Source organism: Vibrio sp. TRT 2004, from assembly GCF_050113735.1.
In the GTDB taxonomy this organism is placed as follows: domain Bacteria; phylum Pseudomonadota; class Gammaproteobacteria; order Enterobacterales; family Vibrionaceae; genus Vibrio.
Window position 1 is genome coordinate 1 of sequence record NZ_JBNJOH010000034.1, and the last position, 48,064, is coordinate 48,064.

Annotated in this window: 49 protein-coding genes and 1 tRNA gene; 20 read left to right on the forward strand and 30 right to left on the reverse strand. The window is 44.5% G+C overall.

Annotation, left to right across the window (positions count from 1 at the left end; translation table 11 throughout):
* Positions 1–258 precede the first annotated feature (258 nt).
* From flgJ to ACQEXR_RS13875, 11 genes are all read right to left on the reverse strand, one after another.
* A complete protein-coding gene (gene flgJ / locus ACQEXR_RS13825) occupies positions 259–1,173 on the reverse strand; it encodes a flagellar assembly peptidoglycan hydrolase FlgJ (RefSeq protein ID WP_427020555.1) in 915 nt (304 codons plus the stop codon).
* Between the two features lie 10 nt (positions 1,174–1,183).
* On the reverse strand, positions 1,184–2,275 hold the full coding sequence (locus tag ACQEXR_RS13830) for a flagellar basal body P-ring protein FlgI (protein WP_269378008.1): 1,092 nt from the start codon (positions 2,273–2,275) through the stop codon (positions 1,184–1,186).
* 67 nt (positions 2,276–2,342) lie between these two features.
* Complete coding sequence (flgH, locus tag ACQEXR_RS13835; protein WP_138971524.1) at positions 2,343–3,122, reverse strand: flagellar basal body L-ring protein FlgH; 780 nt, start codon at positions 3,120–3,122, stop codon at positions 2,343–2,345.
* Positions 3,123–3,137: 15 nt separating this feature from the next.
* Positions 3,138–3,926, reverse strand: coding sequence for a flagellar basal-body rod protein FlgG (gene flgG / locus ACQEXR_RS13840; RefSeq protein WP_006881569.1), 789 nt, complete (start codon positions 3,924–3,926; stop codon positions 3,138–3,140).
* Positions 3,927–3,945: 19 nt separating this feature from the next.
* Positions 3,946–4,695 carry a flagellar basal-body rod protein FlgF gene (gene flgF, locus ACQEXR_RS13845; RefSeq protein WP_427020556.1) on the reverse strand — a complete coding sequence of 250 codons (750 nt, stop codon included), beginning with the start codon at positions 4,693–4,695 and terminating at the stop codon, positions 3,946–3,948.
* Between the two features lie 205 nt (positions 4,696–4,900).
* Positions 4,901–6,205: a flagellar hook protein FlgE gene (flgE, locus tag ACQEXR_RS13850; RefSeq protein ID WP_427020557.1), complete on the reverse strand. Its 1,305-nt coding sequence runs from the start codon at positions 6,203–6,205 to the stop codon at positions 4,901–4,903.
* Positions 6,206–6,243: 38 nt separating this feature from the next.
* On the reverse strand, positions 6,244–6,957 hold the full coding sequence (gene flgD / locus ACQEXR_RS13855) for a flagellar hook assembly protein FlgD (RefSeq protein WP_269378011.1): 714 nt from the start codon (positions 6,955–6,957) through the stop codon (positions 6,244–6,246).
* 17 nt (positions 6,958–6,974) lie between these two features.
* Positions 6,975–7,391 carry a flagellar basal body rod protein FlgC gene (gene flgC / locus ACQEXR_RS13860; RefSeq protein ID WP_138971528.1) on the reverse strand — a complete coding sequence of 139 codons (417 nt, stop codon included), beginning with the start codon at positions 7,389–7,391 and terminating at the stop codon, positions 6,975–6,977.
* 4 nt (positions 7,392–7,395) lie between these two features.
* On the reverse strand, positions 7,396–7,791 hold the full coding sequence (flgB, locus tag ACQEXR_RS13865) for a flagellar basal body rod protein FlgB (protein WP_138971529.1): 396 nt from the start codon (positions 7,789–7,791) through the stop codon (positions 7,396–7,398).
* A 238-nt stretch (positions 7,792–8,029) separates the two neighbouring features.
* Complete coding sequence (locus ACQEXR_RS13870) at positions 8,030–8,857, reverse strand: protein-glutamate O-methyltransferase (protein WP_269378012.1); 828 nt, start codon at positions 8,855–8,857, stop codon at positions 8,030–8,032.
* Between the two features lie 12 nt (positions 8,858–8,869).
* Complete coding sequence (locus ACQEXR_RS13875) at positions 8,870–9,796, reverse strand: chemotaxis protein CheV (RefSeq protein ID WP_138971531.1); 927 nt, start codon at positions 9,794–9,796, stop codon at positions 8,870–8,872.
* 77 nt (positions 9,797–9,873) lie between these two features.
* Between ACQEXR_RS13875 and flgA the strand changes: the two genes are divergently transcribed.
* The 3 genes from flgA to ACQEXR_RS13890 all read left to right on the forward strand — a co-directional run bounded on the left by flgA (position 9,874) and on the right by ACQEXR_RS13890 (position 11,460).
* Complete coding sequence (gene flgA / locus ACQEXR_RS13880; RefSeq protein ID WP_426952474.1) at positions 9,874–10,620, forward strand: flagellar basal body P-ring formation chaperone FlgA; 747 nt, start codon at positions 9,874–9,876, stop codon at positions 10,618–10,620.
* A gap of 81 nt (positions 10,621–10,701) precedes the next feature.
* The gene (flgM, locus tag ACQEXR_RS13885) at positions 10,702–11,016 is read left to right on the forward strand and encodes a flagellar biosynthesis anti-sigma factor FlgM (RefSeq protein ID WP_138971533.1); all 315 of its coding nucleotides are present in this window, start codon (positions 10,702–10,704) and stop codon (positions 11,014–11,016) included.
* An 18-nt stretch (positions 11,017–11,034) separates the two neighbouring features.
* Positions 11,035–11,460 carry a flagella synthesis protein FlgN gene (locus tag ACQEXR_RS13890; RefSeq protein WP_138971534.1) on the forward strand — a complete coding sequence of 142 codons (426 nt, stop codon included), beginning with the start codon at positions 11,035–11,037 and terminating at the stop codon, positions 11,458–11,460.
* A gap of 62 nt (positions 11,461–11,522) precedes the next feature.
* Here the strand turns inward: ACQEXR_RS13890 and flgP are convergent, their stop codons facing one another.
* Together flgP and ACQEXR_RS13900 are read right to left on the reverse strand one after the other, a co-directional pair.
* A complete protein-coding gene (flgP, locus tag ACQEXR_RS13895) occupies positions 11,523–11,954 on the reverse strand; it encodes a flagellar assembly lipoprotein FlgP (protein WP_426952472.1) in 432 nt (143 codons plus the stop codon).
* 8 nt (positions 11,955–11,962) lie between these two features.
* Positions 11,963–12,598, reverse strand: a complete 636-nt coding sequence (locus ACQEXR_RS13900; protein ID WP_138971536.1) for a FlgO family outer membrane protein — start codon at positions 12,596–12,598, stop codon at positions 11,963–11,965.
* 163 nt (positions 12,599–12,761) lie between these two features.
* On the opposite strand from ACQEXR_RS13900, the gene ACQEXR_RS13905 reads away from it, so the two are divergent.
* The 3 genes from ACQEXR_RS13905 (at position 12,762) to ACQEXR_RS13915 (ending at position 14,782) form a co-directional block, all read left to right on the forward strand.
* Positions 12,762–13,895 carry a flagellar assembly protein FlgT gene (locus tag ACQEXR_RS13905; protein ID WP_138971537.1) on the forward strand — a complete coding sequence of 378 codons (1,134 nt, stop codon included), beginning with the start codon at positions 12,762–12,764 and terminating at the stop codon, positions 13,893–13,895.
* 52 nt (positions 13,896–13,947) lie between these two features.
* Positions 13,948–14,024: transfer RNA gene (locus tag ACQEXR_RS13910), tRNA-Arg, on the forward strand.
* A 251-nt stretch (positions 14,025–14,275) separates the two neighbouring features.
* Complete coding sequence (locus ACQEXR_RS13915) at positions 14,276–14,782, forward strand: Fe3+-citrate ABC transporter substrate-binding protein (protein WP_331416054.1); 507 nt, start codon at positions 14,276–14,278, stop codon at positions 14,780–14,782.
* A 96-nt stretch (positions 14,783–14,878) separates the two neighbouring features.
* Here ACQEXR_RS13915 and ACQEXR_RS13920 read toward each other — a convergent pair whose 3' ends face one another.
* The 5 genes from ACQEXR_RS13920 to ACQEXR_RS13940 form a co-directional block, all read right to left on the reverse strand.
* Positions 14,879–15,832: an OmpA family protein gene (locus ACQEXR_RS13920; RefSeq protein ID WP_427020558.1), complete on the reverse strand. Its 954-nt coding sequence runs from the start codon at positions 15,830–15,832 to the stop codon at positions 14,879–14,881.
* 206 nt (positions 15,833–16,038) lie between these two features.
* Entirely contained in the window at positions 16,039–17,013 is a 975-nt protein-coding gene (locus tag ACQEXR_RS13925) for an OmpA family protein (RefSeq protein ID WP_138973364.1), read from the reverse strand.
* Between the two features lie 441 nt (positions 17,014–17,454).
* Positions 17,455–18,882, reverse strand: coding sequence for a glutamate--tRNA ligase (gltX, locus tag ACQEXR_RS13930; protein WP_427020559.1), 1,428 nt, complete (start codon positions 18,880–18,882; stop codon positions 17,455–17,457).
* Between the two features lie 100 nt (positions 18,883–18,982).
* A complete protein-coding gene (locus ACQEXR_RS13935) occupies positions 18,983–19,621 on the reverse strand; it encodes a DUF2057 family protein (protein WP_426952466.1) in 639 nt (212 codons plus the stop codon).
* Positions 19,622–19,688: 67 nt separating this feature from the next.
* The gene (locus tag ACQEXR_RS13940; RefSeq protein ID WP_426952465.1) at positions 19,689–20,804 is read right to left on the reverse strand and encodes a porin; all 1,116 of its coding nucleotides are present in this window, start codon (positions 20,802–20,804) and stop codon (positions 19,689–19,691) included.
* A gap of 468 nt (positions 20,805–21,272) precedes the next feature.
* On the opposite strand from ACQEXR_RS13940, the gene ACQEXR_RS13945 reads away from it, so the two are divergent.
* The 4 genes from ACQEXR_RS13945 (at position 21,273) to ACQEXR_RS13960 (ending at position 26,944) form a co-directional block, all read left to right on the forward strand.
* Positions 21,273–23,957: a copper-translocating P-type ATPase gene (locus ACQEXR_RS13945; protein WP_427020560.1), complete on the forward strand. Its 2,685-nt coding sequence runs from the start codon at positions 21,273–21,275 to the stop codon at positions 23,955–23,957.
* A gap of 8 nt (positions 23,958–23,965) precedes the next feature.
* A complete protein-coding gene (locus ACQEXR_RS13950; RefSeq protein WP_427020561.1) occupies positions 23,966–24,409 on the forward strand; it encodes a DUF411 domain-containing protein in 444 nt (147 codons plus the stop codon).
* A gap of 278 nt (positions 24,410–24,687) precedes the next feature.
* Entirely contained in the window at positions 24,688–25,314 is a 627-nt protein-coding gene (locus ACQEXR_RS13955) for an outer membrane beta-barrel protein (protein WP_427020562.1), read from the forward strand.
* A gap of 142 nt (positions 25,315–25,456) precedes the next feature.
* Positions 25,457–26,944 carry a winged helix-turn-helix domain-containing protein gene (locus tag ACQEXR_RS13960; protein WP_427020563.1) on the forward strand — a complete coding sequence of 496 codons (1,488 nt, stop codon included), beginning with the start codon at positions 25,457–25,459 and terminating at the stop codon, positions 26,942–26,944.
* A gap of 72 nt (positions 26,945–27,016) precedes the next feature.
* Here ACQEXR_RS13960 and hemH read toward each other — a convergent pair whose 3' ends face one another.
* From hemH to htpG, 3 genes are all read right to left on the reverse strand, one after another.
* On the reverse strand, positions 27,017–27,976 hold the full coding sequence (gene hemH, locus ACQEXR_RS13965; protein ID WP_426952457.1) for a ferrochelatase: 960 nt from the start codon (positions 27,974–27,976) through the stop codon (positions 27,017–27,019).
* A gap of 132 nt (positions 27,977–28,108) precedes the next feature.
* The gene (gene adk, locus ACQEXR_RS13970; RefSeq protein WP_138973371.1) at positions 28,109–28,753 is read right to left on the reverse strand and encodes an adenylate kinase; all 645 of its coding nucleotides are present in this window, start codon (positions 28,751–28,753) and stop codon (positions 28,109–28,111) included.
* A gap of 315 nt (positions 28,754–29,068) precedes the next feature.
* Positions 29,069–30,973 (reverse strand): molecular chaperone HtpG, encoded by a 1,905-nt coding sequence (gene htpG, locus ACQEXR_RS13975; RefSeq protein WP_331426910.1) that lies wholly within the window; start codon positions 30,971–30,973, stop codon positions 29,069–29,071.
* 264 nt (positions 30,974–31,237) lie between these two features.
* On the opposite strand from htpG, the gene ACQEXR_RS13980 reads away from it, so the two are divergent.
* Genes ACQEXR_RS13980 through ACQEXR_RS13995 form a run of 4 tightly spaced genes read left to right on the forward strand, consistent with a single transcriptional unit; the run spans position 31,238 to position 33,721 of the window.
* Positions 31,238–32,101, forward strand: coding sequence for a winged helix-turn-helix domain-containing protein (locus ACQEXR_RS13980; RefSeq protein WP_427020564.1), 864 nt, complete (start codon positions 31,238–31,240; stop codon positions 32,099–32,101).
* A gap of 11 nt (positions 32,102–32,112) precedes the next feature.
* A complete protein-coding gene (locus ACQEXR_RS13985) occupies positions 32,113–32,628 on the forward strand; it encodes a regulatory protein ToxS (protein ID WP_331426908.1) in 516 nt (171 codons plus the stop codon).
* Positions 32,629–32,675: 47 nt separating this feature from the next.
* Positions 32,676–33,431, forward strand: coding sequence for a sulfite exporter TauE/SafE family protein (locus ACQEXR_RS13990; RefSeq protein WP_427020565.1), 756 nt, complete (start codon positions 32,676–32,678; stop codon positions 33,429–33,431).
* Between the two features lie 11 nt (positions 33,432–33,442).
* Positions 33,443–33,721 carry a SelT/SelW/SelH family protein gene (locus ACQEXR_RS13995; RefSeq protein WP_138973376.1) on the forward strand — a complete coding sequence of 93 codons (279 nt, stop codon included), beginning with the start codon at positions 33,443–33,445 and terminating at the stop codon, positions 33,719–33,721.
* Positions 33,722–33,749: 28 nt separating this feature from the next.
* Here ACQEXR_RS13995 and yfcE read toward each other — a convergent pair whose 3' ends face one another.
* The 5 genes from yfcE to ACQEXR_RS14020 are packed head-to-tail and all read right to left on the reverse strand — an operon-like array spanning position 33,750 to position 36,621.
* Complete coding sequence (yfcE, locus tag ACQEXR_RS14000) at positions 33,750–34,304, reverse strand: phosphodiesterase (RefSeq protein ID WP_331416066.1); 555 nt, start codon at positions 34,302–34,304, stop codon at positions 33,750–33,752.
* Positions 34,305–34,354: 50 nt separating this feature from the next.
* Entirely contained in the window at positions 34,355–34,759 is a 405-nt protein-coding gene (locus tag ACQEXR_RS14005; protein ID WP_331416067.1) for a CBS domain-containing protein, read from the reverse strand.
* On the reverse strand, positions 34,756–35,106 hold the full coding sequence (locus tag ACQEXR_RS14010) for a P-II family nitrogen regulator (RefSeq protein ID WP_331416068.1): 351 nt from the start codon (positions 35,104–35,106) through the stop codon (positions 34,756–34,758). The genes ACQEXR_RS14005 and ACQEXR_RS14010 overlap by 4 nt, the downstream gene beginning before the upstream one ends.
* The gene (locus ACQEXR_RS14015) at positions 35,096–35,890 is read right to left on the reverse strand and encodes a DUF1538 domain-containing protein (protein ID WP_138973380.1); all 795 of its coding nucleotides are present in this window, start codon (positions 35,888–35,890) and stop codon (positions 35,096–35,098) included. Before ACQEXR_RS14015 ends, ACQEXR_RS14010 begins: the two co-directional genes overlap by 11 nt.
* Positions 35,887–36,621: a DUF1538 domain-containing protein gene (locus ACQEXR_RS14020; RefSeq protein WP_138973381.1), complete on the reverse strand. Its 735-nt coding sequence runs from the start codon at positions 36,619–36,621 to the stop codon at positions 35,887–35,889. The genes ACQEXR_RS14015 and ACQEXR_RS14020 overlap by 4 nt, the downstream gene beginning before the upstream one ends.
* Before the next feature lie 226 nt (positions 36,622–36,847).
* Between ACQEXR_RS14020 and ACQEXR_RS14025 the strand changes: the two genes are divergently transcribed.
* The 5 genes from ACQEXR_RS14025 (at position 36,848) to ACQEXR_RS14045 (ending at position 41,363) form a co-directional block, all read left to right on the forward strand.
* Positions 36,848–37,762 carry a TIGR01777 family oxidoreductase gene (locus ACQEXR_RS14025; RefSeq protein WP_331416070.1) on the forward strand — a complete coding sequence of 305 codons (915 nt, stop codon included), beginning with the start codon at positions 36,848–36,850 and terminating at the stop codon, positions 37,760–37,762.
* A gap of 43 nt (positions 37,763–37,805) precedes the next feature.
* A complete protein-coding gene (locus ACQEXR_RS14030; RefSeq protein WP_427020566.1) occupies positions 37,806–38,633 on the forward strand; it encodes an SDR family oxidoreductase in 828 nt (275 codons plus the stop codon).
* 326 nt (positions 38,634–38,959) lie between these two features.
* Positions 38,960–39,814 (forward strand): co-chaperone YbbN, encoded by an 855-nt coding sequence (locus tag ACQEXR_RS14035; protein WP_427020567.1) that lies wholly within the window; start codon positions 38,960–38,962, stop codon positions 39,812–39,814.
* Positions 39,815–39,954: 140 nt separating this feature from the next.
* Positions 39,955–40,878, forward strand: coding sequence for an SPFH domain-containing protein (locus ACQEXR_RS14040; protein WP_331416072.1), 924 nt, complete (start codon positions 39,955–39,957; stop codon positions 40,876–40,878).
* An 8-nt stretch (positions 40,879–40,886) separates the two neighbouring features.
* Positions 40,887–41,363, forward strand: coding sequence for an NfeD family protein (locus ACQEXR_RS14045; protein ID WP_427020568.1), 477 nt, complete (start codon positions 40,887–40,889; stop codon positions 41,361–41,363).
* A 31-nt stretch (positions 41,364–41,394) separates the two neighbouring features.
* On the opposite strand, the gene ACQEXR_RS14050 is transcribed toward ACQEXR_RS14045, so the two are convergent.
* From ACQEXR_RS14050 to zipA, 4 genes are all read right to left on the reverse strand, one after another.
* Entirely contained in the window at positions 41,395–42,204 is an 810-nt protein-coding gene (locus ACQEXR_RS14050; protein ID WP_427020569.1) for a DUF2057 domain-containing protein, read from the reverse strand.
* 117 nt (positions 42,205–42,321) lie between these two features.
* A complete protein-coding gene (locus tag ACQEXR_RS14055; RefSeq protein WP_427020570.1) occupies positions 42,322–43,479 on the reverse strand; it encodes a porin in 1,158 nt (385 codons plus the stop codon).
* 494 nt (positions 43,480–43,973) lie between these two features.
* Positions 43,974–45,983, reverse strand: coding sequence for an NAD-dependent DNA ligase LigA (ligA, locus tag ACQEXR_RS14060; RefSeq protein WP_427020571.1), 2,010 nt, complete (start codon positions 45,981–45,983; stop codon positions 43,974–43,976).
* 177 nt (positions 45,984–46,160) lie between these two features.
* The gene (gene zipA / locus ACQEXR_RS14065; protein ID WP_138973390.1) at positions 46,161–47,039 is read right to left on the reverse strand and encodes a cell division protein ZipA; all 879 of its coding nucleotides are present in this window, start codon (positions 47,037–47,039) and stop codon (positions 46,161–46,163) included.
* Between the two features lie 205 nt (positions 47,040–47,244).
* Here zipA and cysZ point away from each other — a divergent pair, with 205 nt between their 5' ends.
* Positions 47,245–47,982, forward strand: coding sequence for a sulfate transporter CysZ (cysZ, locus tag ACQEXR_RS14070; protein WP_427020572.1), 738 nt, complete (start codon positions 47,245–47,247; stop codon positions 47,980–47,982).
* The last annotated feature ends 82 nt before the right edge of the window (positions 47,983–48,064 follow it).

The window sequence follows — 48,064 nt, forward strand, 5'->3', positions numbered from 1 at the left end:
GAAGCGAGAAGCGAGAAGCGAGAAGCGAGAAGCGAGAAGCGAGAAGCGAGAAGCGAGAAGCGAGAAGCGAGAAAATTCTGAAAGGGCTGACAGTTCATGCCAACACTTTTCTTTAAATTCAGATAATTAGACTCAAATATTAGCCTGCACTGCCTGCAACTTTCGACTCACTCACCACCAGATCCTCTCGAAGGACGAAGTCCGTTCTCGACTCTCGGTGCGAAGCGTGCTAGTTCTCCATCGGGCGCAGCCCTCGAGTTACATCTGATCAATCCGCGCCTTAACGCTTAGTACCTTATCAGCATAACGAGGATCGGTCGCGTAGCCAGCTTGATGAATGCCACGGATAAACTCTTCATTGTTTCCGCCATGGCGAAGTGCAGTGGTGTAACGAGGGTTTTGATTGAGAAAACGAACATAGTCGTTAAAGCTCTCTTCATAACTTTGATAAGAGCGAAATGCTGCGTGTTCTTTGACTGGCACCCCTTGATGGTACTCAAGAGTTTGTGTCGCAACACGGTCACCTGACCAACTACGGTCAGCTTTAATATTGAACAGGTTATTACTGCTGCCGGCCGCGTTGTTCACCACCTTTTGGCCCCAGCCGGTTTCAAGTGCGGCTTGAGCAAGCAGCAATGAAGAATCAATGCCTAATGCACGAGCTGCTTTCTCTGCATAAGGCTTCATTGATGCGACAAACGACTCAGGCGAGTCAAATCGAGAAGGCTCTTTAGTTGCAGAAACTGCGGTTGGCGCTGAAGCGGCATTCGCTTGCTGTTGACGGATACGATCGACTCTTTCCATCATTGTCTCAAAATCAGCGTTGCGTGCGTTGGCGTTCTGGTTTTCAACCTTACCGGAAGTCAGCTGAGCGACAATCATATCGGCTAAGCCCAGAGAACCTGATGCACTCAATTCACTCGCCATCTGCTCATCCATCATCTGACGATAGAATTGTTGGTTTTGGCTATCCATCAAGCCAGACTCAAATGTGGAGTTAGCGTCACGCATTGACTTAAATAGCATGTTAGTGAAGATAGCTTCAAACTGTTTCGCGGCAGCAGCCAGCGCTTCTTTTTCACTCCCCTCATCACCTTCAACCGCTTTCTTACGCAGTTTATCTAGGTTAGCGATATCATGAATAAAACCGATGTCATTACCGTTGTTAATCATGTTCTACTCCTTAGATAACAATGAGTTGGCCTTCGATTGCACCCGCTTGTTTGAGTGCTTGAAGGATTGCCATTAAATCCGAAGGCGCAGCGCCAACTTCGTTCACCGCGCGAACGAGATCATCGAGCGTCAGACCTGGCTCAAACTTAAACATCTTGCCCTGCTCTTCAGTGACTTCAATGTCAGTATCCGGTACGACAACCGTCTCACCACCACCAAAAGCATTAGGTTGGCTAACATTGAGGTTTTCTTTAATCGCCACTGTCATGCCGCCATGTGTGACTGCCGCAGGTTTAAGTCGTACGTGCTTACCAACCACGATAGTGCCAGTGCGCGAGTTAACAATGATTTTTGCGGAGCCGTCTGCTGGGTCAAACTCAATGTTCTCAATCGCAGATAGGTAAGCAACGCGTTGTGTAACATCACGAGGTGCACGGACTTTGACGGAAGTTGCATCGACCGCCGATGCAGTTTGAGGACCGAGGAAGTTATTTACCGCATCAGCCATACGCTGTGCAGTTGTAAAATCTGATTCAAGCAAGTTAAAGGTAATGTAGTCGCCGCGGCTAAATGGCGTTGGTATTTCACGTTCGACCATCGCGCCGTTTGAAATCATACCTGCCGCCGGATTATTGCCAACAATTTTCGAACCATCCGCACCCGAGGCACTAAAACCGCTCACCACCAAATTGCCTTGCGCAACGGCATAAATTTGCCCGTCGAGACCCTTTAGCATCGTCTGCATTAAGGTACCGCCACGTAAGCTTTTTGCCGATCCAATTGAAGAGACCGTCACGTCGATGGTTTGTCCTTGCTTAGAAAATGCAGGCAGTTCAGCGGTAACGATAACGGCAGCCACGTTTTTACTTTTCGGTTTCGTACCTGGTGGCATCTGAATACCAAAGTTCTGCAACATGGCGTTAAAGCTCTGATCGGTAAAGGGAGTGGATTCTCCAGTACCTGGCAGACCTGTAACCAGACCGTAACCGACCAGTTGGTTGCTACGAACACCAGCGACCTGAGCAACGTCTTTGATGCGTGCTGCTTGCGCTGAAGTCGCGAGGACCAACAAGCTTGTAAATAGGAGAAACAACTTTTTCATGACCATACCTTTACTCTAACTCTTTGCCATCTTTACTGTCGTGCCAAAAAAGCGGCATCAGATGGATTTAGAGAGATACATTAAAGAATCGTGCCAAGAAACCTGGCTCTTGCATATCTTGCTGTGTTCCTGTACCTGAGTACTGAATTCTTGCGTTTGATATGCGGTTTGACGCAATAGTGTTGTCGTAATCAATATCATCAGGACGAATCGTTCCGCTGAGTCGGATATATTCATCGCCAGTATTAAGTGTCAACCACTTCTCACCACGTATGACCAAGTTGCCGTTCGCCAGTACTTCAATCACTTCAACTGTAATTGAACCAGAAATGCTGTTACTTTGATTTGCCGCGGCACTGCCACTGAATTTATTGTCGTTGCTTAAATTGTACGAAAAGTTGTAGTCACCAATATTAAGTTGCTGACCACCCACTTCTAGTGGATCCATCGACGCATCATTGTTTTTAGATAGATCTGCGTCAGAGCTTTTTGCCGCTTTAGTGCTTTCATCTAGCGTAACCGTGATGATGTCGCCAATACCGCGTGGTTTGGAATCGTCATATAGGCTGGTAGTTTGAGCCATGTTAAACAGCGATCCCGTTTCCGCCGCATAATGCTCTGGACGATGTGTCGGATGTATCGGTGCCCATGCAGGGTCCCCCGCAACAGGGTCAGCTCGACCGCGCAATGTATCGATAACGCCTGCGCTTTCGTCATTCGATTTGTCCCCTTCGACCGCGTCAACGGTTGTGGTTCCTTGAACGACATCAGGAGTTTCAATCGGTGGCTCAAGCATAGTACAGCCCGAAACAACTGTAAGAGCGAAAAGTGCGAGTAATCGATTCATTGCCCTATCCCTAAATTAAAGCTGCTGGTTAACAAAGCTCATCATCTTGTCTACCGCAGAGATGACTTTGGAATTCATTTCATAAACACGCTGAGCTTCGATCATATTGACCAGCTCTTCCGTCACGTTGACGTTTGATGTTTCCAACATTGACTGTCTTACTTCACCGAAACCGTCGAAACCAGGAACACCTTCTTGTGGATCACCACTCGCACCTGTCGGTAGGTATAAGTTTTGACCAATAGGTTCTAAACCACCTGGGTTGACGAAATCTACCGTCGCAATCTGACCAACCACTTGGTTATCTTGCTGGCCTCGCACGCGAACTGAGACTTCACCGTCGGTACCGATCGTGACACTAATCGCGTCCTCAGGGATGGCAATTTCTGGCTCTAAGGCGTAACCCGCACCAGAGGTGACAATAACGCCTTCATCATTGACCGTGAACTGACCGTTACGTGTATAACCGATGTTGCCATCTGGCATCAGGATCTGGAAGAAACCATCACCCTCAATCATCATATCGAGACTGTTGTTTGTTGTTTGAGTGTTACCCTGAGTGTGAACTTTTTGCGTCGCCACTACTTTAGAACCCGCGCCTAACATCAGGCCGCTTGGCAGTTCTGTGTTTTGCGATGACTGACCACCTGGCTGATTGATGTTCTGGTAGAACAAGTCTTCAAAAACGGCGCGGCTCTTTTTGTAACCTACCGTTGATGCGTTAGCCAAGTTGTTTGAAATTGTTGAAATATTGGTTTGCTGAGCGTCTAACCCAGTCTTACTTACCCATAGTGCCGGATGCATAACCTTCTCCTAAAATTTGTTAGCTCATACGAAGCAGAGAGTCAGACGCTTTGTCCATATCTTCTGCAGTGCTCATCATTTTCACTTGCATTTCAAACTGACGTTGCAAGTCAATCAGGCTAGTCATCTCGCCAATTGCATTGACGTTGCTGCCTTCAATTGCGCCTGTGAGCAGTTTTACACTGGCATCCGCTTCGTATGCCGCATTAGGATCTTTTGCACGGAACAAGCCGTTTACATCTTTGAATAGTGATTGATTATTGGTGCTAGTGAGCTTGATTCGATCAACGATTTCTATTGCATCTGCCGGAGCTCCTTGAGGAACAACCGAGATGGTGCCATCGTTGCCGATTTCAATTTTGCTGACTGGAATTGGCAGAGTAATTGGCGCACCTGCTTCACCAAGAACAAGATTGCCGTTGCCACTCACCAACATACCGTTAACGTCAACTTTTAAGTTGCCATCGCGTGTTAGGCCTTCTTTGCCAGTTTTATCGAGAACCGACATCCAGCCTTGACCTTGGATGGTAACGTCGAGATCTCGTCCTGTCGTGATCACGCTACCTTGTTGAAAATTATGTCCCGGACGTTCAGTCATGCTAAACACGCGACTTGGTAAACCATCGCCATATGCTTGCATTGAACGAGCTTGCGCCAAATCAGCACGAAAGCCCGTAGTACTGACGTTTGCCAAGTTGTTTGCTCTAAGCTGTAGCGCTTGCATATTCTGCTTGGCTCCGCTCATCGCTAGAAACAGTGCACGATCCATAATTTGCTCCAAAAATCACAATTCAGATCAATGAAAGCAACTTATGTGCCAATATTAATTTTCCTTTATTATCAATAAACTAAACTGAAAGCGGCAAAAATAGAAAGGAGTAAGAGGAGTGCATTGCCTGTTGCGGCAACAATAGCAAGCTGATGATTGCCACCAGCTTGCTAAACAGATGATTGCGAGTATCGCTAAATAGAGATTAACGAATCTGTAGGATGTTTTGTTGCGTTTGGTTATGAACTTCAAGTGAACGAGAGTTCGCTTGGAAGTTACGCTGCGCAGAGATCAAGTCGACAAGTTCTTGAGTCATATCGATGTTTGACTGTTCTAGTGTACCGCTACTGATGGTACCAAAAGAGCCTTTATTCGATTCACCCCAGATTTTATCGCCAGAGAACTGAGTCGCATCCCATTGCGTACCGCCCTTCTTATCTAAGCCTTGCTCGTTTGCGACACGAACCAGCGCCACACGACCTAAGATGATATTTTCGCCGTTTGAGTAAGTGCCAAGCACACTACCGTTCTCGTCGAAATCCACTTTGGTCAAGAAGCCAGTTGTTGCGCCATCTTCATCGAATTTGGTCAATTCAAATGGTGCCGCGAACTGTGTCGCATCTTGCAGGCCAAAAGATAAAGTTTGGTTAACGTCAGCACCATTCAGTTCAATTGGGTTTGCTCCGGTACCCAAGGCTTCAGAAACAATGTTCTGACCGCTGTTTAGGCTAGCAAGCGTACCATCGTTGTTAAACTTCATTGTGTGACCAACGTGTCCTGTTGGCGCTGTCGCATCACCGCCTAAAATATTCAATGGCTTCTCACCTGCTTTGTCAGTCACAGTGTAGTAAGTTTGCCACGTATTAGGCTGTGTTTGATCTTTCAGATAATAGGTCGTTAACTTGTACGACTGACCCATAGAGTCATAGATCGTCGAAGACGTTGAACGGTTGTATGTTTCAGGATCTGAGTAATCAAATAACGCAGGGTCTTTCAGTTCACCACCAGCAGGCAGGTTTACACCGACTTCAATGTTTGCTGTCTGCTTAGGCTTACCAAATTCTTTCGGAATGTTGATCGGTGATGGCTCGTATGAAAGTACATCGCCAGTATCTTTATTCACTTGATAACCCAGCAGGAACTCATCATTCGCTGTTACCATGTAGTTATCTTTGTTCAGGTGGAACGCACCGTTACGCGTTAACTCATTGGTGGTTGGAGAAAGACGATCTTTCGCCACCGCGAAGAAGCCTGTACCGCCGATACGTAGATCCATTGGGTTGTTAGTATAAATACTTGAACCTTCGTGAAACTGCTGAGCGACCTTAGCAGCTTGTACACCTTGACCTGGTGTCGTTTTCGCGTGTGTAAACAGTGAATTAGAGTAAACATCCCCAAACTCTGCACGTGACTCTTTAAAGCCAAATGTGTTCGCGTTGGCAATATTGTTACTGGTTGTGTTCAGATCTAACTGAGCTGCGGATAAACCGCTTAGTGCAACATATGACATTCCAAAATCTCCTATCTAGCTAGCATATCTACTTAAAGTTACGCTTTGCCAACTTCTAGTACTTCAGCAAGTCGAACTGGCGACTCAAAGCCAGCCAGATTGAGTAGTACGTTACCATCGCCTTTACCAAGGAGAACACTATTGACGTTTGCATAGGTCGAAACCTCAAACTCTTTCGCTTCTCCATCTAGCAAACCAGATGCTTTCACATTGTATTTGCCAGCCGGCAATGGGTTACCGTTTTGATCTTTGCCGTCCCATACAACTCGGTTATCGCCACCAGGCTTTGAACCGACATCGAAGGTACGAACAAGCTGCCCCATTTGATCTTCTATTCTCACCATCAAGTTATCGACGGCTTGAGGAAGTTTGATCATAGCAGCCATACTGCCGTTATCGTTTTTCACGCCAGCAGCACCTGGGACCAAGACGTCACGCCCTACTAATGAGGACGCCTGTAGCGCTTGGTTTGATGTCATCGAAGTGTTCAGTGTTTCAAACTGATTGTTCATCTTCCCGATGCCATCTACCGTCGCGAATGACGCCATTTGTGCAATCATCTGGTCATTACTGACCGGCTTAAACGGGTCTTGCTGGGCAAGTTGCTTGGTGAGCAAAGATAAGAAGTCTTCTTGCTTGAGTTCCTGCTTACCTGTTGTCTCGTTCGGCTTATTCTTGTCCTGAAGCTGTTTAAGCTGATCGATATAGGACAAGCCGCTTTGACCAACATTATTATTAATGCCTCCGGCCATACGTTACCTCCTTATCCCTATTGACCCATCTGCAGCGTACGCAGCAGCATTTGTTTGCTTGCATCTGCTAATTGAACGTTCGTTTGGTAAGAACGTGAAGCAGAAATCATGTTTGCCATTTCTTCCATCACATTGACATTAGGCTTGTAGATATAGCCCTCATCATTTGCGAGTGGGTGATCAGGGTTGTACTCCGCGGTAAGCGGTTTATCGCTTTCTATAATACCCATCACTTTCACTGGCACGGTATGGTCGCGGCCATACTTTGCCTTACTTAACTCAGCACCAAACACAGCATGACGCGCCTTATAAGTATCTTTTGCAGAGCTAGAGATACTGTCCGCGTTAGCCAAATTACTAGAGGTAGTATTTAGACGAACGGATTCAGCGCTCATGGCAGAACCAGTTACATTGAATACGTTAAATAAGCTCATCTATCTATTCCCCTTTAATTGCTTTCGTTAAGTTCTTGAATTTACTTCCTAAGAAGTCGAGTGATGCTTGGTGTCTGATTTGGTTTTGCATAAACAAGTTACGCTCTAAATCCACATCAACCGTGTTGCCATCACCGGTGTCAGGTTGTGTTGGAAGACGATACATTACTTCCCCTGTCACTTGGGTAGAGGCAGGTATGTGCCGACCATCAGTACGGCTAAGACCAATGCTTGCCCCCGAGGTTGCCGCCTGCAATGCCTTCTGGAAATCCATCCCTTTTGATTTAAAACCAGGTGTGTTCGATTGAGCAATGTTGGTGGAGATCACCTCAGCATTGCGCTCACGTACGCCCACCGTGTGCTGGTGGATACCTAATGCGTTGTCAAAAGAAATAGCCATGTTGACCTCTACTCAAAGAACTGACCGTTACTATTAAATATAAAGCAATTAGCGTACCAACTTTTAAAATCGTTCCACTGTTACTTCATTTTTTACTGAGCAATAACCACGCCAACTTTACATGTTGTTCGCAGCTAGGTGAGATTTTGGAATTACTCAATCAAAAGTATACAAGCAACTTTTGCCGTCGTACAAAAAAGCCCAGCACTATGGCTGGGCTTAATAAAACAACGCTTAACTATTTAAGCTTGTAGATGATTCCTGGATTACATCTGACCATCTCAAATCGATCCGTTAATCCGGTTAACGACTCTGATGCCCCGAGCAGCAGATAACCACCTGGATTTAGACTGTTGGCCATTTGATTAAGCACTTGAGACTTCATTTCCGGTGAGAAGTAAATCAATACGTTGCGGCAAAAAATAATGTCAAACTTACCGAGCAATGCGTAGCTATCCATTAAGTTTTGCGGTCTAAAGTTAACCAGACGCTTAACGTTATCTTTAACCTTCATTCGACCATCGCCCGCATCTTCAAAGAAAGTGCGACGGCGCTCTGGAGAAAGTCCCCTCCCCAACGCTAGGTTGTCATACACGCCTGCTCGACACATATCAAGCATGCTTGCAGAGATATCCGTCGCGGTAATCGCAACGCTAGGCAACATGCCTGGTTTGCGCTGCTGAGTCTCTATGATGGTCATCGCCATTGAATAAGGCTCTTGACCTGATGAACTCGCGGCAGACCAAATCTTAATTGGTCTTTTGTTTGCCGCGACTTCTGGCAACAACTTGTTCGCCAGTACTTCGAACGGATAGGTATCTCGAAACCAAAGCGTCTCATTTGTCGTCATCGCATCAACAGCAGCAACACGCAACTCACGATTGCGTCCCGTCACTACGTCTCTCAGCAAATCAGACAACGAAGCCAGCTTGAACTTGGTGACAAGTGGGCTTAGTCGGCTTCTTACCAGATACTGCTTACTGTCCCCAAGAACAATACCGCATTGTGACTCTAAGAAACGGCTGAAATCACGATATTCTTGATCGCTTATAGTTATTGCTGTCATTAACTTCTCTTTTTATTTTGTAAGTGCAGTTTTCACCGCATTACCAAGCTCATCGGGGTTAAATTTGGCAATAAAAGCGTTTGCCCCAACTCGTTCAACCATAGCTTGGTTAAATACACCACTAAGTGATGAGTGAAGAATAACATAAAGATCTTTCAGATCAGGATTACGGCGTACTTCCGCAGTCAATGTATAACCGTCCATTTCTGGCATCTCGATATCAGAGATAACCAGAGATATCTGATCATAAATACTGCTTTCAGATGCCATTTCCACAAGCTTTTCATAAGCCTCTTTGCCATCTTTCACAGCAACGACGTCGAAACCTAAGGAAGTAATTGCACGCTCAACTTGCTTACGTGCCACAGTAGAGTCGTCAGCAATAAGTATACGACGTACAATTTCTTTTTCCGTTTCCGCCTGCGCAATCTCTTCACCAATGGATGCGTCCATCGTTTCATCAACAGGCGCAATCTCTGCCAGTATTTTTTCTACATCGAGAATTTCTACTAACTCATTATCGATATTCGTTACAGCCGTCAGGTAGTTCGCTTTGCCTGCTCCATCTGGTGGCGGCAAAATCGCCTCCCAGTGCATATTAATAATACGCTCGACTGAAGTAACTAAGAAAGCCTGAATTGTTCGGTTAAACTCTGCAATTACAACGAACGCTTTTTCAACGTCCATTGTTGGACGGCCACCAATAGCTAAACTTAAATCAATGACTGAAACTGTATGGCCACGAATATGGGCAACCCCTTTCACTAAAGGGTGCAAGTTTGGCATTGAAGTAAGCTTAGGACACTGGAGAACCTCTTTTACTTTAAATACGTTGATTCCATAACGCTGACGCCCCATTAGGCGAAAGGTTAGGAGTTCTAATCGGTTTTGACCGACGAGTTGCGTACGCTGATTCACAGAATCAAGAATACCCGTCATAAGCTCATCTCCATCTCAAACTTTCATGCTAAAAAAGTGGTAGTCTACTGTAGGCCATGAAAAACCAGAGAAACAGAATGACATATCCTAAATCACACTTGTGCTCATTTTCCATAACTAATTGTAGAGCTTTCTATAAAAAGTTTTGTAAGTCTATCGGCTTTTTATTCTTTTTCTTTAGTTTTTCAGCGACATCCGCGACAGAAAACCAAATTGCGCAGATTCAGCAAGCAGCTGAAGAGTACATTTTGTCCACAATTGAGTGGCCTACTGGAGGTACCTTGCAGGCGACCGCTGCTAGCGTTGATAGCCGAATATTCGCTACTGACTGCCCCGCCCCGTTAGAGACTTCCTCCTCCTCTACCAATCCTAGTGCAAGTAACATCACTGTGCTCGTCGAATGTCCTGATGACAGTTGGCGAGTCTATGTACCTGTAAGATTAGTTCGTACTGGACCACAAGTCGTGCTGACCACTGCACTTTCTCGCGGGCAGCTGATCTCTGGGCAAGATGTCACTATTAATATGGTAGACTTACAACGCTTTAGGCGGCAAGGCTTTTCCGCAATTGATGCAGTTATTGGCGCAAAAGCCAAAAAAAATCTCCGTGCTGGAGAAATTCTTGAAGAACAAGATATTTGTGTAGTCTGCCGCAATGAAACCGTGACAATAAAAGCGGTGAAATCCGGTATGACAATCACAACAAAAGGCGTCGCTCTAACGGATGGCTCACATGGTGAACAGATTAGAGTGAAAAATAGTAAATCCAACCGTATAATTGAAGGGCGTGTATCTGGAATTTCGGAAGTGACGGTAATTTTTTAACTGGTTAGAAAAAAAGCTAAAGTTCTTACCCTAGTAGTCGATATTGACAGTACAAGTTCTAATTCGTAAAAGGCTCAACATATGGCAGGTATTGATAATATTCGTTCAGGGCAACCTCTTTCTACATCGACGAGGCACTCTGTACGTAACGACAGCACTCAAACGAGCGGTTCTGAATCCGCAAAGAAGTCGTCTGTCGCGCAAGATGCAGTTTCACTTAGCTCACAAGGTAAAGCGGTGGGAGAAATGCACAATCAAATGGTCAGCCAACCTAGTTTCGACAAAGCAAAGGTTGCGGCAATTAAAGAGGCTATCGCGAATGGCTCCTACTCAGTTGATCCTGAAAAACTTGCTGATAACATGATGAAGTTCGAAAAAGAATTGGGCGGATTCTAAACCAAGAGATATCTGTAAATGGCAGCACTGCAAGGACTAGTTGAATTCCAATTAAAAAATGCACAAGAACTGAGTGAAGTCCTTGTGTTGGAAAAGCACGCTATCGCTAATCGACTATCCAAAGATATTGAACAGATTGCCAAACAAAAGATTACGCTTATTGAGCAACTTCAAACGACTGATGATCGTATTCGTCGCCACCCTGAAGTAGAGACTCTTACCACCAACCCAGAGTTGAGCCCTCTGGTAGAACAGATAAGAGCGCTTATTAGCCAATGCCAACAAGCTAACGATATTAATGGTCAAGCTCTCCAGCGTGCCCAACTGAGTTTTAACAAACTCAACAATCTGATGAAACAGTCACAAGGGAAACTGGGTATGACTTATACATCTGAAGGGCAAACCAAAAATATCACCACTTTGGGCACAAATATCAAAGCCTAAAAGCATTCAATAAAAAAGCGGCAATGATTGCCGCTTTTTTTGTATCAGAGAGAATGGGTAAGTTAGAAAAGAGTTTGTTGCCTTTTTTCAGGTACTTGCTGAACTTCGCCGTAATCACGCAGCTTGTTCATTTTCTGGATATCAAGACGCAGTTCAGTGACATAACTATCCCCGACTTTGTAACTTCTGACGACTTCCGCGCCACGGATAACGCCATCTACCGCCCCGGATGTGAGCTCTGTACCTAGACGTTGGTCTTGCAAATCAGCTCGACCACTCACGCGCATGCCGTAGACCTGCTCAGCAAGTTCACGATAAGCATCGATCTTCGAAGCACGCATCGCACGTACTTGCTTCTCTTCCTCGTTACGTCCTTTCTGTTCACTAATACTGGCGTAGCCAACAGCCGTTAACCAGTCATCAGGACGCATGTTACTTAACGGCTGACAACCGACCATTATGAAAACGACAGCAAGGAGTAATAGCTTTTTCATCTCGGCTCCTACGGGCGTAAAATCACGGTATAAGGTTGGGTAATCGTTGGGTCTGAGCGAATTAATACACCATCTTGAGTACGAATACTATTAAGGGTATCAAGATCTCGACCAATTCGATCTGCGGGTAAGAAGCCTTGAGCTGTAGCGACAACAACGCGAGATTGCATCCCTACCACACGGGCGTTCACAATGACACCGCCCTCTTGGCGCAGCATTGTCCCTGTCAGTACATATTGGATATCTTGCTCTTGAGCCAGATCTTTCCAATCTCGGCTAAATGCAAAGTCACCCTGATGAGTCACTTGAATAGAGCCTGTCGTTTTAAAGTCTACAACTTTAAAACCACGACGCTGGAACTGGTGAATAAAACCTTCTGATACCGAATTACCTAGCCAGTTTGTCGCATCCATATTTTGTAGATCTACAAATGATGTGACGGCAATAGGTGTCCGTGCAGAAACACTGGTGTTAGAAACCATCAAGTCTTCGGTCATACTCTCCACAAAGAAGTCAAGAGTATGACGCGGACTCTCCATCAGCATAAACTGAGAACCCGCATAAGGTTCTTTACCATTGTATATTGGGGCATAGGCACAAGCGGTTAAAAACACCACTGGTACTAGCGTTAGCCATTTTTTCATTCTCTAATCTCCGATACATTAAGGCCTAAAATGTCGTTTCTTTTAGCTCTCTTCTAAAAGTGGAACATTCCTTGCTTTTCTAATTATGCAACTATTCAGAAAGGCAATGCCTAAATCAGCTAAGATTCAATAAGCAAAAAATGAACCAACTTGGTAAACAAACATGAAAAAATCGCTTCTGAAGCTCTTTTCAACCGTATTCATCAGCCTCATTGCTAATTCAGCGTTGGCAGGTTGGTATGAAGTGACTGGCACAGCCACTGTCGTGTCGTCCGAAGAGGTAGCTAGAATCCATGCGTTGGAAGATGCGCTCTACAAAGCCGTCCGATTCTCTGGCGCGGATATAGGCAGCATTGCAAACCTTCGTCCGCTGTTGGAAAGTGAACGCAAAGAGTACCAATTCACGAATAGTGAAGTACGTTACATCTTGGTTGAAGAGCAAAAGACACGTCGCGGAGTGATGTTTGTCAGAGCAAGAGTAGACATTTACCCATCGGCAACCAGTTGCCACGTTGAGCAGTACAAAAAGACGTTTTTGGTCGGCAACATTGCTCTTGCCTCCCCTAGCCAAGCGGTCATGGGGCAAATTTATGATGTGGGTGATGACTTTGCCAATGTTATTAACCGCCAACTGGATCAGGAATCAGCCAACTTTATCTCCGTTGGCACCACTGACTATGAAATCAGTAAAAAGTACCCAGAACGCCTTAAAATGATTGCCCAAGATACTGGCGCACAGTACATCATCGGCGGAGTGATTACGGATTTAACCGCAACCATTGAGCAAAACCTGATTAAGGACGACATTATTAATCGTCAGTTTGCTCTGGAAATGACGGTATTCGATGGTAAGACAGGTAATGAGGTTTATAACCGCAACTATCGCGAAGTCGCACGCTGGCCTTTCGCTAAAACCAGCCAAGTTGACACCAAAAGTGCTCGTTTTTGGGCTTCTACTTACGGAGATATGATGCTTCGAGTAAGCCGAAATATCATGCTCGACTTAGAATCAGAAGTGTCATGTAAAATCACGCTTCCAGAAGTGGTCGCCAAATGGGGAAATACCATTACCATGGATCTCGGTAGAATTCATGGTGTGGAACCTGGTGATAAATTGCAGTTGTGGCATACCGGTTCGTTTATCGACCAGCGTGGGCTTCCACGTAACAAAGTCACCGAAACAGACATCACTTTAACGGTCTCACGTGTTTATGAGAACGAAGCAGAACTCACCATCGATCAAGCGGAACTTGCTGGCAGCATCCAGATTGGCGATGTAATGCACAAGCTGTTGTAAAACCACCACAATGAGCTTAACTTCTGGATTGAATTCAGTATCATAGCGTTACGCTCCCGTGGCACAGCTGGATAGCGCGATCCCCTCCTAAGGGATAGGTCACAGGTTCGAATCCTGTCGGGAGCGCCACATTTAAAAGGGCTAGAAAGTTAGTAACTACTAGCCCCATTCTGTCGATGTGCAGATTGCCCTTGTCTCAATGTCGATTCAATTGACAAGTTTCACACACTTCCATTACTCAAGCTGAAACTATTCAAACTACACTCATATTTCAGCCTTGTTTTTAGCATAAGAAACCCGTACATCCTTACAAACAAACCTTCAACATTTGAATACAATCATCTAAAATATTTATTAATAAAGTTATCGATAGCGAAAGAATGAAAAAGAGTAACTTAGAGACGAACACTGGTCACCGCTTCATCTCAAAAGCTAAAACAGCCTATAAAATCCATATCCACACTCCGGACGACAAAGTTCTTCACCGCTCTGTGGGCTACATTCGTATAGGTGAAAAGAAAGGACTGAAGAAGGCCATTAAGCTTCGCAATGAGCTGGGCAGTAAAATGTGGGGAAAGTTTTGGCGTAAGTTACTGAAAGATCCTTACCTGATGACGCGATTACCTCACTCTCTGGAACCCAAGATAATTTTCAAACCCCGGCCAACAAAGGAAAATCCAGCGGCAAAAGATGAGTGCTATATTGCGGCATGGCGTAACTACGATGAGCACGGCAAACTAATTTACAAAAGTGTCGTTTGCTCAATAAAGAAACATGGCCGTTTAGCTGCCTACACAAAGACGAAAAAAGCGCTGTTAGAAGCAAACAAAGAGAACCTCGAAATTCTCGAGTTTATGGGACGATTGAATAGCATCGATCTTAAGTAATTTAAAAATAAAAGGCCTTGTTATACAACAAGGCCTTTCTTTTAGAATCACTCTTTCAATCAAATGACCTATACAGTCTTAATAACTCGGTACTGCTTACTGTTGGTATTCAAAAGCTGGTACAACAATCTCTACGCGACGATTTTGCTCTCGACCTTCACGAGTTTCGTTCGAAGCGATTGGGTTATTTTCCCCTTCACCACGTACTGTGATACGACGACTTTCAATCCCTTCATTGATCAAAACATCCGCGACAGATTGAGCTCGTTTTTCAGACAAAGTTTGGTTGTAAGCGGCTGCGCCAGTCGAATCGGTGTAGCCTGTCACCTCGACATTAGCCTGCGGGTACTGGTTCATAAACGCCACCAGTTCATCAAGAGTTGATTGGCTTTCTGGTTTTAGTTTGGTGCTATTTAGCTCAAAACTGCCTGAATCGACCAGTTTTGTTTCGAAAGTCTTAACTACAGGCGTGACAACAACCTCTTCCGTCACTGTCTCTTCGATAACAACCGCTTCTTCAGGTTGTGATTCATTGGCACCAAATTTGTAGACAAGACCAAGTGTCGCACTGTTCACTGCAGCTTTAACCAAATCATTGTTCACATCGGTCAGACGCTGGTACTCAATACGTACAGCAAAATTATTATCTGACTGAATTTCTACACCAATGGCTCCTAGGTACGAATTATCATCTTTATTACCGTACTCGACGCGAGCACCACCAAGTTTACCGTACAGAGACACATCCTCAGTCAGTGGTAAATTCAGTTTTGGAGCAAAAGTAAAAGCCTTAACCTTTTCATCAGCTAAGCCATCGGCAGTAAACTCACCAAGGTAGTCATAACCTGCTTCTAGTGACAGAAAGTCGAAAAATTCATAACCCGCTATCACACCGGCTGTCATTGAATCGTCATCACAGTCATTTGTTAGCGCAGTACACGCATCATCCAGCCATGACTTTCCAACTTTACCCCCTAGATAAAACTCTGCACTTGCACTTGCTGACGCTAGTAACAATGCCCCCGACATAACCACTGCAAACTTTTTCATGAGAACTCCCTCATCAATCACATGCTTACTTATTTCTCTAAACCGGAAACCTATTGATAAGCACATTGGCATTACCGCACACCTAATAAGTATCGATATGCAAACAATATAACAGTGGAATTATAGGTGCTTTTTCTTTCTCATATATAAGACAAAGCCCCAACCATGGGGTTGGGGCTCAATTACTAACGTTGTTATTTTAATTATTACTGCTGAACTTGGTACTCAAAGCTAGGGACGATCACTTCAACACGGCGGTTTTGCTGACGACCCTCACGAGTGTCATTTGATGCAATTGGGTTATTCTCACCTTCACCACGAACGGTAATACGAGACGCATCAATACCTTTTTGCTCAAGAGTAGACGCTACAGACTCTGCACGCTTCTCTGATACCACTTGGTTGTACTCAGCCGCACCAGATGAATCAGTGTAACCAATCACTTCTACTTTCGCTTGTGGGTAAGTATTAAGGAACTCTACCAGCTCATCCAGTTGAGAGGCGCTCTGTTGGTTTAGCTTTGTACTATTTAGTTCAAAACTACCTGTGCCTAGTAGCTGAGTCTCAAACGTCTTAGTCTCAACAACAGGCTCTGCTGGAGTCTCTTCAACGACTTCTTCAACCATCTCTTCTTCTACGACAACAACTGGTGCAGCTTCTTCATTGCTACCAAACTTGTAAACTACGCCTAGTGTCGCACTATTACCCATCGCACGAACCTGCTCATTGTTTGCATCAGTAATGGTTTGGTATTCAACTCGCACAGTCACGTTCTTATGTGAGTCAAATTCAACACCTGCGGCACCCATGTATGAAGCATCTTCTTTGTTGCCATATTTGACGTATGCACCACCAAATTTACCGTAAAGTGAGATATCGTCAGTAATCGGTAGGTTTAACTTTGGAGCTAGCGTAAATGCTTCAACTTTATCGTCATTAAGACCATCAGTTGTAAACTTACCTAGGTAGTCGTAACCACCTTCGATTGATAGAAAGTCCCACATTTCGTAACCGATGAATGCACCTGCTGTTGAAGCTTCATCATCACAATTTGCTGTCGCTGTTGTGCATGCATCATCCAACCAAGATTTACCTACTTTACCACCGACATAAAGCTCTGCCAGTGAAGGCGCTGATGCAAGAAGAAGTGATGCTGAAATTACCGCTGCTAATTTTTTCATGGTGTTTTATTCCTCAAATCTGAAAGTTGTTTAGCCTTAGTGCACATTTCCATTTACCCTTAGCAAAGCCCAAATGGAAACAGAACACGATTCATCATTTTATTTTGACTAAACCAATACTCACGGCATAAACATCTAGATCCGTAAGCGAACTCAGCGAACTATATACACATTTCCTAACATTCAAAGTGGGATTTTGTCAGCGAACTGTTAGGAAATAATCCGAAAAAAAACACGAGTCCACGTAAAGCTAGTTAGGATAAGGGATTGGTGTATGTATGAATTTCTCCAATAAAATTCAGTCAACTAGGGAACAAAAAACAAATTCTCAATAACGAGAAAATATATTGTAAGTACTCTCTCACGTCTCTCGCTCTGGTCTTTACTAGAGACAAAAAAAACCGCAGCGTAGTGCTGCGGTTTTCGAACTGGCAATAACCATTACGCGTTGGCTTCGCGCTCTGCGATGTATGCCAATGCCATTTTGATACGAGCAACACAACGCTCTTTACCGATAAGAGCCATAACTGCATCTACCGATGGAGACTGACCACCACCCGTCACCGCTACACGTAGTGGCATACCAATTTTACCCATACCAATTTCAAGCTCTTCACAAACAGCGGCAATAACACCATCTTTAATGCTTTCCGTCGTCCACTCTGTTAAAGCTTCTGCTTTTGCTAGTGCTAGCTCTAGTGGCTCTTTCGCTACACCACGTAGATGCTTTTTCGCCGCACCCGCTTCAAATTCAGAGAAGTCTTCATAGAAGTAGCGAATCTGTTCTGCTAGTTCAACAAGCGTATTGCAACGTTCACCAACAAGCTTAATTACTTCAGTAATAGCAGGACCGTTAGTCACATCTAATTTCTGCTCATCAAGATGCCATTGTAGGTGCTCTGCAACATACTCAGGTTCTGAAGTCTTAATGTAGTGGTTGTTCAACCATTGTAGTTTATCTGTGTTGAACGCAGACGCTGACTTAGACACTGCGTTTAGGCTGAATAGGTTGATCATCTCTTGTTCAGAGAAGATCTCCTGGTCACCGTGAGACCAGCCAAGACGTACCAGGTAGTTGTTTAGTGCCGCTGGTAAGTAACCCATGTCACGATATTGCATTACTGATACAGCGCCATGACGCTTAGACAGTTTCGCACCGTCATCGCCAAGAATCATTGCACAGTGAGCAAAAGTAGGTACTGGTGCACCTAGTGCTTCATAGATATTGATTTGACGAGGCGTGTTGTTGATATGGTCTTCACCACGAACAACATGAGTAATGCCCATATCCCAGTCATCAACCACAACACAGAAGTTGTATGTTGGTGAGCCGTCAGTACGACGAATAATTAGATCATCCATCTGGCTGTTGCGAATTTCGATACGGCCACGAATTTGGTCATCGAATACCACACTGCCTTCCTTAGGGTTACGGAAACGGATAACGCATGGATCGCCATCTTTAGCTGCATCGTTTGCTGCTTTAATCTTAGGGTGTTCAGCATCGTAACGAGGCATTTCTTTGTTCGCTTCTTGTTCTGCACGAATTTCATCTAGCAACTCTTTCGATGCGTAACACTTGTATGCTTTGTCTTCAGCCAGCAGTTTATCAACCATCTCGTTGTAACGATCAAAACGCTGAGTTTGGAAGTAAGGCCCTTCATTCCACTCAAGACCTAGCCATTTCATACCTTCTAGAATCGCGTCTACTGCTTCTTGCGAGTTACGCTCAAGATCCGTATCTTCAATACGCAGTACGAATTCACCACCTTGGTTTTTAGCGTATAGCCAAGAGTAAAGTGCAGTACGCGCACCACCAACGTGTAGGTAGCCTGTTGGGCTAGGAGCAAAACGAGTTTTAACCGTCATGTAAAATACCTTGATTGTCTGAATGACTGCACCACGCCTTCAATATGTGCGATGGTGCTAAAATTGCGCGTTATTTTAGCACCGATATGCAAATCTACAATCAATCGTTAATATGTTTTACCGCCCAAGAGATAAACTCTTGGCGCTCTGATGGCGTCATAGAGAGAAAATCACGCTGGATCAACTTCGATTGCACTTTTTGATCCACGTTGACAGACGCCACTGACGCGGAACTTGCCTTAATGTTTGGCTCAGTAGGTGTAACAGATATCGCCGCAATACCACCAGCCAAGTTGTAGTCGTTCAGCATCGCGTCGTAATCGTGAATCAACGCAAAAGACTGATTCACAATCTGATCCATCACGATCTGCACTGATTGTCCATTACTGGTAACTTTAACTGTTGGACTCTTTTCAAACTTACTTACCCCACGCTGATCTCGAATCGCGAAAGGCGTTTCAAACAATAGAGTTTCGTTCTGTGCGTCAAATGTGACCACCATTGGATGAGAGTTGAACTTCTTCTTGCCACCATTGCCATCAACCATTGCCGTGACTCGTAGCAATATCTGATTGTGACCATTAGCTATTTTCAGATCCCCCTTAGCCTTTTTTGGTATCTGATTGAGCTGTTGATTTACCGCTAGAATCTCTATTCGGCTATCGGTGTGAATCGTCACTTGAGCATGAGCCATACTACACATCAAAAGCACAATGGCCGCTGCAATGATTTTTTTCATTCTCTCTTCCTCACGGTTACAAGCGGAAAAAGGCGGACAAACTGTCCGCCGGGTCATAATGTATTTATTAGAATGTCCACTCAGTACCGATACGAACCATTAGGTCATCATCGTACGTAGAGTCATCTTGTTGAGTTAAACGAACAAAGGTGTATACCGAACTAAATGAGTAACCCAATTCACCACTGATAGAGGTTGAATCCATATCTTTGTTGTCTACGCCATCTTGCTTACCACTTTGGTCTGCGTAACCAACACGAATGTTTGCGTTACCAAAGAAGTAGTTCGCTTGAATCGAGTAAGCGTCGATTTCACGTTTGGTGTAACCGTAGTCACCGCCACCGTTAGTTGAGTCGTACGAACCCGTTTTATATGCACCAAGGATATTAAAGTTGTCCATTGGACGAAGTTCGAAGCCTACAAAGTATGAATCCGTATCACCGACAGAAGCCGCTTTCCCTAGTTCTTTAATATCTAGAGGGTTACCTGGTGTTGCATTGTTTGTATCAAACACGTTTTCGGTAGCACTTTCAAATACTGTACCTTTAGCCGTTTCAAACGCTGCATGTAACGTTAGCATATCAACTGGCGCCACTGTGATAGAACCACCGAAGAAGTTAGAATCTTCGTGGTTTTCACTGCCATTACCACCCGCTAGGCTGAATTTAACCATCTCACCAAACATTGGTGAATCGTAGCGTGCCATTTGGCTCTTACGGTCAAAGTGGTAACGTTCGCCGCTGCGCCATGCGCGGTCAAAAGTACGACCTAGGTTAGATGCTGAGTATGGCCAGTCAACAAGTTCATATAACGGTGTCAACATACGACCAAAACGAACCTGACCCCAATCATCGCCGCGCAGACCAACGAAAGTATCGCGGTTACCTAAATCGGCACCGTAGTCCAATACCCAACCTGACTCAACTTGAGCAAACGCAGTTACGTTATCTGTCATTGCTTTAGCCGCGCGGAAACCGATGCGAGTTTCATTTTCAAGCGCCCAACCATCATCTGGACCAGTTGCATTAGACGCGCCGTAATCTACAGCAGAGATAGACACAACGCCGTAAACCTCTACGTTAGCGTCATTCGGATCGCCTAGCATATACGCGTTAGCAGTACCAGCGGCCATGGTAGTTGCGGCGATTGCTGCGCCAAGAAGAGTCTTTTTAAAGTGAGACATAAGATTAACCCCTATTTATTTGAATTTTTCCTTGTTCCCCTCACACAAAACTAACTGGTTGTTTTGAAGGGAACTATTTATGGACGGGGTCATGGTGGCAAACTTTTTTCGCGACGAAAAAAGAATGAAAAGATAATCTGACCAGCTTCAAATCAGAAAATTATAAAATTAAGCAAATCAATTTAAATCAATAAGTTAAAGGGCAACCTCAATAAACATAAACGTCAATACTGCTTACGCGTTGCATACATGGAGCGCTTGTTCGCCAAATCTGCTGACGAGATCACTGTGATTTTTTATCTATTTACGGAACTTTATATTTCCAAAATAAAAAGTTTGAATTGTCTCGCATGCTTCCTGCCCACTAATTCACGGCAATCGGTGATTTTGACGTTTTATTTAAATACTTGACCTTACCCTTGCGGTAAGGTTTACGCTTAGCCACAGTTGAATAATTAAGGTGATGTTATGACTAAGTTTGATATCCCACTCTCTGGCTTAAACTGTATGGGCTGTGCTAGAAAAGTGGAGCGAGCAATTACGGCAGAACACCAAGTCAGCATTGATCAGTTGTCTCCCACTCACATCTCTTTAGAGACAGGCAGTTCTTTTGCCGCACTTGCAGATTCAATTGAGAAGCTAGGCTATCAGGCAGGCCACAAACATCACTTGTTCTTAACTGGACTCAATTGCGGTAAATGTGTTGCTAAGTTGGAACAAGCGCTTGAGCGGTCACCACTCAATGGATCCTTTCGTGTATCGAAAACAGAGCTAGAGCTTGTATCGCTTCACTCACAACAAGAAGTCATCCAATTGATTGAGTCATTGGGTTATCAAGCAAGTCCATTCTCCCCGCAAGTGGAAGCTGTACCCGCTGACGAAGAAATCGCCGCCCCTATAGAGAGAGAGCAACCATTACCCATTAAACACTCGGCGCACCTTCTTATATCGGGTATGACTTGTGCCAGTTGTGTCTCTTCGGTCGAGAAAGCCTTAATTTCAGTAAAAGGCGTAGAAAAAGCTCAAGTCAATCTTGCTGAACAAAGCGCAGTTATTTTTTCCAACCAACCCATTGAGGAGATCGAGACTCAGCTATTACGCTCTGTCTCTCAATCTGGTTATCAAGCCCAACTGATTGACGATCCTCAAAACCAGCAGCAAAAACAACTCGAATTGCAGCGAGCAGTTCAAACCCACCATAAGAAAAGTGCTTGGTTAGGTTTGATGATCGGTGCACCACTCATGCTGTGGGGAATCGCAGGCGGTAATATGATGATTCGCAATAGCGCAGACCAAATCGCTTGGGGCATCATTGGTGTTATCTGTTTATGGCTACTTGCGACAGCAGGAAAAACATTTTTCACTAACGCATGGCAAGCGCTCACTCACAAACGAGCGACAATGGATACCTTAGTCGCCCTAGGGACAGGTGCAGCTTGGTTATTCTCAATGTTAGTGGTCACTTTCCCCAACTGGTTTCCTGCCGCATCTAGACACGTCTACTTCGAAGCAAGCGCAATGATTATTGGCCTGATATCGCTTGGTCACTATATAGAAGCCAAAGCTAAGGCGAATACCACCCGCTCACTTCAGGCTCTGATTAATCTTCAGCCTCAGGTGGCGACTCTGGTGACGGAACAAGGCGATCGAGACATCACCATCGACGAAATTAGCCTGGGAATGAGACTGCGGGTGAAACCCGGTGAAAAAATACCTGTTGATGGCATCGTTGAGTATGGTGAATCTTATCTAGACGAGTCAATGTTGACTGGCGAGCCAATACCAGTGAATAAGCAAGTTGGGGATTCTGTATCCGCAGGAACCATTAATCAGGATGGTAGTTTAATCATTCGCGCTTCAAGTGTAGGTAGCGACACCATGTTGTCGCGCATCATCACTATGGTCCGCGAGGCTCAAAGTAGCAAACCAGCTATCGCTAAACTCGCAGACCAAATTTCTTCAATTTTCGTTCCAGTTGTAGTAGCAATTGCTCTCCTATCTGCATTGGTCTGGTTTATGGTGGGTCCGGAACCTAAAGCCAGCTACATGCTCATTGTCACTACTACCGTTCTTATTATTGCGTGTCCATGCGCATTAGGGTTGGCGACCCCGCTATCTGTAACGGTTGGTATTGGTAAAGCGGCCGAGATGGGGATCTTGATTAAAGATGCCGACGTTTTGCAGTCAGCAGGCAAAATAGATACGGTGGTCTTTGACAAAACAGGCACCTTGACTCAGGGCAAGCCAAATGTTCAAAGCATCTACGCAGTCAATGGTCATAGTGACCAGTTGCTAACGCTCACAGCTTCAATAGAACAACAGTCAGAACATCCACTTGCTAAAGCGATTGTTCAACAGGCTCATCAGCAGTCTCTACCACTGTTCGAGGTATCGGAATTTGAAAACCGCCGCGGTCAGGGAGTGCTTGCAAAAGTAGAACAACAATCTATTGCCGTTACCTCACTGGCTTATGCGCGTGAGCAAGTATGGCGTTTAGATGAGGTTGATCGTGAACTTCAACAATATCTAAACAACGCTTGGACACCGATTATTGTCGCTGAAAACTCAACTGTGATTGGCGTTATCGCCATCGCAGATCCGATAAAGCCCGATGCGAAACAAGCTGTAGAAGCACTAAAAGCCATCAATATCACGCCAATTATGCTCACTGGTGATAATTCGAGTGTCGCACAAGCCATTGCACAACAGCTGGGAATTGAGCAAGTAATCTCGCAAGTGTTGCCAGATGAGAAAGCAGGCCATATTGCTGATTTACAAAGTCAAGGCCACTGCGTTGCAATGATAGGCGATGGCGTTAACGATGCGCCAGCTCTAGCCCTTGCTAATATTGGCATCGCGATGGGGGGAGGCAGCGATATTGCCATCGAGAGTGCACAGATGACACTGCTTAACTCGTCACCACTGTCTGTTGTTCGAGCGATTGAACTCTCTAAAGCAACAGTACGTAATATGAAACAAAACTTATTTGGGGCCTTCGTCTATAACTCGCTAGGTATCCCTATTGCCGCAGGTATTCTTTATCCCAGCTTTGGCTTTTTGCTTAGCCCTGTTATTGCAGGTGCAGCGATGGCACTTTCCTCGATTACCGTAGTAAGCAACGCTAATCGTTTAAGACTTTTTAAAAGCTCGTAGAGGTTATTATGAAACGTAAATTTTTTGCCCTAGCAACACTGACTCTGATTTCTGGTCACGCATTAGCGACCGATGTACTCAACCATAAATCACCATACTGTGGCTGTTGTACTGAGTGGACGAAACATATGCAAGATGCAGGCTTTACAGTTGAAGAGAAGTTACACGAAAACATGAATCCTATTAAGCAAACGTTGGGGATTACACCTGAACTTGCTTCTTGTCATACAGCAGAAATTAATGGCTACGTATTCGAAGGTCATATTCCAGCGGAAGACATTCAAGCTTTCCTTGAAAACCCACCACGCAATGCGAAAGGACTTGCTGTTCCGGGCATGCCAATGGGTTCTCCAGGCATGGAATATGGCAATGAAAAAGACGAATATTCAGTCTACGCGTTCAACGAAAAAGGTCAGGTATTTGAGTACCGACACTATAAAGGCAACAAATAACCAAATCTGTTGAGATCATATCAACGGCGCTTAAACGTGTTCTCCACATGTTTGAGCGCCAGTTACTTTCAATAAAATCATCAATTTAGATCTAAATTAACATCAAATTTAACTACGTGTAGTTTTGTTTTTCGCATTATTTCTCATCCTCAGATAACTTCCTCTTCAGTTAACTGACGCCCAACAGTTTGGCGCTCATCCTGACTCATCTGCATCACCACAACCAAATTAAGATGCAGAGTTCACCACTTAACTACCAGATAGAATTGAGAAGAATTATGCGTAAACACCTAATTGTCGTAGCTACTGCTGCTATCGTTTCTTTACCAACTTTCGCTAACACTCCATACGTAGCTATAGAGCTTGCAAAGGGTTCATACAACACATCTGTCACGGAAGCAGAAGATAAAATGATCGCCGACAAACTTGATAATGCAGGCTCATTCGCTATCAAAGCAGGCAGCTACGTAAACGACAACGTACGTGTCTACGGTTACCTACAATACAACGGCGAAAACGAGCTAACCACTACCGATCCAATCGAAAATGATCAAGTGAAGTTCAATTTAGAAGGCTACCAATTCGGTGTGGGTTCAGATTATGTTTACCACATCGACAAGAGATTTTACGTTCTGGCTGGCGGCTCTCTGGGCTTTTACCAAAGTGAGCTAGAGACAAGTGTGACTATCTCTGGCTTTGGCACGGGTACGACGACTAGCAAAAACTCAGGACTAACTTACGGTCTTAACGCAGGCTTAGGCTATATGTTCACCGACCATTTTGGTATGGAAGCAGGCTACCGTTTCAACTACTACGCAGGTAACGAGCATAAAGTGAGCGACGAACCACTGGCTAAGTTCAGCTCTTCTAACCAAGGCTATATCAACGCGACTTACAAATTCTAATCGTTGTAAAACTCGGGGCGTTACCCCTGACGCCCCGAGTTTCTCATTATTGATACAGAGAAACTAAGTTAGCTAGGAATCTATAAGTCTCAGGAATATTTTAGTAGAATGATCGGCGTTTTTTTGTTCCCCAAATACCTCTATGAATCTTCTCGATCAGGCTAAACAAAGCGGTAAAAGCATCGCTATAGCCGACCTAATCTATGACCCTATTGATAAAACGCTGACAAATAACCAGCAAGAAATTGCTTTGGAACCACGCAATGTTGCGCTATTAGAAGTCTTGTTAGCTAATGTTGGTGAACCAACGTCCATCGAACAATTCATCGATCAGGTGTGGGGCAATCAGTATATTTCTAAAAATGTCGTCACTAATCGCATCAGTCTATTGCGTAACTTGTTCAGAGAAAATCTCCCTGACATCGATTCAACCAAGCTAATTGTGACCTACCCTAAACGTGGTTATTACATCCCAAATTGCCATGTTCAACTAATAGAGAAGTCACACACTCTTTCGCCTCTGAAAGAGGCAAACAAGAGACACTCCAAACCGTCAAAGAGGGTGACTGCCTGCACCGCTGTTATTCTCGCTTGTGTGGTTGGCCTCGCAACCCTAGTGAATACTTACTTTGATGTAAAAGTTGAGTCAAAAGGTCAAGCTTTATACGTTCCTCAAGTACGTCTGTTACTTGATCAGATATCTTATTCGCAGCCATCTACTCAGCACGAGGCACTTAAACTCAAAGTGCTTTTTCTCCATGCATACAGCCATTCTCCCTACATCCATTTGGCGAACATGCGCTCACCAAGCTACTACTTAATGAGTCTAAGCGAATATCATCATTTTCCTGGTTCAGATGCCCTGAATGATTCCGATTACAAACTCACTTTTAACCTGGTAAAGGACAAAGGCGTCAGCGATAAACTGGAAGTCATCCTGAATCATTCGGTTTCTGCACGTGTCGCATGGCGAAATCTATATACGTTGAAGACCAACAACCTGTTGGAGACGGTCAATAAAATCAATGCTGATTTAACTGAGTATTTCAAGCTACCGACGCCAATTATGCAGATCGAACACAAGCTACAAACCAGTCTTAGTCAAATTACTGATAGTGATTTTGACCGCCTGGCAGATCAGCCGATGAGCGGAGCTGAAATCAGTTTCTATACTCGAGAATTACTGTTCAGTGCCCAGTCGCCAGACGCTCTGAGAAAGTGGATCAATAAAGTAAAACAAACCACGCTAACACCGTCTCCAGAATTACATATGCTACTAGCATTACTCACTTATCGCGCTGGAGACATTGAAAAAAGCCTACAGATGCTGCAAAGAGAGTATGTAGCGGAAATACCGAGCAACGCTTTGATCTTGTTGCTTCAAGCAAATATTAGCCGTAAAAAACGTAACATAGATGAATACTTGAGCAACTACCTAAAGGCAACAGCGGCTCTAACAAGTAGTGTACCTGCCAAGCAAGTTTTGGCTCACTATACGAGTGAAAACAGGCCGGCTGCCTGCTTAGATTTATGGAAAAATGCGCTCTCAAACATTGACTATATCCAAATGCCAGACAGCATTCTTTGGCAGGCAGTGGAACGATTTTGCTCGCCTTTAGATGGCGCATAGATGGCAAAGCCCAGTATAGGATGCACAAAAAAAGCTGCCACCGGCAGCCCTTTTAGAATCAGTTAGCGCGCATTAACCTTGAGTAACTAATTGCGTCATCATCTCAATATGCAAGTCATCGTCATTGAGGCAAGGAATATAGGTAAATGTTTCACCACCATTCTCGGTGAAAATCTCACAACACTGCTCAGCCAGTTCTTCCAGTGTTTCCAAACAATCGACAGAAAATGCAGGCGCAAGAATATCGAGCTTTTTAATCCCTTTACTCGGTAGTGTTTCCAAGGTCTTGTCCGTATAGGGCTGTAGCCACTCTTCACGACCAAAACGAGACTGATAGGTCATACCGATTTGATTGGGTGCTAATCCTAACTCACGTGCAAGTAGCGTCGTGGTGACATCGCAATGCTGTGGGTAGATATCACCATTATCCGCATAGCGCTTAGGAATTCCATGGTAAGAACACAGCAGATAGTCACCTTTGCCGTTCTCTTGCCAAGAACGTTTTACGCTCTCTGCCAACGCTTTGATGTACAAAGGATGATCATGATAATCACGAATGAAGCGATAACTTGGTACAACGGGCATCTTTTTAAATGCTTTGGTCAATCCATCCGAGACTGCCGCCGTCGTTGTACCTGAATACTGAGGGTATAAAGGCAGGACAATCACCTGTTCAACACCTTGCTCAAGTAGAGCTTCCAAACCTGTTTGCAAGCTCGGGTTGCCATACGTCATACCAATTTCAACAGGCATATCAATTGAAGTTTTTAGCTTCTCTGCTTGTCTTTTCGAATAGACCATTAACGGTGAGCCCTGCTCCATCCAAACTGACTGATACAACTTGGCTACTTTAGGTGCGCGAACAGGCAAGATAACACCATGCAAAATTGGACACCATAACCAGCGAGTCATATCGACCACTCGTTTGTCATGGAGGAACTGACCCAAAAACTGCTTTACTGCAGGGGACGTTGCTTCATCAGGGGTACCAAGGTTGACCAATAATACACCTTGTCTCTTATTGTTTTGCATAGCTTCCTATCAATCCTAAAAGGGATATTTACGTAAATAAGATCTTGATAGATCAACGAATAAACATAAAAAAAGCGACCCAACTTGGGTCGCTTTAACTATAACAAATTTTCAAAATTCGCTGTTAGCTATTTATGCTAGCGCTTTCTCGATATCAGCACTGACTTCAGCAACTTGCTTAGTACCATCGAATTTAAGGTATTTAGTGTTACCCGCTTCTGCTTCTTTACCGTAGTACTCGATTAGTGGCGCAGTTTGATCATGGTAGACACCAAGACGAGCACGTACTGTCTCTTCTTTGTCGTCGTCACGAACAACAAGGTCTTCACCCGTTACGTCATCTTTACCTTCAACTTTAGGCGGGTTGTAAACAACGTGGTAAGTACGGCCAGAAGCAAGGTGAGCACGACGGCCAGCCATACGCTCTACAATCACGTCATCAGCAACGTCAAATTCGATAACGTAATCGACCGCTACACCCATTTCTTTTAGACCATCAGCCTGAGGAATAGTGCGTGGGAAGCCATCTAGTAGGAAACCTTTTTCGCAGTCATCTTGAGCGATGCGCTCTTTGATTAGACCAAGGATGATTTCATCAGAAACTAGCTGACCAGCGTCAATAACAGCTTTAGCTTGCTTACCAAGCTCTGTACCTGCTTTGATAGCAGCACGTAGCATGTCACCAGTAGAGATTTGCGGAACACCGTATTTTTCCATGATGAAATTTGCTTGTGTGCCTTTACCTGCACCTGGAGCACCTAGAAGAATGATGCGCATGTTGAATCCTCTTAAGATAATGATGATTTATACCGAAGCTCACTATGGTGTCGTAAATCACACAGCCTTAGCTCACGGTAAGTTTCGGTATAACTGTTATTACAAGTTAACAATAAAACAGGCGTGCACATTACACGCCCGCTCGTTTGGTTTCAAGAATGCATTCTATCATACAATTTAAAACCAAAGCGCGAATTACGACTAAAGAATGCTTAAACACTCACATTTGCCGCTTATTTAACGCGCTTCATTCACAATTAAAGCAATTAAGCTAAAAAGCCCGCAAGATGCGAGCTTTTTACCAATTTTCAGCTATTAGCCCTTAGTCAAAAGCGCATTAATTGCACCTAAGAATTGAGATGGATCTTCCATTGAGCCACGCTCAGCTAACATCGCTTGACCAAGTAGAAGTTCAACCCAACGGCCAAAGGCTTCTTCGTCTGCTTCATCAGCCATACGCTTAACCAAGGTATGTTCAGGGTTAATTTCGAAGATGTACTTCACTTCTGGCGCAGCTTGACCTGCGGCTTCCAGCAGTTTGGCCATCTGCGTACCCATTTCAAAGTCGTCAGTCACTACAACGGCTGGCGTTGTTGCTAGCTTAAAGGTGGTACGAACCTCCTTAACACGATCACCTAAGTACTCTTTAGTACGTTCAACGACTGACTTGAACTCTTCTTCGGTTTCTTTGTGTTTCTCTTTCTCAGCTTCATCTTCAAACTTGCTAAGATCTAGCCCCGCCTTTGTGATCGACTGGAACTGTTTACCATCAAATTCGGTGAGGTAGTTCATCAGCCACTCATCAATACGGTCAAACATTAGAATGACTTCGATGCCTTTAGAACGGAACTGTTCTAAGTGTGGGCTATTCTTAGCCGCTGCATAACTATCCGCTGTTAAGTAGTAGATCTTATCTTGGCCTTCTTTCATGCGCTCAACGTATGACGCAAGGCTAACAGTCTGTTCAGAAGAGTCCACCTCCGTCGAAGCAAAACGCAACAAGGCCGCAATTTTTTCCTTATTGCTGAAGTCTTCTGCTGGGCCTTCTTTTAGGACCAAGCCAAACTCTTTCCAGAATGATTGATACTTTTCTTCATCATTCTTAGCCATGCGCTCTAGCATCGTTAGAACACGCTTAGTACAAGCATTGCGCAGAGACTGAGTCACTTTGTTGTCTTGTAGGATTTCACGCGATACGTTGAGTGGCAGATCGTTGGAGTCTATCAGGCCGCGTACGAAACGTAGGTACGATGGCATAAACTGCTCTGCGTCATCCATAATGAATACGCGCTGTACATACAATTTCAGACCAGACTTGTGGTCACGGTTCATCATATCCCAAGGTGCTTTCGCAGGGATATAAAGTAAGCTGGTGTAGTCGTTTTTACCCTCAACACGGTTGTGGCTCCATGTTAGAGGATCGGCAAAATCGTGAGAAACGTGCTTGTAGAACTCTTGATACTCTTCTTCAGAAATATCGGATTTATTGCGAGTCCAAAGTGCTTGAGCCTTATTGATCTGCTCCCATTTTTTCTCACCTGTTTCTTTACCTTCATCATCACGAACTGACGTTTGAATCGCAACAGGAATACCAATGTGATCGGAATACTTGCTGATCACTTCACGCAGACGCCATTCGTTTAGGAACTCTTTACCTTCTTCTCGCATATGAAGAACGACATCTGTACCGCGAGTTTCTTTGGTGATGTTTTCGATGGTGTACTCACCTTCACCCGCTGAGTGCCATTGAACGGCTTGGTCACTCGCTAGGCCAGCTGCGCGAGTGCGAACCGTGACGGCATCAGCAACGATGAATGCAGAGTAAAAGCCGACACCGAATTGACCAATTAACTGAGAGTCTTTCGATTGATCTTCTGATAGCTTAGAGAAAAACTCCGCTGTGCCAGATTTCGCGATGGTGCCCAGATGCTCGATGACATCCTCACGGCTCATACCAATACCGTTGTCTGAGATCGTTAAGGTATTCGCTTCTTCATTAAAGGAAAGTTTTACGCCAAGTTCAGCGTCACCTTGGTACAAGTCTGGATTTGACAGTGCTTGAAAGCGCAGTTTGTCAGAAGCGTCAGACGCATTAGAAATCAGCTCGCGAAGGAAAATCTCTTTGTTTGAATAAAGAGAATGAATCATCAAATGAAGTAATTGTTTTACCTCAGACTGAAAACCGCGAGTTTCTTTGTTTTGTGTTACTGTTTCGCTCATGATAACTCCATAAGTTCTTTAGTTATCAAGCCACTACCCTAATCAAAAAAAGAGTAATTTGGCCCAAATCTGTCAGTTAACATGAGGGTGATAAATGTAAATTCAAGGTCAAGAATCATAAAAACAGTGTTTTTTTATCTCAATCTTTACTATCCTTGCACTCTCTAAAAATCAAAAAATCTAAACTAGAGTAATTTTGGACTAGTCTTAGAAAGCGCCTTACTTGAATAACTGTCTGAAACTTAAATTAAATGGCCATCATTAATGAGTAATATAGGTACTAAGTTTAATCTTGCGAACAGATTTACTTTTGATCCCAATACAAACTCCCTCACAGACAAGGAATGCGAAAACGAACTGATTCGTTTAGGGAGCAACGAAAGCCGGATTCTTCTTTTACTTTGTGAAAAACCGAGTGAAATCGTCTCGCGTAATGATTTACACGATTTCGTATGGCGTAAACAAGGCTTCGAAGTCGATGATTCAAGCCTAACGCAAGCCATTTCTACACTACGTAAGCTTCTCAAAGACTCAACAAAGTCACCAATGTTCGTTAAAACGGTGCCAAAACGCGGTTACCAGCTAATCTGCTCGGTAGAACGTACAACACCATTGATGAGTGGTGTTAACGAAGTTGAACAGCCTGCTGTTGCAATGGAAGACGTAGAAATACCTCTTCAGCATGCTTCTGAACCTGTAATTGATACTGAGCTTCTTTCTACAGAACCTCAATTAGAAGCACCTATTCCAGCGCCTGAAGTAACGAAGTCTTCAAGCTTAATGGCTAAGGTGTTGGTCGCACTCGCTCTGCTACTGCCACTGTGCGTTGTTTTATTTACTAACCCGAGTGAATCAAAATTCCGTCAACTTGCTGTTTATGACAATACTCCGGTTAAAACGCCACTCAATCATCCTGATTTAAGTCGCTGGTACCCGTCAATTGAGCAATGTGTGAAAAAGTACAATGAAACACATACTAACGAGCTTGCGCCAGTCGAAGTCATTGCCACAGGTGGTCAGAATAATCAGTTGGTTCTCAACTACATTCATTCTCTGGATAACTCAGGCGAGAACGTGACATTACGTATCTTCGCTGAGCAACAAGATCTCAGTAAAGTTTGCCAATAGGAACCACCAAGATGAATCAGAAAATTGCAGCAGGCCTACTTATTCTGTCAGCGGTATTTAGTGGTTGGCTTTACTGGGGAAGTGACCTCAAAGTAGAGCAAGTGCTAACTTCAAATGAGTGGCAGTCAAAAATGGTTACTGTTATCGCGGCAAAGATTCCCGATGACTCAGTGGGTCCTTTACGTAAAGCGAATGTCGTCTCTAACGTTAAGTATCTACCAAACAATACTTATATTCGTGTAGCGACAGTACGTCTCTATGGTAACGACACTGAAAATGAAAGCATTATCAACATTTCAGAGACAGGCCATTGGGACATCAGCGATAACTACTTACTCGTCTCTCCGACCGAGTTTAAAGATGTCTCTTCGGCGCAAAGTAAAGACTTTACCGAAGATCAGCTAAGTCTGATTACTCAGCTGTTTAAAATGGACGCACAGCAAAGTCGCCGTATCGATATTGTGAATGATAAAACATTACTTCTGACTAGCTTAAGTCACGGTTCTACGGTACTTTTCACCAACTAAACAATAAAGTAAAAGGGGCATGACGCCCCCTTTTTTCTAAGCATCACATGGATTGGACAAACACTGTTGGCCTATTTGTTGGCTCTCTGATTGCTAACACTCTCGCCTCACTCTCTGGCGGAGGCGCTGGACTACTTCAGTTCCCATTACTGATATTCTTAGGTCTACCTTTCTCGATTGCTCTAGCAACCCATAAGATAGCCAGCGTTGCGCTCGGCATTGGGGCCGCCTATACCCATATCAAACACAAAAGCTTTAGCTACAAGGTTGCGTTATATCTGGTTATCGTCGGTAGCTTAGGCGTCATTATCGGTGCGAATATTGTCCTTCTCATCCCAGAGCAAATCGCGGAAACCGCTCTCGGTCTGATGATACTCGCTCTAGGAATCTACTCTCGATTTAAGCCACAACTCGGCCAGCAAGAGATCCAACGCAACCGTCATCACTTTGGCTGGGCGCTAGGTGGAATTGGTATGATGGTCATCGGCGTTATCAACGGTTCGCTGACTGCGGGTTCAGGTCTCTTAGTGACCATTTTTCTTGTTCGTTGGTTTGGATACAGCTATAAACAAGCCGTTGCGTTAACCATGTTGTGTGTTGGTTTATTCTGGAATGGGATTGGGGGTGTCGCTATGGTTCACGCTGGAGCTCCCGTTTACTGGCCTTGGTTACCCGCTTTGCTGTTAGGCTCGTTTATTGGTGGTGGGCTGGGTGCCTACCTGACGACCCGTGTGAACAATCGCGCAATCAAGCAGTGTTTCGAGCTGCTTACCTTTGCTGTCGGCATTAAATTAATTATCTAGAGGGAAGGACCATGCAAAAAGCCAATATTAATATCTACTACTGTCGTCAGTGTAACTGGATGCTCCGTTCAACTTGGCTCAGTCAGGAGTTACTGCATACCTTTAGTGAAGAGATTGAGTCACTCACTCTTCACCCTGATACAGGCGGGCGATTTGAGATCCACTGCAATGGAAAGATGATTTGGGAACGTAAGCGCGATGGCGGTTTTCCGGAAGCTAAAGTGCTTAAACAACGCGTCAGGGATCTGATCGACCCTGAGCGCGATCTTGGTCATTCTGATTCTAAGTAACGACGTTCAACTAACATCAACTGCGCCATTAACGTGGCGCTATCGTTGTTTGCATCATCACTTGATTGTCAAATGTCATGACTTTCAACTGAGAGTCGTCAAGCATGCCATAGCTTGCTGCGTAACCTTGCCGAGGAAAGGTTGCAGAACCAGGATTAAAGATATACTGATCGCCATCTAACTCAGCAGCCGGAATATGGCTGTGCCCGTGAACAATCACATCTCCAACCTTTAGTGGCGGTCGATTAGCAGCGTTGTATAGGTGACCATGCGTTACAAATAGGCGTTGACCGCTTTCCAACATAACCCAGGCGTAATCCATCATCATGGGAAACGAAAGCAGCATCTGATCCACTTCACTATCACAATTTCCGCGAACAGCAATGATTTGCTTAGCATACTGATTAAGCCGTTCACTCACTTGCTGTGGGTTATATCCTTCTGGTACAGGGTTGCGGGGACCATGATTTAACGTGTCCCCCAGCAAAAATAAGGTTTGCGCACCAGATTGCTCAAACGCATCCAAGACAAGTTCGGTTGCAGGCAAAGAACCATGCAGGTCAGAGGCAAAAAAGAGTTTCACGACATCATCTCCTCAAAAATACGCTGCAGATTCTACTCCCTGAGACCCAATTAGTCATCTCTAACCATGCCGTTTATCACTATGTTATTGTAGCTGACCATACCTACCACTTTGCCTTGTTCAATAACGGGAGCACGGCTGATACCAAAACGTTCAAACAAGCGAGCGCAATACTTCACATTCATGTCAGGAGAAACAGACAACGCGGGTTTGGTCATGATTTCGTAAATATTGGTTCGTTCTGGAGAACGATTCTGAGCGAGCACCTTCTTGGCTATGTCATTCATCAACACTACGCCGTACTCATCTTCATCGTTACGTTTGTCGACCACCAGCGCTTTCACTTCATGGCTGCGCGCTAGTTGAATACCCTCTTTAACGGTAGTTAAGCCATCCACAATGACATAGTTGCTAGTCATTACATCACGCACTCTGACTTTCACATGCTCTGTCATATCTCATCCTCCACAACTTTTGTTAGTTTCTCGACCTGATGGGCGACACCCACCGCATCTTCAATATCGATCTGAATCGCAATCCCCTGTCCGGACTCCTGATCAAACTCCCCCACCTCATTAATCGTCTCCAAGATGTGTCTTGATAAGTGTTCCTCGACGACAAAAAGTAGTACGTCCTTTTGGACATCCAGAGTCAGACCAAAAAAGGTTCTTTTCTGGTTAAGCCCTTCACCACGAGCATTATTTATCACTGTCGCCCCTGTTGCCCCAGCCTTTCGAGCGGCGTCCAGCACAACATCTGTTTTACTATCTTCAACAAATGCAACGAGTAATTTAAAGCGCATTTTCTTTGTCCTCCTGCTCAGTACCTTTGTTGAGCCACTGAGTGATTTGTGCGTATCCCATGACCGAGATCATCGGAAATAAACTAGCAAAAGCAATTAGTCCAAACCCATCTATCATTGGACTTCGTCCCGGTACGGTTGAAGCAAGCCCTAACCCTAACGCTGCCACTAAAGGAACGGTAACCGTGGATGTCGTCACCCCGCCTGAATCGTAGGCGAGGGGAATGATTAATTGGGGTGCGTAGAAGGTTTGGATAACGACAATGATGTAACCAGCAATGATGTAATAGTGAATTGGGTCTCCAACAACAATGCGATAGCTTCCCAACGCAATACCAAATGCAACCCCTAGCGCAACAGCAATTCTCAAACCGTTGACGCTAATACTGCCCCCCGAGACCTGATTGGCTTTTATAGCCACCGCGATTAAAGAGGGTTCGGCTATGGTCGTGCTAAAGCCGATAAAGAATGCGAACAAATAGACCCAGTAGTAGTCGAACCACTCAATTTTCTCGCCAACCGAAACACGAAACTCAGCAATAAAATTTGGCTCAGTTAGCTGGGTTGCCATGGTTTCACCCAGCGGGAATAAGGCAAAATCAAGGCCGATAAGAAACAGCGACAATCCAAGAATGACATAGAAGAAGCCCAAAATGACCTTAGGCAAGTTGTTAACTGGTCGTCTCAATACCGCAAACTGAAAACCAAATATAATCGTCGCAATCGGTACTACATCACTGATGGTACCGATGAAAACGTCAATAAAGTGGGACCATTCGATCATGCGATCACCATTCCGTAGACCATCACGAACATCATGGGAAGTAGCGATGCAAACGCAATTAAACCGAATCCATCAATCATCGGATTGCGTCCTTTAATCGCTGATGCAAGCCCAACCCCTAAAGCCGTAACCAAAGGTACAGTAATCGTAGAAGTGGTCACACCGCCAGAGTCATAGGCAACGCCAATAATGCTTTGAGGCGCAAACATAGTCAGAACCACGACTCCAATGTAACCACCGATGATCATGTATTGAATCGGCCAACCTTTCAGAATTCGAAGTACACCAAGTAAAATCGCGATACCGACAGAAAGCGCAACGGTGTAACGCAATCCATTCGCGTAATCTTCCATCGCTTGCTCTTGGTGGGCAATCATACCTCCTTCAGCGGCCACTTCTGCGGCTTCATCAGCAACAGCGGTAAGTGCAGGCTCTGCGACGGTAGTACCAAAACCTAAACAAAAAGCGAAAGCCAGCAACCAAAATACACTGCCTTTGCGAGCAAATGCCTGAGCCATCGTCTCCCCTATAGGAAAGAGCCCCATTTCCAAACCAAAGATGAAGAAGGTCAGACCGAACACCACCAACACTAAGCCAAATAGGATCGAAACTAAGTTCGGTAAGGGTTCCTGTAATACCACCAGTTGAAAGAAAGCAATTACAACCACAATAGGCATTAAATCCCTGAGACTTCCAAGTAGCGCCTTAGCTAACGCTATCATTGCCTGCACATAACCTCCTGTCCGTCGGTGCTATATCCCTACTTATTAGCATGGCAAACAAATACGACTTCGGCTGTGACTGCCCCTACGTAGAGGAATAGAAAGGTAACAAAATGTTAAAATTGTGATATTGATACATGTGATCACTTTTCATGCTAAGTCGCTATAATTAGTAACAATAGTTGTCTATGGTAAAACCTAATTTAGGTTGCCATGAATCATAAAAGGATAAGGAATGAAGGTACTGCTCACAGGTGGGACAGGTTTTATTGGCCGAGAACTCCTCAAACACTTAACCACCCATGAGATTGTACTGCTTACTCGCGACCCCAAAAGGGCAAAAGAGAGACTCAGCCACACCGATATGGGCAACGTGACCTACGTAACGACCTTAGATCGCTTTCAACATCTCAACGATTTTGATGCGGTAATTAACTTAGCCGGTGAACCTATCGCGGATAAACGTTGGAGTAAAACGCAGAAAGACATTATTTGTGACAGTCGCTGGTCATTAACAGAGCATTTAGTTGAATTGATTCATGCCAGCACAAATCCCCCTGACGTATTGATCAGCGGTTCTGCGGTGGGCTATTACGGCGATCAGCAAGAACACCCTTTCGATGAGTCTTTGCACGTCTCCGATCGTGGATTTCCTCACCATGTGTGTAGCAAGTGGGAACAAATAGCCAATCGCGCGCGTTCCGAAATGACGCGTGTCTGTATTCTTCGCACTGGTGTCGTACTATCCCCGCAAGGCGGTGCACTGCTTAAGATGCTACCACCCTATCGATTTGGTTTAGGTGGCCCTCTAGGGAGTGGACGCCAGTATATTCCTTGGATTCATATGCTAGACATGGTGAGAGGAATCATCTATTTACTCGAAACCCCTCACGCACACGGTGAGTTTAACTTCTGTGCACCACATCCGGTGACAAACAAGCTGTTTAGTCAGACTCTAGCCAAAACCTTAAAGCGCCCTCACCTATTACGAACACCTAAATGGTTGATGTCCTTAGCGATGGGTGAAAGCTCCGTGTTGTTGTTTGACAGTATTCGAGCCAAACCTAAAAAGTTGACTGAGCTGGGTTTTCATTTTAGCTATTCACGTATTGAGCCAGCGCTAAAAAATCTGTTACAACACCAAGAGTAATCCAGTACTCTAAAATTCACTATCGCTCAACTAATTACTTGAAATGCAAAAATCCATTCTCATTACCGGTTGCTCAACAGGCATCGGGTATACGTGCGCCCATGCCTTACACAAGCGTGGTTATCAAGTCATCGCCTCTTGTCGTAAACAAGCTGACGTTGATAGGTTACGCTCCGAAGGACTGACTTGTCTGCAACTTGATCTCAATGACAGCAACAGCATCAAGCTCGCCGTCAAACAAACTCTCGAGCTAACCAATGGGAAGCTCGACGCGTTATTCAATAATGGAGCGTATGGTCAACCGGGAGCGTTGGAAGATCTACCTACTGACGGGTTACGTGAACAATTCGAGAGTAACTTTTTCGGTTGGCATCAGCTAGTGTGTGAAATCTTACCCACAATGCGCCGCCAAGGTTCAGGAAGAATCATTCAGAACAGCTCCGTGCTCGGATTTGCAGCCATGAAGTACCGAGGTGCTTACAACGCCTCTAAATTCGCACTTGAAGGTTGGAGTGATACATTACGTTTAGAACTCAAAGGCAGTAACATTCATATCAGTCTTATTGAACCCGGCCCTATCGAAACTCAATTTCGAGCCAATGCCTTAAAGGCATTCCAGCGCTGGATTACCATTGAATCAAGTGTCCATAACGAGCAATATCAGCAACAAATGTCTCGCCTTGATAGCCAAAGTTCAAACAATGCTTTTGTCTTGCCAGCCGACGCATGTGTTGGTCCTCTCATCCATGCCCTTGAATCAAACAAACCAAAGATTCGTTATCGGATTACTACCCCGACTAAAGTTTTTGCCGTCCTCAAACGGATTCTGCCCACTCGGCTGTTGGATAAAATATTGTGGCATGCCGCGTAAAATAACTAACGCGGTTGTCATGATTTCGTAACATTGAGACGCTATATTGAAGCTTGGGGAAACCCTTATACAGATTTTGCCAATGCTACATTATTCGGAATAACTCAATGTCTTTAATACAGTTAAACTGGCTAAGTGTAGGAGTTGCACTAACGTTGTTTATCGTTTTATAGACACCCTTCGCTTGCCCATTTGGGAAATACGAACACCGCCTACACTAGGCGGTGTTCTTGTTTTCGTCACGAGATATTTCAACTCGTTAACTTGAACTCAGCCTGTCACGCCCATATCTTGTCTATACAGACCATGTTGCAAGGAAACCTTACATGCAATCACCATTTATTGTTGAGCTCAATGAGCAGAACTTCCGCCAAGTACTTGAAGAATCGATGCAAACACCTGTGCTTATTCACTTCTGGGCGCCAATGAGCCAAGAGAGTTCACAAGTGATACCTGAACTGCAAACACTTGCCCAACAATATAACGGCGCATTTACTCTGGCACTGCTTAACTGTGAGCAAGAACAGATGATTGCAAGTCAGTTTGGCGTTCAAGCCTTGCCTACGATTGCACTGTTTATGAATGGTCAACCCGTTGATGGACTGGGCGGCCCTCAGCCGATTTCAACAATCCAAGAGATGCTGACTAAACACCTGCCAAGCCAAGACGAACGCAACCTACAACAAGCATTTGAGTGGATCCAAACAGGTAACCATGCACAAGCGCTACCGCTATTAGAATCATTAGATGCAGCGATTCAACAAAAAGGCGACGTTAAGTTGGCTCTTGCAGATTGCTACATTGAAGGAAAAGATTACCAGCAAGCGAGAGCACTGCTTGACCACATCCCCCTTGAATACCAAGACAACTACTACAAAGGCTTAATTGCCAAACTCGACCTGCAAGCCCAAGCTGCAAATAGCCCTGAGATCCAGTTGCTGGAACAAGCATTAGAAGCAGATCCAAACGATTTAAAGCTCACCAACGAACTCGCGCTCAGCTACCATCAGGTGAACAGAGATGAAGAGGCGCTTGAATTGTTAATGTCAGCACTAAAGGGCAACCTGAATGCCCTTGATGGTGAAATTAAAAAATCATTTATGGATATTCTTGCTGCTTTGGGACAGGGAAATGCAATCGCCAGTAAATACCGCCGACAATTGTATTCAATGCTATATTAGTGCCTTCTAAATCATAAACTTAAAGCCGGTCATTCCGGCTTTTATTTTGTCAAAACTCGCCTTTAGGTCTCACTTATGCCATTGTTTCAGTCGTTCAATTAAGCAACAATTATAAAACGACTCTCATAAGGAACTCTAATATGGCTATTGATTCATTGATTACTATTGGCGTCTTCATCATCGTCGCCATTGCCCTAGTGGTGGCAGGAGTAAAAACTGTCCCTCAAGGCAATAACTGGACGGTTGAGCGCTTTGGACGTTATACACATACCCTAAAGCCAGGTCTTAACTTAATCATTCCGTTAATCGATCAAGTTGGACATAAAATCAACATGATGGAACGAGTGTTGGATATCCCCGCACAAGAGGTCATCTCCAAAGATAACGCCAATGTCACTATTGATGCCGTTTGTTTCGTTCAAGTCATTGATGCCTCGCAGGCTGCCTATGAAGTTAACGACCTCGAACATGCCATTCGTAATTTAACCCTAACAAACATCCGTACGGTGCTAGGCTCAATGGAACTCGATGAGATGCTTAGCCAGCGCGACATGATCAACACCAAGTTACTGGCAATCGTTGATGAAGCAACCAATCCTTGGGGTGTAAAAGTAACCCGTATTGAAATCAAAGACGTACAACCACCCGCCGATCTAACCGCAGCGATGAACGCGCAAATGAAAGCAGAGCGTAACAAACGCGCTGAAGTACTTGAAGCTGAAGGGGTTCGACAAGCAGAAATCTTGCGTGCAGAAGGTCATAAACAATCTGAGATTCTTAAAGCTGAAGGCGACAAACAAGCCGCTATACTTCAAGCAGAAGCTCGTGAGCGTGCTGCCGAAGCGGAGGCTCGTGCGACCACAATGGTTTCTGAAGCGATCGCCAAAGGAGACATGCAAGCCGTCAATTACTTCATTGCTCAAGGTTATACCGAGGCGTTAAAATCAATTGGTCAGGCAGAAAACGGTAAGATTATCATGTTGCCTCTCGAAGCCGCTGGCTTGATGGGTTCGATCGCTGGTATCGCTGAAATGTTTAATCACAACAAACCTACAGACAAATAGAGGTTCAATTGCTGGAATTACTTGAAACTGTTAACTACTGGCATTGGCTGGCCTTGGGGCTTGTGCTGCTCGCTTTTGAACTGCTCGGCACCGCTGGCTACTTACTTTGGTTAGGCCTGTCCGCAATGGTGGTTGGGGCTCTGCTGACTTTGATACCCATGAGTTGGCAGTTGCAGTGGGTCTCGTTTGGCGTATTTTCCTTGGTAACCACATGGCTATGGTGGCGCAGGCAATTTAGATCAGATCGCGCATCCGACGACAACCGCGAACTCAACCAAAAAAGTAAGCAGTTAGTAGGTCAAACTTTTGTCCTTGATGAAGATTTCCCTGCGGGTAAAGGTCGAGTAAAAGTGGGTGATACGACTTGGACAGCTCGATCTGAGGTCAGTATAGGTGCAGGTCATTGGGTCGAGATAGTCAAAATAGATGGTATTGTTTTAACTATTAAGGCTAAACCACTGAACAAAAATGATCTAATACCCTAAAAAAGGAGCTATATAGCTCCCTTTTTACCAACTATAGGTCGAGTAGTTTTTTTATTATCGCTTTACGTTCCTCTCGATCAGCTTTTTCGTACCAATAACCAAACATTTCTGCCTCTTTGCTCTTACCAAAAAGCTCTGTATTTGACTCTGAACGATTTGCAACAGCCCAATTTACGGCCTTTTGCTGTTCATCCGCTTTCATTTGTTCAAACCAATATTGGGACATTTCCAATGCTTTAGATTGCGGTTCAAAGTCCATAGCCTGATTTGTTACTATAGCGGGACTGCTGACCACCTTTTTGTCGGCCAATGTACCGTTGCTACCACTATTAACCAATGCCTCAATGTATTTCGCTGGAACAGAAAAGGTAAATATAGAGTTCTTAGATGCTGCAACATCAAATACTAAGTCCTCACCGAGTGATTCCATAAAAAGGGACTGGTCTACCGGAAACTTCAGATATTGGGTTGTGGTGCAGATATCACTGCATGTCTCTGCCGAAGATGCGTAAGATTCAAGGTCTACTTTTAAATTGTTTTCACTAAAGTTGACATAGCTAAACTGAGAATAATTTTTGAAGTACTGTAGCTCCATAGTAATGAATGAAGCTGGAGCGCTTTGGTTTTCATATGGAGCTACATAGTTAAATTCTAAGGTTGATTTGACTAACTGACCACCTTGAATATCAATGGTTTGAGGTGTAAGCGTTTTTCCAGTAACTATCTGATATGTTTGTTTACTTTCAATACGTTTTACCGCATCTGAAAAATCACTATTCGCGTCCAAAGTGGTACAACCAACTAATACGAAAGGAAAAGAAATCAATAATGCTTTATTCATAGAAATCACCTTGGAATTGCTTTACTACATCAAGAACGTTGTTCGTATTTACGGCGACAAAGTAAACAACAAACGCCGGCCAAAATGACCGGCGTGCATTATTTACTCAAACTCGAATTAGAAGCCGTATTCTAGACCCACACGTACAACGAATGTCTCTGAGTTTTTACCATCTGACTTAATGTCGCGTTGAGCAACACGAACGTAAGGAACGAAGCCATTATGGACGTACATTAGCTGACCTGAAACGATGCTATCTTCGTCATTCTGCTTAACACCTGCTTTCTCTGACTCCATGTTTGCAGCGTAGCCTAGTTTAAAGCCCCATGGACCATTCCAGTACTGACCAATAACAGAGTAAGAAGCCTGTTCAGATGTTACACCTGAAGTAGTTTTAGATTCACCCGCTTTATACGCAGCAGCTAAACCAAAGCCAGCTGGTAGTGAAGCTTCGAAACCAACAATATAACCGAAGGTGTCTGCATTAACTGCGTCCGCAGCTTCGGCAGTTTGGTAGTCTGAACCCTGAGTCACATCTTGATCATCGTAATCTTTACAACCAGTTGGAGATGCACAGTACGCCCACGCCTCATCAACTTTTGCTGAAACTGAACGATCTTGCTCACTTTCTAAACCAGCATGAATTGTGAAGCTATCAGCTAGTTTGTAATGAAGGTTAGCACCGTAAAAATAATTATCTTTCGCAGAAGAATCACCGCGACCTGTCGCTAGGGCAAATGTGAAGCCGTTGTAATCCGCCGAGTCGTAACGAGCCATATCACCTTGACGGTCACGGTTAAACTTAACGTCACCACCCCAGTCGAAAGCAGCACCTAGACCTGGGTTTGAGTATGGCCAGTCAACGATTTCATACATAGGTGTCAACATACGACCGAAACGAACTTTACCCCAGTCACCTTGCAAACCTAGGAATGTATCACGGTTGCCAAGTGTTGCACCTGTACCGTTTTCACCAACATAACCTGATTCGATTTGCATGAAAACATTTACGTTATCAAACATATCTTTGCTAGCACGGAAACCGATACGTGATTCGTTTTCGTAGTCATAGCCAGTACTTTTATCTGTTACGGCACCAGTGCTCATGTTTGTTTCATCTGTGTCATAGTTAACAACAGAAATTGCCGCAACACCGTAAGCTTGAACGTTGAAATCAGAAATAATACCTACTTGAGATGTCTCTGCTGCCATAGCGCTAGTTGAAGCGAATGCTACTGCAGCACCAAGAAGAGTACGTTTAAACATTTTGTCCATGGAAAAACTCCTAAAAATGGATATAGCTGTCTTATTTTTTTCTCACCTTAAGTTGGCCGCCGAAGGGAGAAATCATTTCCTATCTGAGAGCTGCAAGTTAGTCATTAATTGTTAGCCCTCTATTTCCTGCATACACACCGTGTATCCATGGCTACAGACTAACTTCGCGGCAAAAAACATCAATCAGAACTTAATTTTCATATAAAAAAATATGACCAGCTACAAAGTTTTATCAAACGAGTGATCTAGATCGACAATAAGCATACACCGTTAATCAAAAGACAAATTAAAATATAAAAAACAGGCACTTACACATAAAAAGTCAAAAATCACATTGAAGTGCATCGCATTTTTTTGTCAAAAGAAGATAAATTTCAATTTTATTGACCAGCTTCACAGACGCAAAAATACGCCCAACCTAGACAAAAAAGCCCTATTAATTACAAACAAAAAAAAAGCCACCATAACGGTGGCTTTCATCATTTTTTCCAGTGTTACATTAAGGCAATTAAGTCTGCTTCTGTGCGAATTTCCACACCCAGTTCCTGCGCCTTCGCGAGCTTAGAGCCGGCGTTGTCGCCAGCAAAAAGAATATCCGTTTTCTTAGACACACTACCGGTCACTTTTGCGCCAAGCCCCTCTAAGGCGGCTTTTGCATCCGTTCGCGTTAGCTGCGACAACGAACCAGTTAATACAACTATCTTGCCAGCCAAAGGTTGAGGGGCACTTGAGTCTTTCGCTTCAATATCTGGCCAATGAACACCTTGAGCACGCAGTTCATCTATCACCAGTTTGTTTTTATCCTGAGCAAAAAAAGCCGTGATATGACTCGCAACAATACCACCAATATCTTGAACTTCGATAAGTTCTTCATGACTCGCCGATTGCACCGCTTCCAATGATTTGAAATGTTGAGCTAGGTTTGCCGCCGTTGCCTCACCTACTTCACGGATCCCCAACGAATATAGGAATCGAGGCAAGGTGGTGGCTTTGGCTTTAGATAACGCATCCACTACATTTTGCGCCGATTTGGGCCCCATTCGATCGAGCACGGTTATCACACCAGCAGAAAGTTTAAACAGATCAGCAGGAGTTTCGACCATCTCGCGATCCACAAGTTGCTCGATGACCTTTTCACCTAAACCATCGACATCAAGCGCCTTTCTCGATACGAAGTGTTTAAGTGCTTCCTTACGTTGAGCCTGACACACTAAGCCGCCGCTACAGCGAGCAACAGCTTCACCTTCGACACGCTCAACAGCGGAGCCACATACTGGACAAAGAGTTGGAAACACGATCTCTTGAGCGTTTTGCGGACGGCGGTCTAAAACAATTGAGACAATCTGTGGAATAACATCGCCAGCTCGGCGAATGACAACACTATCACCAATTTTTACGCCTAGACGAGCGATTTCATCCGCGTTATGCAAAGTGGCATTGCTGACCGTAACACCACCGACAAAGACAGGTTCTAGTTTTGCTACTGGCGTAATGGCGCCAGTGCGTCCAACTTGGAACTCAACATCATTTAAAAGAGTAATTTCTTCTTGCGCAGGAAACTTGTAAGCAATGGCCCAGCGTGGAGCTCTAGCGACGAAGCCTAGTTGCTCTTGGATAGCAATATCATCCACTTTGATTACAACGCCATCAATTTCATACGGCAGTTGATCTCGGCGATTGAGAATATCGCGATAGTAATCCTTAACTTGATCGAGATTTGCTACCCGTCGAGTTTCTGGACACATCGGCAGCCCCCAGCCTTTTAATCGGAGAAATCGCTCGTAATGACTTTCTGATAATGACGTCCCCTCTACCACGCCCACGCTGTAGGCATAAAAGCTCAACGGGCGCTTAGCCGTAATGCGAGAATCAAGCTGACGTAAACTACCCGCTGCGGCATTGCGAGGATTAACAAAGACTTTGTCACCTTTCTTTAGTGCCTGTTCATTGAGCTTGGCAAAACCTTCTTTAGGCATAAACACTTCACCACGCACCTCAAGTCGCTCCGGCCAGCCTTCTCCTTGCAACTTCAAAGGGATCGCTTTAATCGTGCGCACATTTTCCGTGATGTTTTCTCCTGTGGCACCATCACCGCGAGTTGCCGCTTGGACAAATAGACCATTGACGTAGAGAAGACTCACCGCCAAGCCATCAAGCTTAGGCTCACAACAAAATGTGTCTATCTGAGTACCAGTGAGTCGATCAGACATACGCTTGTTAAACGCGTCAAGTTCGCCATCATCGAATGCGTTGTCGAGAGATAGCATTGGGATCTCATGGCTGACAGAATCAAAGCCATCTAATGGAGCACCGCCAACACGCTGGCTTGGAGAGTCAAGTGTTACTAGGTCAGGATGCTGGGCCTCAATGTCCATCAGCTCGCGCATCAAGCGATCATACTCGGCATCTGGAATTTCGGGACTATCCTCTACGTAATACTTTACACCGTGATAATGCAGGCTTTCACGTAACTGGTTTAGTTTTTCTTGAATCTGTTGCGACATAACTAACTCTGATTTTTATCTAGTTTGAATTACAGACCGCATTGATATGCAGTACGGCAATTTAGTTGCCATGAAGTATGACCATGCCAGTACAAGTTATCAATAGCCTCAAGCTGTAATCAAAAATAATAAAGGCTCCATTTAGGAGCCTTAAAATTGCGGTTCGTGGTAACACCACTACGCTGTAGCGGCGGCCTTAAACTTTTGGATTTGAGCTTTGTAAGCATCGATACGATTTGGCGTCATTAAGTTTCTCGCATCGTCGAGTACATTCGCACCAAGATCGTCAGCAATTTGCTGTGCCGTTTTTAGCATCAGTTTGAAGTTTGGATCTGGGTCACCGTAACATGGTAGTGTCATAAAGAACGAGATGCCTTTTGTAGAAAACTCTGCTGGATCATCATGCTGCAACGTCCCTGGCTGCATCATATTGGCAACGCTAAATAACACTTTTCCAGTCCCAGAAAGATCTGCATGTCGGTGGAAAATATCCATCTCACCGTAAATTAGGCCATTCTGCTGCATACTTTCAAACAGTTTAGTGCCAATAAAAGGCTCATCACCCGAGCAGTGCACATTAAGCACAATCACTTCTAATGGTGCTTCTTCAACACGGTCTGCTTCTTTAACTTCTAAAGCTTCAGACTCGGCAGCTATTTCGATGCTCGTGTCGCCAATCGGTTCAATCTCATCCAACACTTGAGTTGAAATGGATGGTACCTCCAGCTCTAGCTCGTCTTCTCTCTTAGCAGGTTGCACAGGCTCTGCTTGCTCAAGATCTTGATAACTATCAATCAACGGATCCGCTATCACTTCTTCCTGCGCAACAAATCCCGGCTCTTTACGCTCTTTTTTGATAATCTCGAAATCGTCTTCTGGAGCAAAGGCTCGTTCAGGTACTACGTCCGACTCTTCATTTTCGACATCTAACTTACCAAGTGGCTTACTTCCAAACTTGGTCTTACCTTCTTTTTTACTTGTCCATAAACCATGGAACAAAAGAGCGGCAATCGCTAATGCTCCAACAATTATGAGTACAAATCGCAGTTCCTGCATGTTTAGCTCTCATTTGTTCAATAAGACAATGCGATAACATTGCTTAGATTGAATCTGTTTAAACCTATATCTAAGTTACTCTACCAAAACTCTGGCCCGTTTTAGAACAACTTAATGTTAGAAGTTCTGATAATGTTGTGATTTTGAACACGCTTTTTTCTTGATAAGATAGAATACGTTCGTTTTTAAACCACTAAAAATCACTATGAATACACATATTCGACAGCGTTCTGGATTTGGCTATTTCTTTCATGGCTTGGAATTGGCGCTCACTCCTGGCATTCGCCAGTTTGTTGTTTTACCTCTGTTGGCCAATGTCCTACTGGTCGGTGGTGCCCTATTTTATCTTTTCTCTCACCTAGATATGTGGATTGAGCAGTTGCTAGGGCAATTGCCAGAGTTTCTTTCTTGGTTGAGCTACCTTTTATGGCCTTTGCTTGTGTTAACTATACTGGCTACGTTTTCATACTTTTTTAGTACTCTAGCAAACTTCATCGCCGCTCCCTTTAATGGGCTGCTGGCTGAAAAAGTAGAAGTTTACCTCACTGGACAAAAAGTTAATGACGATGGAATGCTGGCGGTAGTGAAAGATACACCAAGGATCCTTGCGCGTGAATGGCGCAAGTTGGTCTATGTCCTGCCAAAGGCAATTGGTTTATTTTTGCTCCTGCTCATCCCAGCTCTAGGCCAAACAATGGGTCCGATACTCTGGTTTATATTTACAGCTTGGATTTTAGCGATTCAGTATTGTGACTACCCGTTTGACAATCACAAAGTCTCCTTTAACGAGATGCGTTACAATTTGAAACAAAAACAAGGGAAGGCATATAGCTTTGGCGCACTGGTGTCGGTATTTACGACGATTCCTATCTTAAACCTTATTGTTATGCCTATTGCCGTATGCGGTGCCACGTCGATGTGGGTGGCGGAGTTTAAGAAGTAGAGGCGAGAGGCGAGAGGCGAGAGGCGAGAGGCGAGAGGCGAGAGGCGAGAGGCGAGAGGCGAGAGGCGAGAGGCGAGAGGCG

What these genes read in the sequence shown, in the direction of transcription:
- flgJ (WP_427020555.1), bottom strand. Translation starts at nt 1,173, where the DNA reads ATGATTAACAACGGTAATGACATCGGTTTTATTCATGATATCGCTAAC.
- ACQEXR_RS13830 (WP_269378008.1), bottom strand. Translation starts at nt 2,275, where the DNA reads ATGAAAAAGTTGTTTCTCCTATTTACAAGCTTGTTGGTCCTCGCGACT.
- flgH (WP_138971524.1), bottom strand. Translation starts at nt 3,122, where the DNA reads ATGAATCGATTACTCGCACTTTTCGCTCTTACAGTTGTTTCGGGCTGT.
- flgG (WP_006881569.1), bottom strand. Translation starts at nt 3,926, where the DNA reads ATGCATCCGGCACTATGGGTAAGTAAGACTGGGTTAGACGCTCAGCAA.
- flgF (WP_427020556.1), bottom strand. Translation starts at nt 4,695, where the DNA reads ATGGATCGTGCACTGTTTCTAGCGATGAGCGGAGCCAAGCAGAATATG.
- flgE (WP_427020557.1), bottom strand. Translation starts at nt 6,205, where the DNA reads ATGTCATATGTTGCACTAAGCGGTTTATCCGCAGCTCAGTTAGATCTG.
- flgD (WP_269378011.1), bottom strand. Translation starts at nt 6,957, where the DNA reads ATGGCCGGAGGCATTAATAATAATGTTGGTCAAAGCGGCTTGTCCTAT.
- flgC (WP_138971528.1), bottom strand. Translation starts at nt 7,391, where the DNA reads ATGAGCTTATTTAACGTATTCAATGTAACTGGTTCTGCCATGAGCGCT.
- flgB (WP_138971529.1), bottom strand. Translation starts at nt 7,791, where the DNA reads ATGGCTATTTCTTTTGACAACGCATTAGGTATCCACCAGCACACGGTG.
- ACQEXR_RS13870 (WP_269378012.1), bottom strand. Translation starts at nt 8,857, where the DNA reads ATGACAGCAATAACTATAAGCGATCAAGAATATCGTGATTTCAGCCGT.
- ACQEXR_RS13875 (WP_138971531.1), bottom strand. Translation starts at nt 9,796, where the DNA reads ATGACGGGTATTCTTGATTCTGTGAATCAGCGTACGCAACTCGTCGGT.
- flgA (WP_426952474.1), top strand. Translation starts at nt 9,874, where the DNA reads ATGACATATCCTAAATCACACTTGTGCTCATTTTCCATAACTAATTGT.
- flgM (WP_138971533.1), top strand. Translation starts at nt 10,702, where the DNA reads ATGGCAGGTATTGATAATATTCGTTCAGGGCAACCTCTTTCTACATCG.
- ACQEXR_RS13890 (WP_138971534.1), top strand. Translation starts at nt 11,035, where the DNA reads ATGGCAGCACTGCAAGGACTAGTTGAATTCCAATTAAAAAATGCACAA.
- flgP (WP_426952472.1), bottom strand. Translation starts at nt 11,954, where the DNA reads ATGAAAAAGCTATTACTCCTTGCTGTCGTTTTCATAATGGTCGGTTGT.
- ACQEXR_RS13900 (WP_138971536.1), bottom strand. Translation starts at nt 12,598, where the DNA reads ATGAAAAAATGGCTAACGCTAGTACCAGTGGTGTTTTTAACCGCTTGT.
- ACQEXR_RS13905 (WP_138971537.1), top strand. Translation starts at nt 12,762, where the DNA reads ATGAAAAAATCGCTTCTGAAGCTCTTTTCAACCGTATTCATCAGCCTC.
- ACQEXR_RS13915 (WP_331416054.1), top strand. Translation starts at nt 14,276, where the DNA reads ATGAAAAAGAGTAACTTAGAGACGAACACTGGTCACCGCTTCATCTCA.
- ACQEXR_RS13920 (WP_427020558.1), bottom strand. Translation starts at nt 15,832, where the DNA reads ATGAAAAAGTTTGCAGTGGTTATGTCGGGGGCATTGTTACTAGCGTCA.
- ACQEXR_RS13925 (WP_138973364.1), bottom strand. Translation starts at nt 17,013, where the DNA reads ATGAAAAAATTAGCAGCGGTAATTTCAGCATCACTTCTTCTTGCATCA.
- gltX (WP_427020559.1), bottom strand. Translation starts at nt 18,882, where the DNA reads ATGACGGTTAAAACTCGTTTTGCTCCTAGCCCAACAGGCTACCTACAC.
- ACQEXR_RS13935 (WP_426952466.1), bottom strand. Translation starts at nt 19,621, where the DNA reads ATGAAAAAAATCATTGCAGCGGCCATTGTGCTTTTGATGTGTAGTATG.
- ACQEXR_RS13940 (WP_426952465.1), bottom strand. Translation starts at nt 20,804, where the DNA reads ATGTCTCACTTTAAAAAGACTCTTCTTGGCGCAGCAATCGCCGCAACT.
- ACQEXR_RS13945 (WP_427020560.1), top strand. Translation starts at nt 21,273, where the DNA reads ATGACTAAGTTTGATATCCCACTCTCTGGCTTAAACTGTATGGGCTGT.
- ACQEXR_RS13950 (WP_427020561.1), top strand. Translation starts at nt 23,966, where the DNA reads ATGAAACGTAAATTTTTTGCCCTAGCAACACTGACTCTGATTTCTGGT.
- ACQEXR_RS13955 (WP_427020562.1), top strand. Translation starts at nt 24,688, where the DNA reads ATGCGTAAACACCTAATTGTCGTAGCTACTGCTGCTATCGTTTCTTTA.
- ACQEXR_RS13960 (WP_427020563.1), top strand. Translation starts at nt 25,457, where the DNA reads ATGAATCTTCTCGATCAGGCTAAACAAAGCGGTAAAAGCATCGCTATA.
- hemH (WP_426952457.1), bottom strand. Translation starts at nt 27,976, where the DNA reads ATGCAAAACAATAAGAGACAAGGTGTATTATTGGTCAACCTTGGTACC.
- adk (WP_138973371.1), bottom strand. Translation starts at nt 28,753, where the DNA reads ATGCGCATCATTCTTCTAGGTGCTCCAGGTGCAGGTAAAGGCACACAA.
- htpG (WP_331426910.1), bottom strand. Translation starts at nt 30,973, where the DNA reads ATGAGCGAAACAGTAACACAAAACAAAGAAACTCGCGGTTTTCAGTCT.
- ACQEXR_RS13980 (WP_427020564.1), top strand. Translation starts at nt 31,238, where the DNA reads ATGAGTAATATAGGTACTAAGTTTAATCTTGCGAACAGATTTACTTTT.
- ACQEXR_RS13985 (WP_331426908.1), top strand. Translation starts at nt 32,113, where the DNA reads ATGAATCAGAAAATTGCAGCAGGCCTACTTATTCTGTCAGCGGTATTT.
- ACQEXR_RS13990 (WP_427020565.1), top strand. Translation starts at nt 32,676, where the DNA reads ATGGATTGGACAAACACTGTTGGCCTATTTGTTGGCTCTCTGATTGCT.
- ACQEXR_RS13995 (WP_138973376.1), top strand. Translation starts at nt 33,443, where the DNA reads ATGCAAAAAGCCAATATTAATATCTACTACTGTCGTCAGTGTAACTGG.
- ACQEXR_RS14005 (WP_331416067.1), bottom strand. Translation starts at nt 34,759, where the DNA reads ATGACAGAGCATGTGAAAGTCAGAGTGCGTGATGTAATGACTAGCAAC.
- ACQEXR_RS14010 (WP_331416068.1), bottom strand. Translation starts at nt 35,106, where the DNA reads ATGCGCTTTAAATTACTCGTTGCATTTGTTGAAGATAGTAAAACAGAT.
- ACQEXR_RS14015 (WP_138973380.1), bottom strand. Translation starts at nt 35,890, where the DNA reads ATGATCGAATGGTCCCACTTTATTGACGTTTTCATCGGTACCATCAGT.
- ACQEXR_RS14025 (WP_331416070.1), top strand. Translation starts at nt 36,848, where the DNA reads ATGAAGGTACTGCTCACAGGTGGGACAGGTTTTATTGGCCGAGAACTC.
- ACQEXR_RS14030 (WP_427020566.1), top strand. Translation starts at nt 37,806, where the DNA reads ATGCAAAAATCCATTCTCATTACCGGTTGCTCAACAGGCATCGGGTAT.
- ACQEXR_RS14035 (WP_427020567.1), top strand. Translation starts at nt 38,960, where the DNA reads ATGCAATCACCATTTATTGTTGAGCTCAATGAGCAGAACTTCCGCCAA.
- ACQEXR_RS14040 (WP_331416072.1), top strand. Translation starts at nt 39,955, where the DNA reads ATGGCTATTGATTCATTGATTACTATTGGCGTCTTCATCATCGTCGCC.
- ACQEXR_RS14050 (WP_427020569.1), bottom strand. Translation starts at nt 42,204, where the DNA reads ATGAATAAAGCATTATTGATTTCTTTTCCTTTCGTATTAGTTGGTTGT.
- ACQEXR_RS14055 (WP_427020570.1), bottom strand. Translation starts at nt 43,479, where the DNA reads ATGGACAAAATGTTTAAACGTACTCTTCTTGGTGCTGCAGTAGCATTC.
- ligA (WP_427020571.1), bottom strand. Translation starts at nt 45,983, where the DNA reads ATGTCGCAACAGATTCAAGAAAAACTAAACCAGTTACGTGAAAGCCTG.
- zipA (WP_138973390.1), bottom strand. Translation starts at nt 47,039, where the DNA reads ATGCAGGAACTGCGATTTGTACTCATAATTGTTGGAGCATTAGCGATT.
- cysZ (WP_427020572.1), top strand. Translation starts at nt 47,245, where the DNA reads ATGAATACACATATTCGACAGCGTTCTGGATTTGGCTATTTCTTTCAT.